The following is a 57,671-nucleotide window of genomic DNA, read 5'->3' on the forward strand; positions in this document are numbered from 1 at the left end:
GCATTTTGCTGCGTACAAGGGAAATCGCGCTGACGCGCCGGATGATTTGATTCCTCAATTTACATTGATCCGTGATGTGACGGATAGCCTCGGCATTCCTAATATTGGAGCCGCAGGCTTTGAAGCGGATGATTGCATCGGTACGCTGGCACGCCACTATACGCAGAATGAGGACATGGACGTAATGATTCTCTCCGGAGATCATGATTTACTCCAATTGGTGGATGAGCGGACACGGGTTATTATTATGAAAAAAGGTCACGGCAATTATATGGTGTACACCCCGGAAACGTTACTGTCTGAAAAAGGGCTCAAACCCCGCCAAGTTGTGGACCTCAAGGGCCTGATGGGGGATGCAAGCGACAATTACCCGGGAGTACGAGGCATTGGTGAAAAGACGGCACTCAAGCTGGTACAGGAATATGACTCCATTGAAGGTATTCTGGAGAATCTGGATCAATTGACGCCGGCGGTGCGCAAAAAGATCGAGAGTGATCTGGATATGCTGCATTTGTCACGTAAGCTGGCAGAAATTCACTGTGGTGTACCTGTAGCATGCGCACTGGACAACTGTCTGCTGACACTGGATCATGTGCAAATTGTAGACAAGTTTGAGGAGCTTGAAATGAAAAGCTTGTGTACGTTAATGGGTGTGGCAACTGGATCATAACGAAGCCAGTTTGGCTTCACAGGTACAACCCGGAGCTCGCATTACACATATGAGGATGCTGGCGCTTGTGCGTTAGTGTCCTTTTTTATACACAGTTATGTCAAGGGAGATATATATTGTTGTGAAGGATTATATACAATTGGGATCAGGGGATTGACCTTGGACACGTTTCAGGCGAATATAGGATAGAGAGAACCGGATCATGACTGAGAGGGGACAACAGTAGCTATGACAGTATTGGGAGCAATTGAGGCAGGCGGTACCAAATTTGTATGTGGAATTGGCAACGAGCAGGGAGAGGTGCTGGAACGCGCGAGCTTTCCGACAGCCACGCCAGCAGAAACGATGGCGAATGTCGTTGCATTTTTTGAAGGGAAGGGCATTGAAGCGCTGGGCGTAGGGTCGTTCGGGCCGATTGATCCTATCGAAGGCAGTGATACATATGGCTATATTACAACAACGCCAAAGCCGCATTGGGGCAATTATAACCTGATCGGCAAGCTGAAAGAGCATTTTGACGTACCTATGGGATTTGACACGGATGTGAACGGTGCAGCATTGGGCGAGTCCATCTGGGGGGCGGCTAAGGGACTGGATAGCTGTCTCTATATTACGATAGGTACAGGTATCGGAGCGGGTGCTCTGGTCGGTGGAAAGCTGATTCATGGATTATCCCATCCTGAAATGGGCCACATCCTGGTGCGTCGTCATCCAGAAGATACTTATGAAGGGACATGTCCTTATCACGGAGATTGTCTAGAAGGGCTGGCTGCGGGTCCTGCACTTGAAAAAAGATGGAAGGTCAAAGGCCATGAGCTTTCTGTGGATCACCCGGCATGGGAGATGGAAGCTTATTATTTGGCACAGGCTTTGATGAGCTATGTATTGATTCTTTCACCGCAAAAAATTATTATGGGCGGCGGAGTGATGAAGCAGGAGCAACTGTTCCCACTCGTTCGCGCCGAGCTTCAAAAACTGTTAAACGGATACGTACAGCATCCGAGTCTGACTACAGAAATTGATCAATATATCGTGGCTCCAGGTTTGGGAGACAATGCCGGATTGTGCGGTGCTCTTGCCTTGGCAAAGGAAAAGCTGAACAAATGAGAATTTCGGGTTGACGGCGATCCGAGGTACGGTTATCATATAGGCAACAGCATAGTACGGCTCAAAAAGGGAAGCACCTTTCTTGCAAATACGCGAGATAGGTGCTTTTTTGCGTTTGGCGTTGTACCGGACTGTAACCCAATTATAAGCATGGAGGAAAAAAGCATGGAAATTTTATTTTTAAACCGCTTGTCCAAACGGAATGAACAGGGCCATGAGCTATTTGCCCAGGTATGGATTGGACAACATGATGGGGTATGGAGTGCAGGATGGAGCACACAACACAGCTTGGATGAAAGTACAGATGATCTTTGGTATGAGGGCAGCTTGTGGCAGGAGTTGCTGCATGTATACCGCCATGAGCTGGCGCTGAAGATGGCAGAGGGCTACAGACCCTTAATCCATGGTGTTTTTCATGAGCAGGAAGGGGCAGGGGCAGCAGGACGTGGGCAAACATTACAAAAGCTGTATTGCTATAGTGATTTGTTTCCGCGTGATGATGTGTATGAGCAATTGACGATGTGGAGGCGGCAAAAGGCGGCTGCCGAGCGAAAGGCACCTTATTTTATCGCTACCAACCGTCTGCTCCGGTTGATTAGCGTCTATCTTCCCCATACCGAGGAGGAGTTGCTGGAGCTGCCAGGAATGGGGCAAGGTAAAATATCTCAATATGGGCCAGAGCTACTGGCTATAACGACACAAAATGACCGGACTACGCCATTTCCGTTAAATTGGGTAACAGAGACGCTGGATGAGGAAGTTTTCTTATCATGGCTGTACAAGCAAAAAGAGACCCAGTATAAGCAGGAACTGAATAAATTCAGTCTGACAAAAACCATTATTGAAGGTATTTCAGATGGTCTTACATTGGAGCATATTGGACTGAAGGCGGGGTTACATCGTAGAGAAATGATTGAAGCAGTAGAGCATTTGGATCGAGATGGAATCGATATGGAAAAGCTGATCCGTCAGGAACTGGTGAACGTATCTGAGGAAGAGCAGACGGCGATCTGGTCTGCGTATGAAGAACTGGGGGATGCGCTGCTCAAGCCCGTCATGCTGCGGGTATATGGTGAGGAACAGGCTGCGGAAACGGGGCTGGATCAAGTTTATGAGCGGCTGCGTCTGATTCGTATCCGTTTTCGCCATCAGGTAGCATCAGATCGACATGCGGGATAACATAGCGCAAATATAAAAATAATCAAACAAAAAAAGCAGCAGCTATATCCTGTGAGGATACGGCTGCCGCTGATTCTTTTCAAACCCAATCCTTCTTACGGAAAATACAGAACATGCTAACCCCCAGCGCCACCATAATACCAATGACGACAAAATAACCATAACGCGTATGAAGCTCAGGCATATTATCAAAGTTCATACCATAAATTCCGGTAATAACAGTCAACGGCATAAACACGGTTGTAATCGCTGTAAACACGCGCATGATTTCATTCGCACGGTTAGCGATACTGGATTGATAAGCTTCTCGAAGGTTACCCATTAGATCGCGGTAAGTTTCGAAAGTCTCCGAAATTTTCACGGCATTTTCATAAATGTCGCTGAAATATTTTTGCAATTGATCGTCAATCAGTCGTAAATCTCGTTTGTTCAACGTATTGATGACTTCTTTTTGTGGACCAAGCACTTTTTTCAGCCACAGAATCTCACTGCGTAAGCCGATAATTTCATTCAAATGCGATTTTTTCGTATGCATCAGAATGTCTTCTTCCAGCTTTTCAATGCGAACCTCAATCCGGTCACCAACCAGAAAATAGTTGTCAACGATCAAATCGATCAACAGATACATAAAACGGTCAGGTTGGCTGACCTCCTGCTCCCATAGCATAGGCTTGAGGGTGCGTAGCTCATTGATTTTCTGCTTCGTCACCGTAATGATAAAATGGCGTCCTAGGAAAATGTTCAAAGCACGTAAAAATATTTCTTCATCATCAAAACGAATGCTGTTTACAACGATAAAATAATGGCTCTCGTAAATTTCAATCTTTGGACGCTGTTCTTCTTCACTCAAACAGTCCTCTACCGCGAGATCATGCATGGAGAACAAAGGTTGGAGCACTGCCAGATCATCAACATCGGCATCAATCCAATAAAAGCCTTCTGCTGGCGGAGTAAGCGCCATTTCAATTTCTTCGACAGGGGTAAAAACCCCGTTGTTTACCAAACGGATTTTCATATATGTCACTCCTTATGCTCCGTCGTAACGGAAAATACGTGTATCTCAAGCATAAGGAATGGACTCAGTTAGCCAGTTAGCCGGATCGGGTAAGCGGCATCCCATCAAAAGCCAGAGGCTTTTGGAGCATGCAGAGCCTGGCGTCCCGTCTTTCGGCAAGCTGAAGTCATTCCTATGCTGTTGTTCAGGGATCGCCGCCTATTCGGACTCGGGTCGCCTTCCATTCCGGATTCACCTCACAAATGTTCTTTTTTAGGTTGCCACAGTATCGCAGAAAGCACTCTAAATCTGCACCACTGCTTTATATTTTCGGCCTATAGCACTTGTATAGTATAACGCTCGGCCTACAGCCTTTCAAGCGCAAAATCATGGGCTAAATCAACAGTAGTGACAAGAGCTTCGACGATAGGGTAATGTATGATTTAACATATGGAAATATAAGACGAAGTGTGAATGCAGGGCACAAAATTACAAGTCTCATCTTGACGAAGCCCAGCGGATGCATTAAAGTGAACAACAAGAACTTTTTATGAACCCAAAATGAATATAGCGAAATCTTATCAAGAGCAGGTGGAGGGACTAGCCCGATGATACCCGGCAACCGGCGATTTTAATCGCACGGTGCTAATTCTTGCAGGACGCGCGCTTTTTACAAAGAGCGATGCCCTGACAGATGAGAGAGGCGCATATGGATACAAATATGACCTTTCTCGTAACCGAGGAAGGTCTTTTTATTATATGCCCGGCATCTCAACATGACGATTTTCGCAAAAAACTTCACCGAACAAGGAGTGAGTTTACATGCCGATTAAAATTCCGGATACACTACCTGCCAAGGAAGTGCTGGAGGGCGAAAATATTTTCGTAATGGATGAAAGCCTGGCCTATCATCAGGATATTCGTCCGTTGCGCATCGCCATTTTGAATTTGATGCCTACCAAAGAGACAACGGAAACCCAACTGTTGCGTCTGGTCGGCAATACTCCGCTTCAAGTGGACGTTACGCTGGTGCACATGAAGTCGCATGTATCTAAAAATACATCGCAGAAATATTTGAACATGTTTTATAAAACCTTTGACGAGATCAGAAACAGCCGTTTTGACGGTATGGTTATTACGGGAGCACCTGTTGAACAGCTTGAGTTTGAAGATGTGAACTACTGGGAGGAAATCCGGCAAATTTTTGAATGGACGAAAACCAATGTAACTTCGACCATGCATATCTGTTGGGCCTCACAGGCGGGTCTGTACCATCATTTCGATGTTCCTAAATACGGACTTGATTACAAATGCTTTGGCGTGTTTTCACATAGCGTTATTAAACCTAAAGTGAAGTTGCTACGCGGTTTTGATGAATTGTTTTATGCACCTCATTCCCGGCATACAGAGGTTCGGCGCGAAGATATTGAGCATATTGCCGAACTGGAGCTTTTATCCGAATCTGAGGAAGCCGGAGTGTATCTGGTAGCTACGCGTGATGGCAAACAAATCTTTGTGACTGGGCATTCCGAATACGATCCGCTTTCCCTGAAATGGGAATATGATCGTGATGTCGCCAAGGGGATGGATATTGAAGTACCGAAAAATTATTTTCCCAACAATGACCCTGAGCGTACACCGCCCTCAACCTGGCGTGCGCATGCCAATTTATTATTTTCAAATTGGCTCAACTACTATGTATACCAAGAAACCCCTTTCGATATCGGGCCCCAGATTTAAAATGGGGCTTAACGTTTATATCTACGCAGTACCACCTTGCAGCAGCGCAGCAGTATAGATATGATAATCCAATTTTGCAGCATATGTTACAGCACCTATTATGGAAGTGAACAGGAGGATTCATATGAGTGAGAAACAGTGGAAAATCGAAAGCAGGTTAGCACAGATTGGTTCAATCGAAGAACCGGTAACCGGAGCAGTGAATTTTCCGATTTATCAATCTACGGCGTTTCGCCATCCCCGTTTGGGTCAAAGCACAGGATTTGATTACATTCGGACGATCAATCCGACACGTAAGGTACTGGAAGAGGCGTCCGCTACACTGGAATCCGGTGATGCAGGCTTTGCATGCAGTTCAGGTATGGCGGCGCTGCAAACGGTATTTGCCCTGTTTGGACAAGGAGATCATCTGATTGTATCGCTGGATCTGTATGGAGGCACGTATCGTTTGCTGGAACGTATTTTATCCAGATTCGGCGTGACGGCAAGCTATGTGGATACGAACGATCTTGAAGCCATCGAGCAGTCATGTCGACCGAATACCAAAGCGGTATTCATTGAAACGCCTACGAATCCATTAATGATGATTACGGATATTCGCGCTGTAGCCGAATGGGCGTCACAACGTCAGTTGCTTACTATTGTAGATAATACGCTGTTAACACCGTATTTCCAGCGTCCATTGGAGCTGGGTGCCGATATTGTGGTACATAGCGCAACCAAGTATCTGGGCGGACACAATGATGTGCTGGCAGGCTTGATCGTAACCAAGGGTAAGGAGCTATCAGCCGAAATTTCCTTCCTTCATAATTCCATTGGTGCTGTACTTTCTCCGAGCGATAGCTACCAGTTGATGAAGGGCATGAAAACATTGGCGCTGCGTATGGATCGGCATGAGCACAATGCGACGGTGCTGGCCAATTATCTGCTGACGCATCCGGCGGTGGCAGAAGTGTTTTATCCAGGGCTTGAGGGTCACCCAGGGCGTGAGATTCAAAACAAACAATCCAGCGGCAACACAGGTATTTTCTCTTTTAAAGTAAAAGATGCCCGTTATGTGGAGCCATTGCTTCGAAACATTAAGCTTATTGCTTTTGCAGAAAGTCTGGGCGGCGTGGAATCGTTAATGACTTATCCTGCTGTGCAGACACATGCCGATATACCGGCTGAGATTCGGGATGCAGTGGGAGTAGATGATCGGTTGCTGCGCTTCTCCGTCGGCATTGAACATACGGATGATTTAATTGAAGATTTGCGTTCAGCGTTGGAGGCGGCACGTCAGGAAATCGAAGGAGGGGAACAGCAATGATTGAGGGCGTGCGGAAAATCGGGCAAGAGTCGGAAAAAGAACGGAAATTTGCTACCAAGCTGCTACATTTTGGCTCTGAAATCGATAGTGTTACGGGTGCGTCGAGCGTACCGATTTATCAGGCGTCCACCTTTCATCATCACGATATTTTCAATCCTCCGCTGCATGACTACAGCCGTTCCGGCAACCCGACACGGCAAGCTTTGGAGGACTATATCGCCTTACTGGAAGGCGGGGCCAGAGGTTTTGCCTTTGCATCGGGCATGGCGGCCATCTCCAGTACGTTTATGCTGTTGTCCGCTGGGGACCATGTCATTGTTTCGGAGGATGTATATGGAGGGACCTACCGCCTGCTGACTTCGATTTTAAAACGGATGAATATTGAAACCACCTTCGTCGATATGACAGACATCAACCTTGTGAAAGAAGCATTGCAGGAAAATACGAAGGCAGTTTACATGGAAACACCCTCCAATCCAACCCTCAAAATCACTGATGTGGCAGGGGTAACAGCTTGGGCACAGGATAAAGGGCTGCTGACGCTGCTGGATAACACCTTTATGACGCCATATTATCAACGTCCAATCGAGCAAGGTGTCGATATCGTGTTGCACAGTGCAACCAAATTTCTCGGCGGCCACAGCGATGTATTGGCAGGTCTTGCGGTAGCACGTACGGAGTCGTTGGGCAGACAAATCAAGCAGCTTCAAAATGGGCTTGGAACCGTATTGGCCCCACAGGAGTCGTGGTTGCTTATGCGCGGGATGAAGACACTGGAAGCACGTATGGCTCACAGCGAAAAGAGTGCAGCGAAGCTTGCCAATTGGCTGAACGAGCGAAGTGACATTGAGGCGGTATACTATCCGGGTCTGGAAAATCATCCGGGGCGTGCCGTACATGAGAGCCAATCCAGTGGATACGGTGCGGTTATCTCGTTTGATGTAGGCTCCGGTGAGCGTGCAAAAGAGGTACTCAATCGCATACAAATTCCGATTGTGGCGGTAAGTCTGGGAGCTGTGGAAAGTATCTTGTCGTATCCGGCGATGATGTCACATGCGGCAATGCCACACAGTGTACGTCTGGAGCGGGGAATCACGGACGGTCTGCTACGTTTCTCCGTAGGTCTGGAGGATATTGACGATCTGATCAATGATCTGAACGAGGCTCTTCGCTAAAACAAAAACACGGCATAATAAACATAAAATCTAAAAAAGCAGCAAGCTTCTGTGTAGTGGGAAGCTTGCTGCTTTGTGTAAGCGCGACATGTCGGAGGACAATATGAACGGTGTTGCACAACCCCATTCTCCCTTTCCATGGGACAATGTACCGTAGAATTATTGCTTGTTCGTCGCATCATATCGCCTGGGTAGAAAGCAGAAAGAAACGGGAATAAGTATGGTTCCTTACCTAAAGATATGTTAGTATTATCATTAGGTTTTACTATGCTATATAGCACAGACAAATACAAAGCCAGACATGAACACATATAATACGACAGGGTTCGAACGCAGGTTTGTGGAATCATTCTCGTTCATAAGTCCTGTCTTTCATTTCGTCCCCCTGTGAAAGCGAAGGAGGATACACCATGAGTGTAATCGACCATATTTTAGATAAAGCCCTACGCGGCGAACGCCTGAATTTAGAGGACACCGTTGTTTTGTTCGAGTCAGACGAGGTAGAAAAGATCGGTCACGCGGCGAATAAAGTGATGAACCGTATGCATCCTGATCCGATCAAAACCTTCGTCATCGGACGAAATATTAACTATACGAACGTCTGTGACGTATACTGCCGCTTTTGCGCTTTTTACCGCAGACCGGGTTCAGATGAAGGCTATGTCCTGCCCGATGAAGTGATTTTCCAGAAAATCAAGGAAACGCAGGAAGTAGGAGGCACTGAAATTTTGATGCAAGGTGGAGTGAATCCTAATCTGCCGTTCAATTATTATACCGATTTGCTCAAAGCGATCAAGGAGCGTTTTCCCGATATTACGATGCACTCCTTCTCGCCGGCTGAAATTCATAAGATGAAGGAAAAATCCGGCTTGTCCATGGAAGATACGATTCGAGCCATTCATGAAGCCGGATTGGATTCCCTGCCAGGCGGGGGCGGAGAAATTTTGGATGACCGCACACGCCGCAAAATTAGCCGTCTCAAAGGCTCTTGGCGGGATTGGATGGACGTGATGCAGACCGCTCACAAGGTGGGTATGAACACGACTGCCACGATGGTTATCGGCTTTGGCGAGTTGATGGAGGAGCGTGCGCTGCATTTACTGCGTGTTCGTGATGCCCAGGACGAATGCATTGAAAACAAATATGATTCCGAAGGCTTCCTGGCCTTTATTCCATGGACCTTCCAACCGGATAATACGAACCTGAAAAAGGAACGCCAGACGCCAGAGGAATATTTGAAGACTGTTGCAATCAGCCGCCTTGTACTGGATAACATCAAGCATATTCAGTCTTCGTGGGTAACGATGGGACCGGAAATCGGTAAAAAATCACTGTACTACGGTTGCGACGACTTCGGTAGTACGATGATTGAGGAAAACGTCGTTTCCGCCGCAGGTGCAACGTACAAAGTCAACATCGAATCCATTTTACAGCTGATCCGCGAAACGGGTCATGTTCCGGCACAACGCAATACCCGCTATGATATTATTCGTACCTTTGACGGTGCCAGCAGTATTGAACATGACTTTATTATGCAAAATTAAGACAAACACACTATAACTAAATTAACACATACTGGAGCATGTAACCTGTTATTTTGCGGTAGTAACACAAAGCATGTCTATCATTAATCCAAATGGAAGGATTAATGATAGACATGCTTTTTTGACGTTGGTTTCCATCATGATTTGGCAGCTTAAAGTTTGAAGACACGCTCTAGTTGTCCTATCCTATCGTATTGAAAGGCAGCTATCGTCATGATAGTATATTAATTAATGGAGTGTTATAATCATACATTAATAAGTGATTCAAGCAATCCACATTTTGAATTCAAATACATATGAAGGTGAATCTTATGCTAAAAGTTAACCGAAACGACCAACGTCCCCTATGGCAGCAACTTCTAGACCAAGCGATTCATAATATTAGAACAGGAAAATGGCCACCAGGGGAATTGCTACTCCCATCTCGTGAGCTCGCTTTATTAGTCGGTGTCTCGCGCTCAACCATACAGATTGTTTATGAGGAATTATTCAGCCGTGGATACACCGTGACATCTCGGCGCGGTGGAACAAGGGTAAGTGAGTGGAGCTATATAACAGGCTCTTTTGAAGATGTTATGCCTCAAGGGCCAGTCACCCCCGAATTACCTGTATTAAACGCTGCAGTCAATCATCTACACGGCTGGCTTAGAGGCAAAGAAGAGCAAAATGTGGAGATTGATTTCTGTCCCCACGAGCCTTATTTGGACCAACATTTTCAAAGAAAATGGAGACAATCATTTTTACAAGCCTCTACAGAAATGGACTTGGCGAATTGGGCTTATGGTAACGCCTACGGTTTTGTATCACTGCGCGAACAGATACAACGGTATTTGTCACTTGAACGAGGAATCCATGTGCATATCGATCAAATTATGTTAACCTCAGGAGCGCAGCATAGCCTTGATTTGATCGCCCAAGCGCTATTAAATGAAGGAGACACGGTTTCTGTTGAAGATCCCGGTTTTCCTGCAGCTTGGATGACCATGAAATATAGGAGCATGAATGTTGTGCCCGTTCCTGTTGACGAGTACGGATTACAGGTAGATCGCATTCATCCACAATCCAAGCTAACTTTTGTCACGCCTTCGCATCAGTGTGCAGTTGGAGTCATAATGTCGGAACCCCGGAGGCAACAATTGTTACGTAAGGCTACACAACATCAATTTTGGATTGTTGAGGACGATTATGATAGTGAATTTCGATATCGTGGGGACCCACTTCCTACGTTATTCAGCCATCAACCCCAAAATACGTTATATATGATGAGCTTTTCCAAAATGGTTGCTCCTGGAATCCGAATATCGGCGATTGTTGGGCCAAAAGGAGCCATTCGACAGCTTGCTCAAGTCCATGCACTCACTTATCGTCATCTTCCAATTATGGAACAATTGACGCTTGCTCATTTTATTGAACACGGGCATTTCATGCGCCATATGAGAAGAGTCAGAAATGTATATCGGCGCAGGCATGCAGCCATGACAAAGGCCATAGCTGCTACTGGTCTAGACAAGCGTTTTAAACTCAGTGGGGTAGAAACAGGATTGCACATGCTTCTCGAAGCTGAGGAATCGTTTGACGAAGAAGCTGTGACGAATCAAGCGCTCAAAGAAGGAATACGTGTTTATCCCCTGAGCAATTATTGTCTAAATAGCGATCGAAAAGGATGGGTACTTGGTTTTGCTAAAGTAGATGAGGAGGCAATTGAAGTCGGTATTTATCGCCTTGCGGAGATGCTTTTATAATTCCAGCACCTCCGCGTTATTCCGCTTCATTTCCCATTGCAATCGAAAACCGGTTCCAATTATTGATTTGGTTGATAATTATGATTAAATCCCTGTACTCCTTTTCTCCATAATATCGCCGCGCGGTCGTAAACATATGATCGGTAAGCTCTAATTTTAATTAATTCGATGATTTTTGAATACTTCTGCAATTAATGCGTAATATTTATGTTGTGTCGTGGCTTCAAAAATCGCACCCGTAAACTTTTCAAGCCTTCTATTGCTTCTGCTCAGCTTGTTGTATTACATTCGTACTATATTGCTTTTTTCGAAATTGTCCATATATCAAAATATGTGCCGCCAAACCTGTAATTAGTCCCCAAAATGCACCTCCAACTCCAAGTAATGTAACATTTGCGGCTGTTGCCAAAAAAGTAATTAATGCTGTCTCACGTCCCTTGGGATCTGTTAATGCGTTGGCAAGGCTACCACCAATTGTACCCAGGAGTGCCAATCCTGCTAATGTCGCGATAAAGGTAGCAGGAAGAATCAGAAACAGAGCAGCCAGCGTCACACCAAAAATGCCGACAACAATGTAAAAAATGCCACAGGCAATACCTGCAATGTAACGTTTTGTTGAATCCTCGTGCGCGTCTTTCCCTGTACAAATCGCCGCTGTAATTGCTGCTACATTAAAGGCGTGTGAGCCAAATGGCGCTGTTAAGAGCGAGCCCAAACCCGTTACAGTCAAAATCGGATTCGCGCTCGTTTTAAATCCGTCATTTCGCAACACTAGCATTCCAGGCATATATTGTCCCGTCAAGGTAATAATAAACAGCGGTAATGCAACACCCAATAAAGCATGAAACGAAAACTCCGGAACGACAAATACCGGCGATGCAATTGCCAATTTGATATTGCTGAAATCTACTTTCCCCACACTAATCAAATAAATAAGTCCGATTGCCAAAATACCCACGATAGCGTAACGGGATGTAAACCTTCTTAATACTACATACGCAGAAAACAGGACAACTACAAGCAGAGGGTCAACTTTCGCGCCACCAAAGGCTGAAATGCCAAACTGCAGTAAAATACCTGCCAACAGCCCTGAAGCAATGCCTGGAGGGATAAGCCGGACGAAACGTTCGAACATTCCCGATAACCCCAAGATAATAAATCCTAAAGCAGAGATGATATAGGCGCCAATCACTTCTGGATAGGGGGTTACAGCTAACGCCGAAACAAGAAAAGCTACGCCTGGTGTTGACCAAGCGGTAATAATCGGTTCACGGTATCGGTAACTTAGCCATATACCAGTTACACCCACACCAATAGAAATCGACCATATCCATGAAGCGGTCATTTCAGAGCTTAGACCTGCTACTTTTGCTGCCTGAAATACGAGAATAAATGTACCCCCATAATTGACAATGACAGATATTAAAGCAGCTATAGTGGGTGAAATCAAATCGCGGCCGCGCAGTGAAGTTGATATTGTGTTCATAAGTTCTCTCCTGCCTCTCTCCTAATCGTTCTGACGCGCGTTTTCGTTCCAGTAATACCTGTCCGGCAAATAACGTTGGCCAAATACGCTTGTCCCTACTCGTATGATTGTAGCTCCTTCTTCGATGGCAACCTTGAAATCCCCTGACATGCCCATCGAGAGAGTATCCATTTCTACACTTGGAAATTTTTCTACCATAATCTGTGCTTGAATTTGTTTTAACAATCGGAAGCAATGTCTGGTCTCGTCATTTGAGGCATTCAGTTTTCCAATAGTCATCAAGCCTTTAATATTTAACGTTTCGAACTGAGACAATTGTTCAACTAACTCCAATGCTGCTTCTGGCGGAGCGCCAAATTTGCTTTCTTCGTAGGACGTATTGATTTGTACCAAAATATCCATGGTCTTGTTCTCTTTCAAGAGCTGATGATGCAATGCCTGCCCCAATCTCAAACGGTCCACAGAATGAATGAGCTTGACATATTTTACAACGTCTTTTACTTTATTCGTTTGCAGATGTCCGATAAAATGCCATTCCACCTGGTTGTACTGCTGCATAAGTGGAAATTTCCCCAAAAGTTCTTGAGCTTTGTTTTCACCAAATAAAGTTTCGCCCGCTTGAATGGCAATTTTTAATTTTTCAAGTGGTACGGTTTTTGTCGCTAACAACAATTTCACATCTTCTTTCTTGCGCCCTGAAGCCTGGCAAGCCAATTCCATCAGTTGTCGTACGGATTCAAGATTTTCTTCGACTAAATGGCCCATGTTCGTTCTACCCTCTTTCTGCTTCTCACCCATGTATTTTGTTCAAGTATTTTTAGCTTTTCGCATTTTTGATGCCTTCTTATCAATATTTTTAGTTCTAACATCAGTAAAGAGCCACGGTCCTTATGATTAGGATCCATGGCTTTTGGTCATTATTCGACCTGGCTGGTTTAACTTTCATCCCAAACCCTGTTTTATAGATCTCTATTTTTCTATGACAAGCTTCTTACAATTGGATTTCCAGTTGATTGGCAAGATCGAAAATATTGTTGATGATATCACACGTCCATACAACCTCAGATAACAGCAATATCTCCAGTCTGTTAAAGCACGGGCGACACCTATCATTTTATCCCCAAGCCAAGCGGTTAACAGTATATCAGCTTGAGCAATCATCGTTTGGATACGTTAGGTTTGATCAAACGGTCGAATAATTCCGTTATTTCTAAACACACGAATCACATCTTCAACTTTTACATCCTTACTCTTTTTTTGAAAATGGTTCTTTCGGAAAAGAGACTTCGCCACGTTGCATCCCAAGCTATGAAAATTTATCAATAGTAATATGGCTCTACTCGTGTAGAACTGAATCATTACAGGGAGCTGCTCTTTTAAATAGTTAACGGTAAATTCAACATTCTCCTGTAAGTAACCTCTATATTGGTTCAGGAATGGAGATCACGAAGAAAGACACATGCAAATTGGCAAAATAAATGTTTTCATTAGAGACCGCTATTAGACTGTTTTTGCTGGTCTATACATTTTTTCTTCTTCGATTGGATTTTCTTTCGCCGTTATATGATAGGGGTCAATTCGGTATACCTGAACTGGACCTCCGAATACAGCGGACCTGTATTTGTCAACGTGCTGTTTGGCCAATGGGCGGTTATAATAATCAGGCACATATTTTCGAATCATTTCCTGCAACATATGTGTAACTTCGTCCAGATCGACAATAGGCTCAGCCTTGCCGAAAATCATAACACTCATATATGCGGTGTCTGTCTTGGCTGGTACTGGATTAGTAATAGTTCCATATTCTTCGCAAACTGTAAAACAAACCTCTGGATTTGTACTCATCACCTGATTTCGTCTCCCGCCTGTAGCTCCATGAAAATAAAGCTTTCCGTTTGACCAAACATAATTGAGCGGAACAACGTATGGCAACTTACCATCAACCATACCCAGATGTCCAATCCTCGCTTTATTCAAGAAAGAATCAATTTTGTCACTGTCTGATACTTCTCTTATCTTGTAACGAACCTTATCCATTTTCAACCACTCCTATATTGTTGGATTGTTTTCGTTAGTATATCAGTCATTGGATTGAGTTAGTACATCCATAATATAATAATCAAACAGTCCATATTTTTTGCTAAGCAGATTCTTTTTCAAAGCCGATGAGGGGCTTCGGCTTTGCTCAAGTTATGAAGCCGTTTAACCAGCGGCGGCTTGAAACGGGACTTTCATTTGATCAGATGTGATAAATGCATGGGAGTACCCGCTCACTATGCGCATGATCCACCGTTACTTATTTAGATACAATTTTGGAAGTAGCTAGATTCGGGCAAGAGATTATAACACTAAATTGGTTTTATTAGAATTAACTGACTCTAAATCATTTATATAACTAATATGTATCTTGAAACAAGCTACTAATAATTCACGTTTCTGCAGCAGGCGCAACGTACAAAGTCAACATCAAGTCCATTTTACAGCTGATCCGCGAAACGGGTCATGTTCCGGCACAATGCAATACCCGCTATGATATTATTCGTACCTTTGACGGTGCCAGCAGCATCGAACATGACTTTATTATGCAAAATTAGGAATACATCCGTTAATGTATCGTAATCACTAAAAAACGCTTATCTATCATTAATCCGTGTAGAGGGATTAGTGTAGATAAGCGTTTTTTGATGCGGGGATACCGATACAGAATTGCACTACTACCATATTACAGATTCCCTAAACCGCAAATGGAGCACTATCGGAATTAATGTCTCTGATGCTATTCAAGTATTTGAACAAGGGAACGACAATGTGTGGACACATATTATTGAGCCAGCACCGTTTAATTCTTATCTGACGACTAACGATTTAATCAATATACTCAACGTTGGCCCAGATGCTCGTGATATTCGCAATGCTTTACAAATCATACTGAATAATGTCGAACGGCGCAATGCATTCTTAAATCGAATTGTAAATGTTAATGCTCAAGATATATCCATTTTGCTCTATAAAATGAAGAACGATTATCTTAAGTATGATCAACTTTCCAACGAGGATTTTATAAAAATGTATGCTGTTAATCCAATCGAAGCCTTGTCAGTTTATTTTCTGGAGACGGTTGATGTGCATAATTACTGGGAATGGAGAGCGGTAGGGGGCACATGCTATTGAAAGGGCAGAAGATGAGTCACAAAACTATGTATCAGGGTACTAATCTCAAATTTAGACTTAAAACAGGCGTTTTTCTTCCTCTAAATAATATCTATATGGTATAATATCCCTTAACAACAGAATGGCTTAGATGGGCGGTCGGCTAGTCTCCTGCAAAGGAGGTGATGCCTGTGGAGGTTAAAGATACGCTGATGTTGATGATTCAATTTGCAACGTTAGTGATCTTGATTATTTCCTTCAACAAAAAGAAATAGACCGCCCTCTCCAAAGGTAAACGGTCTATTTCGATCGACAAATCTTTGAACAGCCACCGCCCTTATAAGCGGCTGTTGCTAAAGAGTAAGGATGCTACAACATCCTTACTCTTTTTTAGTGTATACATCTTAGCTATATTTTATCATATTGCCGACCAGCATGACAATGGAGTAAAAGCGTATTACGGTAAATATACTTGGCCTTGCTACACTTCCCATCGCTTCACATACATAATTTCAGCCTGCGGGTCTGCCATTTGGATGACCGTCTTAAAGCGCTGCAAATCCAACAGATGAACGCTGTAGACGATGACCTGTTCATCTTTTTCCTCTGCCAGTTCACCTCTATTTTTGCCCTCTATCTGTGCAGGATTTCCCACAGGCGTACTGTGAATACGGAGCCTGCTGTATAAGGCTTCTTCGATGGTTTGCTGATTCTTGCTGACGACACACACCATACGGTTCAGACCAGTAAACATTAGTCGGGTCGTTTCATAGGCGGCAAGGCAGGATAAGGCTGAATATAGAGCTGGCTCCCAGCCTAGCACGAAGCCAGCCGTAATTAGCAGCAAACCATTACAAAGCATCACAATTTGTATTAACGGAATCTTCCGATGCGTCAGCAACAGACTGGACGGTCGGCCATCGTCAGATTCGTTCAGCCCCAGAGAATCGAGCAAACCTCCATGACGGGCCGCCAGCCCTGCGCCAAGTCCGATGCAGATCCCCCCGCCCAGAGCGCATACTACCGGGTGGCCACTCACTGCCGGGAAAGGGGACAGAATGATGGCTGAGCCTGAAAAGGCAAACAGACCGGGAAGCGCCCGAAGCAGCATGGGCTTGTGGGTCGACAGAGAATACAGTAGCATGAGCGGCAAGTTCAAAAAGAATAGCAGTAATCCAAAATGCTCTTGTGTGTAAAGCGACATGAGTCTGGAGATGCCTGTGACGCCACCAGCGATCATATCATGCGGATGCAAAAACAATTCCAGACCGACGGATGCCGTAATTCCGCCAATCACCGTATAAAAGACAGGGAACCTGCTCGCATCTCCCGAAGCGGGCTTCACAAGCCGCCTCATAGAGCTTCGGCATGTTTTACAGCGTGCGGCATAGCCTTCCCTCCTATTGGATTGTCGTATCCAGCTTTTACATTTCAGTTACACCGAGTTCCTCTCTTCCTTTCGAAGGCGGGGGTCCTTGAATTTGAAAACTTTATTCATCATATTAAAAATAGGTTTTGACTGCTTTGCCAGTAACGGAGCCATAATCGCTAATATAAGTACATAGATAGCTGCAAAGGGCTGAACAATATCCAGCAAACCGCCCTCTTTGCCCAAATTAGCCATAATGATCGAGAACTCACCGCGGGCCACAATCGTCAAACCGATATTTGCCGACGCCTTGGGTGACAGAGAGACAGTGCGTCCAGCCAGCATCCCGGCCCAAATGTTACCGATTAACGTAAGAATGACTGCTGCCAGCGCAAGCCAGATCGCGTTTCCGCCCAGAGACAGTGGATCAATAGATAGTCCGAAGCTGAAGAAGAACAAAGCGCCAAAGAAATCGCGGAAAGGAACAATTAAATGCTCAATCCGTTTGGCATGTTCTGTTTCGGCCAGCACGAGTCCGATTAGTAAGGCTCCGATGGCTTCCGCCACATGAATCGTTTCCGAAAAACCTGCCACAAGAAACAGGGAGCCAAAAATAACAAGTCCGAATACCTCATTGGAGCGAATACGAAGAATTCGATTTAACAGAGGGACGGCCTTCCGACCGATAATAATAACTGCGAGCATAAAGCCAAGCGCGATTAGCGCCGATAACAGCACACCCCCGAGCGAGGATGAATCGCTGAGAACCAATCCGGAGAGGATGGAAATGTAGACGGCGAGGAAAACGTCCTCAAACATAATAATGCCTAAAATCATTTCAGTTTCAGCATTGGCGGTTCGCTTCAGATCGACCAACACCTTGGCAGCAATGGCGCTGGAGGAAATCGTAGTGATCCCGGCAATGACCAGTGTCTCTGCAATGGGAAAACCAGTTAGAAAGCCGAGCGCCAGTCCTAATGTAAAATTAATGCCGATATATATGGTGCCGCCCACCGCGATGGAACGGCCTGATTTAATCAAACGGCCTACCGAGAACTCCAGTCCCAGGTAGAAGAGAAGAAATAGCACCCCGATTCTTCCCATAAAATCAATAAAAGGCGCGCTTTCGATAAATCGGAAATCAAAATGCCACAGCTCCATCGCATGCGGTCCGACGGCCATTCCAATCAGGATATAAAAAGGGATGACCGATAAGCGCAGTTTGGTGGAGATAAGTCCGGCTGCGGCGATCAGAGCAATAGCCAATCCAACCTCAAATACCAGATGATCCATCCAATCACCCGCTTCCGTTCATAAGAATTTGTTTAAAGCGTTTTTGCTGATCACGTTCCCCGACCACGACCACAGTAGCATCTTCCCTAATAATCACTTCCGGGCCGGGATTTACATACTTGTTCCCTTTTTTCTCAACAATGGCAATAACCGTAGCTCCTGAATTTTGGCGTACATCCAGCTCGCCGATGGACTTGCCAACACTAGCATAGTGAGGTTCCACTCTGTACCATTCAATAATAAAATCGTCGAACGTCATTTCTACGCTTTCAAGCTGCTTGGGCTTATACGTCATGCCACCGATAATGGAGGCCACCAATCGCGCTTCCTGATCACTTAGGGTCGTCATCGAAATACTTTGTTCCAAATCCTCATAATCAAAATGATACAACTCACGTCTGCCGTCATCATGAATAATAATGACAAGGCGATCGCCATTTTCCGCATCTATTCGATATTTAATCCCGATTCCTGGCAAAATAGATTCTCGAATATCCATTTGTAATGCCTCCTGTATTGTACATTTGTTTAAAATTGGTATGGGAAATAAATCACATACATTAGGTGTGACATGGAACTTTTTCTTCACATTATAAAATTACATTAATTGGCATAAAAACAGACAGAGAACAGACTTACTTATTAAACTATTGGGAAAAATTTACAAAAAGACATGCAAATATGATGTGCATGTAAAAGGGGTTAAGCCACATAACTGGAGGTGAATTTAATGGGGAACAAGTACAGTTGCTTTTTCAGCTTGTAGATGACAGGAATAAAAGGCAAGCGCAGTTTTGGAATACTCAATAGTAGCACCAACGCCACCAAAATGACAAAGGGAAGTGATTTGGCCGTAGCAATCACCAGATGAAGGACCGAAGAGGATTTGCGGATGGCTGGTTTGGAATGATGCTCCAGCCCATGGGAGTCCGTTTCCAACGAAGAAGCTTCAACAATCGGCATGAGAGAAGATCCCGCAGTAAACTGGAGGGATTGAGTAGTATCTTCCGCGTGAAACGTCACAGGAAGGGACAAAATCTGAACGAGGCTCAATATGACAATCATGAGTGTACGCAGCATGTTCAGCATCGTTGACATCTTATCCCCTCCCTCTTGTGAAAAATTCATATTACTATAACCTTAACATACCCAACCCTAAATATTCAAACGTATTGAGTTGTAGCCATTCTTTATAACACCAAAACCTTCTCTTTGAAACCTGATTTTTCTCATTTTACGCTGTATCCTGTTTCCAGTCGTTCACTTCGTATAACCCTTTGGAGCCCGCCATATACTGTAATCAGTGATCGAAAGGAGTGAGCCAATGGAACTGTTTACAGTGTGGACCCATACAGACGGAAATCAGGAAAGCGACCGTTTTTATCAGGTGGTCAAGAGTAGAAACAAAGGACTACATATGTCACGGCGCGGATTTCGATTCACTTTCAGACAATTGGAAAACAAAGTGGCATGGACCTGCAAGGGTACAGAGAGCAATCCGGCGTTTGAAAGCTTTCTCCCCTGTGTATACAGCATCATGGCTTCCGCAATAGCGGATTATATTATTGAAGTGAAGGAATGGGGGATGCTCAATCTGATCCTCGCTAAAGCCTGTTCGCTACTGGAGGAAGAGGATACGGAGCAGATTCGCAGCATGGTGCGTTCTTTGTTAAAGGATGATGGCTCAAGAGGGCGTATGAAGCGTCACGGCAAACTGGCGGCCTTACTGGAAAAGGATTTTATGGAGCTGCGCGTGATTAATCTGGAAGGGCTTATTCAATTCAGGTTGAACACATACAAAAAAGAGCTTGAGGAAATCGTCGACTATGCCATGGAAGAGTTTTGGGCGGATCGGCAGTATGAAGAATTTATGGGATTGCTCAAATATTTTGTGTTTTTCCAGGAAAGTAAAGTTCCACTAGTGCATGTGCTTCATCAGGGTGGGCATGATTTTACCATCCTCGATAGCTCCATGGTGCCGATACCGACACCTGAAGGAGATGACATTATTGTGGAAATGCCAGGGGTTGAACTGGAAATGGAAGTCGAGGACAGAATCGTCAGTACACTCATTTCGATTTCGCCTGCTTCCATTATATTACACACAGACGATGAGCACACCCCTATTGTGAGGACGCTCCTGCATATTTTTGAAGATAAAATGAAGCTCAGCAGGCTCTATCCCGGGCAGGATGTTCAAAAATAATCAAGTGCTCGTATAAACCAACGGATTTCTGGAAAGCCTTTGCCTCAAGGGGAGGTTTTTTATGAGATCCATGTTGGTATGGAAACGGATTTTGGGAACTGTGTTAACCACCACTTGTCTGGTATTGCCCGGCAATGAGGTTTACGGTCACAAAGAGCCGGTCCAGCATAAAAAAGGGCAGTCAACGCCTGTTTTGGCTCCGCGGGAGGAGCAGGTGATTACGACCATGACGGTCACGGCAACAGGATATACAGCAGGCTATGAATCCACTGGCAAGCGGCCCAGTCATCCGGGTTACGGTATTACGTATTCCGGTGTTAAAGTGCGTCGTGACAAAAACACACTGTCCACGATTGCGGCCGATCCCAAAACATTTCCTTTGGGCAGCATTTTGTACATTCCAGGTTACGGCTACGGCATTGTAGCAGATACGGGATCAGCGATCAAAGGCAATAAAATCGACCTGTATTTCAAAACTACCCGGCAGGTGTATTCCGAGTGGGGCAAGAAAGAAGTGGATGTGCAAATTATTAGAAAAGGAAGCGGAAAATGTACGGAGAAGATGCTGAATTCGCTCCAAAAGGTGATCGAGACGCACAAATCCATTCCGGCCGCTACGCTGGATGATTCCATATAATTCGTGTATATTGTCCTTCCTGACTTCACATACTATGTTGCGGGATAAGCTTATCCCGAAAACATACTGGGAGGTTGAGAATTATGGCAAATCAAGGCGGAAATTCTTACATGAATCAAGGCAACAAGGCAAACGCAGGAAGTCAGTATAAAGCGGAATTTGCCCAAGACAACTCGGTAGGTGTCGTTTCTCAAAAGGTGAAGAAGTCCGAGCAAAATAAAATTCAGGACAACTACCAGACACCAAATGAGAAATATAGCGAAGAATTCGCAGCAGATCAAGGCGGCACAAGCTCTGTTGCACAAAAGGTACAAAACTCCAGTCGCAGCAAAGTTCAAAACAATGCTCAAACACCGAACGAAAAATTCGACGAAAACTTTAACACGAAATAAAAAGCATATTCGATTGACAATGCTCCGGATTCATATCCGGGGCATTTTGTGTTTGAACAAGGCGTAAGCGATCATGGACTAAAAGGTTTTATCTCCTTTTTAATTGTTTTTAAGGTGGAATTAAGGTTTAAAGTGCAAAATAAAGTCAGCTAAACAACACCACCTTGAAGCATAGGGTTTGGGAGGAGATATACAATGGACGAATTTAAAAATAATAATTCCGGACGCCGGGATGACAATGATCAGGTTGAATCCGATAAAACAACCCGGCAAAATGATTCAAACGGTTCCTCATATTACTATTCGTACGGTCCCTTTTCTTCGGTTCAATCAGATGGACAACGCAAGGATGGGAAGCTTGTAGAGAAGGACGTTGAGATTACGCCACCGCAGGCGGTAAGGCCTCTTCCTTCCTCTTACCATCGTGCCGGGGCTGAGCAACAACAAGACGGCTCGGGCCGGAACGGTGGTAACTGGCAATTTAAACAAAATAAACCCAAGTCCCAGGTAAAGACGATTTTCTTATCCTTTTTGGCCGGGATGCTGGTTATTACGGTTCTGATGTACACCGCCGACCGCACGAATATGTTCACTCCTGAGACGGCGTTGACTTCGGCGGTAGCTGAAAGCGGAGAAACGACTAATTCGGGAACGACGAGTCAGTCACCTAACGCAGTTCCGGCTGTGATGCCTTCCGGCACTGCAGACGTTCAATCCGTTGTGGCCAAAGCGGGTCCGGCAGTCGTAAAAATTGAAACACTGGCTAAGCAATCTAGTAGCAGTGGCAGACAAAGCAGTCCTTATTATAATGACCCGCTATATCAATATTTTTTCGGTAATCAGTATGGAGACAGTGGTAATAGCGGAAACAACGGCAGCAGCAATGAAAATGAAGGCAGCAACAGCGGACAACTGACTCCGCTTGGTATTGGTTCCGGCTTTATTTTCGATAAAACGGGCTACATCCTGACGAACAATCACGTTGTTGAAGGCGCGAATGTGGTCCAGGTCACGGTAGAGGGAACCAATAAGCCATATGAAGCCAAAGTGCTGGGCAAAAATGCAGACCTGGATTTGGCTGTGCTGAAAATTGAAGGCAAGGATAACTTCCCGACGGTAACGTTAGGCAACTCCGAAAATGCTAAAGTCGGTGAGTGGATGGTAGCCATCGGTAATCCTGAAGGCTTTGAGCATTCGGTAACAGCCGGGGTGCTGAGTGCGAAGGAACGTACGATTACCATTAACAGTGAGTCTACGGGAAAACCTACTCAATATAAACATTTAATTCAGACCGATGCGTCCATTAACCCGGGGAACTCTGGTGGCCCTCTGTTGAACCTGCAAGGACAGGTTATCGGCATGAACGTAGCTGTCAGTGCTGACGCACAGGGAATCGGGTTTGCGATTCCGTCCAATACGATTTTGGAAGTCGTCGACAAGCTGAAAAATAATCAGCCTATTCCGAAAGAACCCGTTCCTTTCATTGGCGCAAGTCTGTTGAATCTGAGTCCCGAAGTAGCCAAGGAATTGGGGACAACCCTAACTGAAGGCTCGGTGGTGCGGGATATTATCTACAAATCACCAGCTTATCAGGCGGATCTGCGTCCTTATGATGTGATTATCGGAGCTAATGGTACTCCTTACAGCACATCACAGGAGCTGATCGATTTCATTCAAAAGCAAAAAGTGGGTACAGCACTGACGCTTAACATTGAACGGGCAGGACAGAAAAAGGATGTTCAGTTAAAAGTGGGTAACAAGAACGACTTTAGCTCGACTCTTCAACAGTAATCCAATCATTCTTTAAAAGTGAAAAATGTGAAAAGAAGCGGAAGGAAGTTACCTTCCGTTTCTTGCTGTATGCGGCGGCAAGATGCTACACGCGTCTACTCCTGCTACAATAGAGTGAAAAGAAGATAATAAAGGAGCTCGATGGTGTATGCGTTCTACCATTCTGATTATTGATGACGATGAAAAAATTGTGTCCATGCTGCGCAGAGGGCTGGCCTTCGAGGGCTATGAAGTGATGACGGCTGCCAACGGCGCAGAGGGATTGAATAAAATGCTTACAGCTGAGCCTGATGTTGTCGTGCTGGATGTGATGATGCCGCAACTGGATGGTTTCGAGGTATGCCGTCGCATGCGGGAGGGAGGAAGTACGGTGCCCGTTCTGATGCTTACAGCCAAGGACGAGGTGGAGAACCGAGTCAAGGGATTGGATCTGGGTGCAGACGACTATCTCGTCAAGCCGTTTGCTCTGGAGGAGCTACTGGCTCGTGTGCGGGCGCTTCTGCGTCGTAAAACCGAGCAGCAGGATCATAACGGACATCGACTGACCTTCGAAGATTTACAGCTGGATAACGAATCTCGTGAAGTGGTTCGCGGCGGCAAGCGGCTGGAGCTGACGGCAAAGGAATTTGAACTGCTCCACCTGTTTATGCAAAACCCGAAGCGCGTTCTGTCTCGTGATCTGATTATGGACAAAATTTGGGGCTATGACTACAGCGGAGAGTCGAACGTACTGGAAGTGTATATTGCCATGCTCCGACAAAAAACGGAGCAGGATGGCGGCAAACGGCTCATTCGTACGATTCGGGGAGCGGGTTATATTTTAAGAGGTGATGTGTAAATATGTCTATTCGTTGGCGACTGACAGCTTGGTATTCCAGCATCTTGGCTATAGTACTTGTTATGTTTGGACTGGCTATTTACGGACTGGTATATTATTACACATATAATGAAGTGAAAAGTCAGCTTATGAACCAGACGCCACGTATTAACAAGCAGTTACTGCTTACCGTCAAAGGAGGACTGTTTGAGGTCCCCAATCTGGATTTGGGCTTGGTGCAGGGGCGTGGAATTGATGAATCACAGCTATATGTACAAATTTATAATTATACATCCGGTGTCACCAAGACGACGCAAAATATGAAAAATCTCGATATTACCTTTCCGGTTCCATCCACAGCGGCAGGAGCGGTTCAAAATGAGGGAATTCGACGTGTAAGTGTGGATGGGGATTCCTTTATGATTTATCAGCAACCGATCAAATCTGAGGAACTGGGATTAGTGGTTGGACTGTTACAGGTGGGGCAATTTACAGGCTCTCAGGATCGGCTTATGAACAGGCTGCAAAGTGTGCTTGTATACGGTTCGTTATTTGCATTGCTCGCCGCTGCGACCTCAGGCCTCTTTTTAGCCCGCAAGTCCATGAAGCCGCTGGTCAAGGTGATCGAAGGGGCTAATCAGATTCAGTCCAGTAATGATTTGAGTGTCCGCATTGAATATGATGGACCGCCAGATGAAATTGGGCAACTGATCGCGACGGTTAACAAGATGCTGGGGCGTACGGAGGTTTTTTATAAGGAGCTGGAGGATGCTTATGGAGCCCAGCGCCGCTTTGTAGCCGATGCTTCCCATGAACTGCGTACGCCGCTTACGACAATCCGAGGCAACGTTGATTTTCTGCTCAAAATGTGGACTACTGAGCCGGGAGACCGTCCCAATATGGATGAAGCGATGATTCGTGAACTCTCTATGGAGGCCCTGAGTGATATGGCGGATGAAGGAAAACGGATGAGCCGTCTGGTTGGCGATATGCTATCGCTCGCCAGAGCAGATACAGGGAAAACATTCGAGAAGGTCCCGGTGGCGCTGGAGCCACTCGTAAGTGAGGTTGCTCGGCGTGCTCAATTTTTGGAGCGGACGTCCGAATGGAATGTGGGTGACTTTTCGATACTGAATGGCGTTTATATGGATGGCAGTAAGGATTATTTGCAACAAATGCTGTTCATTTTCATAGATAATGCGTTCAAATATACACCTGAAGGTACGGTCCGGTTTGATGCTATCGTCTATCAGGGACAGGTAGGTCTGCGGATTAGTGATACAGGCATCGGGATGGACAAGAGTGAGGTACCCTTTATTTTTGACCGCTTTTATCGGGCGGATGAGTCGCGCGGGGTGACGGAGGGAATTGGCTTGGGTTTGTCCATTGCCAAGTGGATTATAGATGAGCATCAAGGGTCCGTGGAAGTGGTTACACGCCAAGGGGAAGGGACGACATTTATCATCTGGCTTCCGGTCAGCTTTTCCGCGCCTTTGGAATAGGCTATAATAGGAAGGCAACTACATCATAGAATTGGCCAGTAAAGGCTTGGATGCCGCAGCTACCCAGTTTTTGGAGCTGTCTACTGTGTCGAAGAAAGCGGGTGCTATTTTTGGAAGTGCTCAGAATTTCGCCCCGGGGTTACTGCTACGGCGTAGTCGATGCCATGGTATTGGCTCGTCAGGCGGCCAGAAACTTGGACTTACCTCGGCCTATTTATATACTAGGCATGATTGTGCATAACAGTCATGTCACAAATTCCTTCGAGGATGAGGGAATTATTACACTGGACGGCCCTAACCGCATGGAGATTTTAAGCCAGGTGGAGAGTGGTACCGTTATTTTCACTGCCCATGGTGTATCCCCTGAGGTTCGCAAGCTGGCTCGCGATAAGGGGCTGACTACGGTTGATGCAACTTGCCCGGACGTCACGAAGACCCATGATCTGATTCGGGAGAAGTCTGCCGAGGGATATCAGATTATTTATATCGGCAAAAAGAATCATCCCGAGCCGGAGGGAGCTATCGGCATTGCTCCCGACCATGTTCATCTGATCGAGAAGGAAGAGGAGATCGACAGCCTTACATTGTCTGCGGGCAAAATCCTGATCACGAATCAGACGACTATGAGTCAGTGGGACATCAAGCACATTATGAAAAAGCTGCTGGAGAAGTTCCCGGGTGCCGAAATACACAATGAAATCTGTCTGGCCACTCAAGTGCGTCAGGAAGCGGTAGCGGAGCAGGCCGGACAGGCGGATCTGGTGATTGTCGTTGGCGATCCGCGCAGCAACAATTCAAACCGATTGGCTCAGGTGTCTGAGGAAATTGCGGGTACAACAGCTTACCGTATTTCCGATGTAACAGAGCTGAAGCGGGAATGGCTGGAGGGCGTTCACAAGGTAGCAGTGACCTCTGGAGCTTCTACGCCTACGTTGATTACGAAAGAGGTTATTTTGTACCTGGAGCAATATGATCCGGCTAACCCGGATACATGGGAGATTCAGCGGACGATTGATATGAAGAAGCTGCTGCCCCCTGTGCGTGAAAAGTCAAAAACGACTAAATAATTTATAACAGATCATGGCTGCTATTCGGGAAGGGACTTCCGGATAGCAGTTTTTTTTGAATTGGACGATAGACCCACCCGGACTAAATCGGCATCACGAGGATCGAAATTGCAGGCCAGTATTTAGGATAATTAAGTCTTGACGAGTACAGGCAAAACAGGTATATTTACTTTAACGAATAAAAGCTTAAAAGCGAACAAGCGTTTAAGTGATATAATATCATCTGTAAATGGTCCATTAAATATGTTTAATAGAGAGGAAGAAAAATATGATCGTTATCGCTGGTGTCCAAACACCTGAAGAACATATCCAGGCTATTGTTGCAGTTATTGAAAAAGAAGGTTTGCAGGCTCACGTTTCCCATGGATCGGATCGTACGATTATCGGGCTGATCGGAAGTGTAGAGCCCAAGTTGGCTGAACACCTGCGCCAAATGAAGGGCGTAGAGAATGTAGTCAAAATATCGAAGTCTTACAAATTGGCGAGCCGTGATTTTCATCCCGAAAATACCGTCATCTCTATCAAAGGTGTGAATATCGGCGGAGGCGAGCTTGTTATTATGGGTGGACCATGTGCCGTTGAGTCTGCTGCGCAGATTGACGAAATTGCTGCATTGGTTAAAGCTGCGGGCGCACAAGTTCTCCGTGGAGGTGCTTTTAAGCCGCGTACGGGTCCTTACAGCTTCCAAGGAACGGGTGTAGAAGGTTTGATCATGATGGCCGAGGCGGGCAAGAAGCATGACCTGCTGACCATCACAGAGGTTATGACACCCGAATACGTGGATATCTGTGCGGAATATGCGGATATTTTGCAAGTAGGTACACGTAACATGCAAAATTTTGATCTGTTGCGCAAGCTGGGAACCTGCGGCAAACCAGTGCTGCTCAAACGTGGTTTCAGTTCGACTTACGATGAGTTCCTGAATGCTGCCGAGTATATTTTGGCGGGCGGTAACCCGAATGTTATGCTGTGTGAACGCGGAATCCGTACATTTGAAACTTACACCAGAAATACGCTCGACTTGTCAGCTATTCCTGTTCTGCAACAACTGAGCCATTTGCCGGTTATTTCGGACCCGAGCCATGGCACAGGGCGTCGTGAGCTGGTTGTTCCTATGACGAAGGCTTCGGTAGCTGCCGGAGCAGATGGACTGATTATTGAAATGCACACAGATCCCGACAATTCGATGACGGGCGATGGTGTACAATCCCTGTTCCCAGATCAATTTTCAGATTTGCTGAAAGATTTGGAATTACTGGCTCCAGCTGTAGGAAAAACATTTCATACGCCCAGTACCATTTCTTAAAACCAATACTTAACATTAATGCATAAAAGTTTTGCCGCAACGCAGTAATTTGATTAAAATCGCCCCAAAAGCCCGGTGTTTCGGGCTTTTTGTGCTATTCAAATGTTATCAAGAGCGTAAGCATAGCTAACATTAGTTTAAAAAATACCTTACATAGCTATTGACCCGTGTCATGTTTGAGATTTATAATGACGACAGAAAAAAACATTCGATCATGAACATTTCAGGGTTGTATAAGACTTAATGTTCGGAAAATTGGGAGGAAGAAGACATGTCCGTTGAAAATGTATTAAAAACAATTCAGGAAAATAATATTGAGTGGGTAGATTTTCGCTTTGTAGATTTGTCCGGCCGTGCTCACCATATTTCGTTGCCAGCTTCCGAAGTAGATGAAGAAACATTTGTTAACGGTGTTGCTTTCGACGGTTCTTCCATTCCCGGCTATCGTGGCATCGAGGAATCCGACATGGTTATGCTGCCCGATGCGGAAGCGGTTTTTATCGACCCTTTCACTCAGCATCCTACACTGAATATTCTGTGTGACATTGCTACGCCAGACGGCGAAAAATACGACCGCGATCCTCGCGGCATTGCAAGAAAAGCAGAAGAATTCCTGAAAACTGCTGGTGTAGGTACGAAAGTTAACTTTGCACCTGAATCCGAATTTTTCATTTTTGACGAAGTGCGCTATGGAAGCAGTATGAACAGCTCCTCCTTCTTCGTAGATTCCGAAGAAGCAGCTTGGAATACGAATCGCAAGGAAGAGGGCGGCAATCTGGGCTTTAAAGTGGGAGTGAAGGGCGGATATGTGCCTGTAGCGCCAGTAGACACCCAACAAGACATCCGTAGTGAAATGTGCCGTTTGCTTGAAGAAGCAGGTCTGAGAATTGAGCGCCATCACCATGAGGTTGCTACGGCAGGCCAGGCGGAAATTAACTTCCGTTTTGATACACTCAAGAAAACAGCTGATAATCTGCTTGTTTATAAATACATTGTACACAACACAGCTCGTCAATACGGTAAAGTGGCAACATTTATGCCAAAACCACTCTTTGGAGACAACGGAAGCGGTATGCACGTTCACCAATCCATTTTCGATGGAGACACTCCTTTGTTCTACGAAAAAGGTGCTTACGCTAACCTGAGCGAACTGGCCCTTCATTACATCGGCGGTATCCTGTACCATGCACCAGCGCTGATCGCTTTGACGAACCCAAGTACGAACTCGTTCAAGCGTCTCGTTCCAGGCTATGAAGCTCCAGTTAACCTGGTATTCTCCAAAGGTAACCGTTCTGCGGCTGTCCGTATTCCAGTAGCGGCTGTTACGCCTAAAGGCTGTCGGATCGAGTTCCGTACGCCAGACTCCACAGCTAACCCTTACCTGGCCTTCTCTGCAATGCTGATGGCGGGTCTGGATGGCATCAAGCGCAAACTGAACCCGATCGAATTGGGATATGGTCCACTTGATACGAACATCTATGAGCTGTCTGACGCTGAAATTGGTAAAATCCGCAGTGTTCCTGCTTCGTTGGATGAGGCTTTGGACGCTCTGGAAGCTGACTACGAGTTCTTGACAGAAGGCGACGTATTTACGAAGGACTTTATTGATAACTATGTAGAGCTCAAACGTTCTGAAGCTAAATCGGTTAACATCCGTGTTCATCCGCACGAATACAGCCTGTATTTCGACTGCTAATATCAGTTAATAAATGAGCTGCATGGTTGCTCTTGAACAACAATCATTAGCTAATAAAACAAGCAGCATAGCTGCCTTGAATACTAACCATTTGCCTATGGGTAACGGTTAGTATTCAAGATAGGTCTCCGGTTTTTAAGCCGGGGACCTTTTAATATTAAATTAAATACCACTAAGTTAAGATGTTAAATATACTTACATTCACATCTTTGTCACATCGTAAATGAAATCGGTAACTTTTTTTAACAAGTCTTGAACGCTCTTATGATTACTGCTATCATAGCGATAATATCCGCACCAGAGTAGAGAAGGGATGGGAATTTGTTGAGTAAGAGAGCCTATAATTTTAATGCAGGACCAGCGGCATTGCCGCTCAAAGTGCTGGAACGTGTACAAGCTGAATTCGTAGATTTTCAGGGAACAGGTATGTCCATTATGGAAATGTCTCACCGTGGAGCTGTGTATGAATCTGTTCATAATGAAGCGCAGGAACGTCTGTTATCTCTGCTAGGCAATCCAGAAGGCTACAAGGTGTTATTTCTGCAAGGAGGCGCCAGTACGCAATTTGCTATGCTGCCCTTAAATTTCTTGAGCGAAGGGCAGACAGGAAGCTATATCATGACAGGAAGCTGGTCAGACAAGGCTTATAAGGAAGCCAAGCTGTTGGGCAAGGCCCACATTGTTGCATCCTCTGCTGATGAAAAGTATATGCGTCTTCCGAATGTGGATTCTTTGGACTTGCCTGACAATACTGCTTATGTGCATATTACGTCCAACGAGACGATTGAAGGCACACAGTTCAAGCAATTTCCGGATACCGGTTCTGTGCCGTTGATTGTGGACATGTCCAGTGATATTTTTTGCAAGCCGTTTGATGCTACTCAATTCGGACTGATCTATGCTGGAGCACAAAAAAATCTGGGACCTTCCGGCGTAACAGTCGTGATCGCCCGTGAAGAACTGTTGACATCTTCACCGGACAACGTTCCTACGATGCTGCGTTACAGCACTTATGAAAAGAATAATTCTCTCTACAATACACCTCCATCCTTTGCTATATACATGGTGAATGAGGTACTGAAATGGATTCAGGAAGAAGGCGGCCTGGAAGGTATTGAACGCATCAACCAGCAGAAAGCTGCTTTGCTCTACGACCGTATTGACAGCAGTGAAGGCTTCTACCGTGGTTGTGTAGACGTCGCTGACCGATCCATTATGAATGTGACCTTCCGCCTCGCAAATGAGGACTTGGAAAAGCAATTTATTAAGGAGTCTGAGCAGGCCGGTTTCATCGGTCTGAAGGGACATCGTAGTGTAGGAGGGCTCCGCGCTTCGATCTACAATGCTGTTCCACTGGAGAACTGTCAAGCGTTGGCCGAGTTTATGGATAGCTTTAAGCAGCGTCATAGCTGATTGTAACGGACATATATTTCGATACACGAATGTTGGAAATCGAAAAAAACAAAGTAAAGCCTTCCCTGAACGTGTATAGGGGAAGGCTTTTAGTGGTGTAGAGCGATTATTTTTTTGGTTTGATGTTCATATTCCACCGATTTTGTTAAAATAATAGAATGTGTACATTTTTTCAGTTCAAAAATGAAGGGAACGAAACGTGATGCCATTACATATTGTGCTTGTTGAGCCGGAAATTCCGGCTAATACAGGGAATATTGCTAGAACGTGTGCTGCTACAGGAACACATCTGCATCTGGTAAAGCCGCTGGGCTTCCGTACCGACGATGCCACGTTAAAACGTGCTGGACTTGATTACTGGTATGCGGTCCACATTGAATACCATGAATCTTTTGCTGAGGTTCAGGAGAAGTATCAGGAAGGTCGCTTTTTTTATGCCACCACGAAAGCAAATCAGCGTTATAGTGATATTGCATTTCAGGATGGAGACTTTCTGGTATTTGGCAAAGAAACGAAGGGGCTGCCTCCCGAGCTTCTGGCTGCCAACCCGGATACATGCATCAAGATGCCTATGTCAGATAAAGTAAGATCGCTAAATTTGTCGAATTCCGCTGCAATTATCGTATATGAAGCGTTGCGACAAATGGAGTTTCCAGGTATATCGTGAATAATATCAAGTGAGTGGGTATAAGTGCGAACAAAGAACCAGGACCTTAGTTGCTAATCAAGCCTCGCGCCTCTGTTGTTCAGACAAACCCGACGTAGGGCTTGAAAATAAGGTTATAATCAGTAATTTGTAAAATCCTCAGAGAAAGCTAATGATAATGGACATTTCGGTCGATAAAAATATTACAGACATTCTGTGTCATACTTTGATATGGTTCATGATTTTATGAAAAAATGTAATAAAATTTCCTGTGATCAGCAGGATTCGACAAAAAGACAGCGAATACTACATAAAGAATAGTGTCTTTGTACCTAGTTTTTCGCAGGGAAAAAATTGCAATTCATAATGAAATAGGAGAGGTGTACGATCACGATGAAACCTGCCGGTGTGGTGCGTAAAGTTGATCAACTGGGGAGAATAGTGTTGCCCAAATCACTGCGCAAAAGATATCAAATGAATGAGGGAGATCCTGTCGAAATTTTGGTTCAGGGTGACCATATTATTTTGGAGCGTTATCGTCCGAAATGTGTATTTTGCGGATCAGTTGAGCAAGTGAACAATTTTAAAGATCGTTATATTTGTGCTCAATGCTTGACTGAAATGACACAGTACTCCTAAAATGGGGCAAAAGCATCACGACATTTGTTCGTGATGCTTTTTTTCTTATAGAGTATATGGGAGCAAGCATAGTTTACATGCTTGTAAACGATAAGCTCCTATTTATAGAACAAAAAATGAGTAGGGACTGGACGCAGATTGCCATCCGACGGCTTGTTCACGACCCGATCGTTCAGGATGAGTGAGGAGGAGCCTCCCCCGTCCAGATTATAAGCATTCTGAACGCCGAGATTGTACATTTTTCCCTGTAGTTCTTCCAGTGTTGCACCTGAACCCCCGCTTTCATTGTAGCCGTCTATGACAATAATGAGCAGTTGATCATCTTTATAGTTGCCGATGGCTGTACGTGGCGCTCGTTTGGGCGATACCTTCCATTTATCCGGAATAGGCATCTTTTGGCCGCTTTGCAGTAGTACGGGAACGAAGGTAGCTCCAAAGGCAGGCTTTAGGCTGTCCAGAGCACCCTGACTGTAAAATTTGCCGCCGATGAGCTTGCCGGTGTTGCTCAATCCGACGAAGGACAAATCCTTAAAACTGGACTGAAAGCCGGTCAGGTAATGGCCGTTCATGACGGTAGTGCTTAATGGATAGCGTTTGCCGTCTCCATCCGCAAAGCCGCCTGCATTAATACCAGCGACAGCTCCGTGTCTCAGGACAGCACGCATGGTCGTTTCGGAGCCGCCCAGTTTGTCGCTCCCCAGAGACATTTTCATAGCGGCAGGATCTTTAAGCTTGACCTTCATGGCATAGCCATGATAAATCCCTGGGTTCACCTTAAACAATTCAATAGTAATCCGGTTACTGTCTACCCGCTCATAGGGAACCCCGAGCTTGGCGGTGATGCGTCGAGTATAGATTTTTTCGGGACGCTTGGATTGAGTGGAGGCGGTTTGGACAAGCTGGTTCATCGTTTGGGTTGTTTGCTTGTACAGTTCCGATGTTCGGCGAATAGTAGACAAGGTGTATGTTGCCGTTTGTTTGGCTTCATCGAGCTGCTTGCCTACTGATTGCGTTTGTAGAACGACCTCGGCTTTTTGCAGACCCGGGACGGTAGACCCCGAAAAACTAAATGTGGGATGAATTAACAAAACACACCCCAACAAACCGATAAAAGGAGCAAGGGCCAACATGAAGAAACGATTTACCTGTTTTGTATCCATATTCATTTCAGCAGGTCCATTTTTTTCTGAAGTGTATTGAGCTGCTGCTTAACTTCGTTCAGTTGGGTGTAAAGCTTATTGCTGTTGTCGGTTTTATTGTTTGCATTATCCTTGGTAAAGGTCAGCAGCTCATTGAAGGACTGCACTTTGCCCTCTAATCCGTTAACTTCCTTGGAAAGCGCAGCCAACTGTTTTTCATAGTCGGTTTTGAGCGCTTGAATCTGCTGGTTCGTATGGGTTTGCATTTCGTTCAACATTTCCTGCTTCAAATGATTGCTGTACAGATAGGTTGCGAGAGCACCTAGTATAATAAGCAGGAACCAAAATAGCAGAAAAGCCTTTACGGGCATCCCCTTTCTTGAAGTGCCCCGCCGGGATTCGGCAGGAGGGTGTTCAGGTGAAGCTTGCATGCGATTTTTCAACTCCCGTGTAAAATCAAATTTCCAGTCTTTATTTTGCAGTTCCAATTCTATCATGGGCCTATTTATTTCGCAAAAGCGAAATAGATGCATAAAATTATTTGGAAAAAGAGATTGCAACGGAAGGAAGTCCTAGGATACAATTTCCTTAAGCGATTTTCGCTTCTTATACGTTCATATTTGCGCAATTTCTACATATGCAACCCCAAATTATAGATTCATTTTCGCTAACTATGTATTTTTATGTATTTTTTGTGAAATCAGGAGGTTTAGATATGAGAAAAGTATGGCAGGTGGTCATCATAGACATCCATCCTACAAGTATGCTGGGAACAAAGCTTATTTTGGAAGACCAGCAGGATTTGCTTGTCAGAGGGATGTCCTCCTCCGGGACGGAAGGTCTGGAATTGGCTTGCTCCATTCGGCCGGAAATCATTTTAATGGATTACAGGTTGCCTGAGGGAACAGCAGAACCGTTCCTAACACAAATACGGGCCTTGTCTCCAGACAGCCATATTGTTATTATGACGGATGAGGATAATATTACGCTGTTCCAACAGCTGATTTCGCTGGGAGCGAATGGAATGCTATCCAAACAGGCGTCACCAAGCCAGTTGATCCATCTGATCAACGGTTTGCGCGAAGGATTTGCTTCGTTACCGATGGATTGGATTCGTTGTGGAAATTGGCCTTTTATGCCGCTCATGGCTTCTGAACCTTTCGACGAATTGACACAGACCGAAATTTTCATTATGGAGCGTATTGTGCAAGGAATTACATATGACAAAATTGCTATTGAGATCGAAGTCAGTCGGCGCTCCATTGATAATTATCTACGTAAAATTTATGCTAAATTGGGCGTGTCCAGCCGGGCGCAGGCGATTGAACGTTATGCCTTGTACGCGCGTCAAGCAAAGCAGCTGTATGCCTGACGCGCCAACCCGGAGGTCGTGAGCCTATTTTTCAGGAGAAGGAGGATGTTCATGCAATATTCCTTTGCTTCACGAACCGCTGCAATGTTGGCTTCTCCAGTGCGTCATATCCGGGAAAATGCGAGAAGACACTCCTTTATATCTTTGGCTGAAGAATTGCCTGCACAAGAGCTCTTTCCAGTGAAGCTGCTGGAAGAAGCGGCTCATGATGTATTTGGTTCTGGCCCTGACGCCCTCCAGTATGGTGAACCGGAGGGCTATTTTCCTTTGCGGGCGTGGCTTGCAGGAGAGTGGGAACAGCGCAAAGGAGTTAGAGTGCCACCAGGACAGATTCTCCTGACAACAGGCAGTCAGCAGGCCATTGACCTGATTGTAAGGCTGATGGTGGATGAACGCGACCCTGTGTTAGTCGAAAATCCGACATCGCCCGGATGTCTGCAAGTGCTCTCAATGCAAGGTGCGCAGATCGTTCCCGTAGAATCTGATGGAGAAGGTGTGCTTCCCGATCAGCTTGAAGCTTTAATCGTTCACCACCATCCCAAGCTTTTTTTTGCTACACCTACGTTTACGAACCCGACCGGTTCCTTATGGAGCGCGGCAAGACGTCAGGAGATTTTGGAGCTGTGCAGGCTCCATCAGGTGCTGATCGTGGAGGACGATTCTTATGGAGAACTTCATTTTAAACAAAAAAATGAATCCGGCGACAAGAGTCCGCATGGGCAAAGCCGGAAATTTGCAGAAGCCTATCCTTCACTATTTGCGCTGGATCATGCGGGGCAGGGCGGCCAGGTGCTATATATCGGTTCATTCAACAAAACGGTTGCGCCCGCGCTGAGAACCGGATGGGCGGCAGGCCCCGCCCCGTTGATCGAAGGTATGTACGCTTTGAAGCAGTTGGCCGATATGCAGTCCAGTACGATGAACCAGCGGCTCCTGTTCCAGTTACTGACCAGCTCGCGTTTTCAATGGCACGAGCATTTAGCCATGCTGAACAAAGAGTACTCGACACGTCTGCAATTAATTCTGGAGCTGCTCAAGCGTCCATTTTGGAAAGATGTGACGTACCATATTCCGTCCGGCGGCATGTATGTGTGGGTTCGGTTGCCCGATGGGCTGGACAGCGCACTGCTGCTAAAGGCTGCCTTACCCAAGGGTGTAGCCTTTATGCCAGGAGAGTTGTGCGCGGTTGGCAGCGAAGGCGCGTCCCATATCCGCCTGAACTTCAGCCATCCGGGCCGCGAGCAGCTACTCATGGGCATGAACTTGATTGGTGAGACGATCAGTGAATTCACTGCGCGAAGCTAGCAGGAGCCGAACGATCTACTTGCTGTGGCATAACTTCCGGCAGTCGTGGCGTCAGAAGTAAGCGGTAGGCTTTTCGGCGATCCCCAGTATTGGAAGGGTGGTGAGTGGCAGGCTTCTCAGTGATCCTCCGCATTCGTAGTGGCAGAGTAAGCGGCTGGTGCTTCCGCAAACCGCCGTTGTCCGCCGCCGTCATCAGGCTCTACAGCCTTGCCAGCGGCCGTTTCGGCGTCTTGCTCTTGCAGTACCGCCGCATATTCGCTCAGGGCAACCTCGCCAAACGGGGTCAGCTTGTAGCGGCCACGGGCTACGCGCTCGAACCAGCCGTAGTAGTTGCGCTGGAGAACGGCTGCGGCCCCGCTGACGGCTGCTGTACGGGCGAGCTGCGCCGGTGCGGCTTCCCCCAGACCCTGCAAGGCCGCGGCCACGCGCAGCGCTTTTTCCCGGTAGGCCGTGACCAGCTTGCGCCGGGTACTGCCGCCAGTGTTGTGGTCGCCGCTGCGTGCGTGAAACTCTCGCAGCAGCCTTTCCTTGCGCGAGCCGGGGCGGGCTGCCGCCGTTTTGCGGTCACCACCGTTCGTACTCGCAGGCTTGCAAAGTACCTCTACGAGCGGCGGCTTGGTCTTATAATGGGTGACGGTGAGCAAGCCCAGCCCCAACTGGTGGCACAGTCCGACCAGCTCGTTCCAGCGCTGATTGACAGCCCCTTTTTTCGCACGGTTTCGTTCCACCGCCACATATACATTGCTGCTTAGCTTCAGGCGCTGCATGCCTTGCAGCACAAGCGCCAGATTGAACGTCTTTTTAATCTCCACAATCAGTGGCTCCTGCTGTTCTGGCTTTATACCCACCAAATCGCAGTTACGCACTTCTCCCTTGATTTCGTATCCCAAGCTCTCAAAAAAGGCTTTGATCGGAGCGTACAGCTCCGTCTCATGCCGAACCGCCATGCTTCTCCCGCTCCTTTATCCCATTATTCCGAGTTTATATTGTACCATAATGCGTCAGGTCCGCGTCGTTGTTGTATATTTTAGCACAGTGTATCTCTCTGTTTTTCGAAAAAGCAAGGGAACCTGTCGCAAAAAAAAGGTCAATTCTGAAATCAATCTGCATAGGTATGTATTACACTTTTTTTAAGAGGATTGCATCATATCCTGAAAGGCGTGGACGAGTGTAGCCATTAACCATCCGGAGTGGAGGATAGTCATTACGCAGTCATAGGAGGAACCGAGCATGAATATTTTTGAACGCGTTGCGGAGTACCGGGCGGAAAACAACCGTCTGGCCTGGAGCGGCACTTTTAGAGAGTATATCGAGATACTCAAGAAAGACCCGACGCCGGCGATGACCGCTCATGCACGGGTTTACAAGATGATTGAATCTTTTGGTGTAGAAGAGGTTGGGGGACATAAGCGATATAAATTTTTCGAGCAGGAGATTTTTGGGCTGGACCGTGCGCTGGAAAAGCTGGTGGAGGAATACTTCCATTCCTCAGCACGGCGACTCGATGTGCGCAAGCGTATTCTACTTTTGATGGGACCCGTCAGTGGAGGTAAATCCACGCTGGTCACCTTGCTCAAACGCGGTCTGGAGAAATTTTCGAGAACGGATCAGGGAGCGGTGTACGCCATTGAAGGCTGCCCCATGCACGAAGATCCGCTTCATCTCATTCCTCATGAGCTGCGTCCGGATTTTGAGAAGGAGCTGGGGGTGCGGATTGAAGGCAATCTGTGCCCAGCCTGCCAGATGAGATTGCGTACAGAATTTGATGGAGATATTGAAAAGGTCCGCGTGGAGCGGGTGTTTATATCGGAAGAAAATCGGATCGGCATCGGTACGTTCAGTCCTTCGGATCCGAAGTCACAGGATATTGCCGATTTGACGGGCAGCATCGACTTTTCTACGATTACGGAGTATGGGTCGGAATCCGATCCACGCGCGTATCGTTTTGACGGAGAACTGAACAAAGCCAACCGTGGACTAATGGAGTTTCAGGAGATGCTGAAGTGCGATGAGAAGTTTTTATGGAATTTGCTGTCTCTGACCCAGGAGGGTAATTTTAAAGCGGGACGTTTTGCGTTAATTAGTGCAGATGAATAGGTTATTTACTCATAAGACTAAAAAAATCACGCGCAACTAAACCTGGCTTTAATACCGGATACAATACATACTTAGCTGGAATACGCCCCCGGCCCCGCTCCGTTAATTCCACAATAACATGATCGAACACACTCCGCAGTATTTTATTACGATCAGATTTGTCATCTGCTGCTTGGTAAGCCTCCAGAACAGAAGTCAGATTTTTTTTCACCACGTCAATATCAATTTGTTTCTTCTCCGTAGGAAGCGATTTACTTGCTTCTGCTTCTAAAAGGGTAAGCTCCTGCAGCTCCGAATCAATTTCCGCTTTTCTTTCATCGAACATAATATCCGTATACTTACCAGTTTCATATTTTTCATATATGAACTTCATCCGGTTCTTTAGCTCTTTGTTCCGTGACTCAATATATGAGGACATGTCTTCTTTATGATTAACCTTTTTATCTTCTGCAATAAGTCGAGAGAGTTGCTCTTGCAAAATATCTTTGTCTAAGTCTAAATTTGAAAAATGGCGCAACACTTCCAGCAAGTCTTCCTCTACCGATCTATATTTTAAAAATGTACAACTAGCAGACGTACACCATAAAAATTCTTTATGATATTTACTCGTAGCCCCCGATTTTGTTTTGTAGTTTTGAACGCTATATTGTCGAACCATCCTCCGGCCGCATTTATGGCACACACATAGACCAGCCAATTCGCATGGAGAGAAATCCATTTTATTTCTCGGTTTATGTGATGAGTCTATCAATTTGGCTTGAGCTTTTTCCCAGGTATCAGTATCAATAATTGCAGGGAATGCATTAGGCACAATTATATGTTCTTCTTCGGGGCGCTGAACAACTTTCCCATTCACTCTCTGAGTAGTGCGAAAACGCATAGTTCCTATATACCGTTCGCTGCTTATTAACTGTTGTAGTTGATGTGGATGCCATTCCTTTTTTCCCTTGGGTGTCCGTATCAATGTCTTTTTGCTGAAATATGTAGCTAAAGCCCGGAAACTCACTTCACGTCTTGAACCGTCAGCTTGAGGCACGCCGTTTACGTAATAATCAAATATCATACGTACAATGCCAGCTTCATTTTCATTTATAATGAGCTTTTTTGTGTCCTTGTCATAATCAAACCCGAACGGAGCTGGACCAGCAACCCACTGGCCTGCTATGGCGTTATTCACCCGGCCCCCGAAAAGCCTTTCTCTTGTCGTCTCAAATTCTTCCCGGCTCATGAACAATTCAAAGCGTATTTGCCGCAGATCAGAAGGGTTACGAGGGTCATATACTTTATACGGAGTGATTATAAAAATGCGATTATCTACTATTAAATCATAGATAACGCCCATGTCAGTGTATGATCCGCGCCCCATCCGTGAAATTTCTTTAACAGCAATGGCCTGGTATTTCTTCACGCGGAGATCGTCAATGACACCCTGAAAAACTGGTCGTGTTGATATTTTGTCACCGGACCCAACTTCCGGACGTTGGTCATAAGGCATCCCCAAAGGTTCAAGAACTCTGTCCATTAACTCTTTTTGAGCTTTCAGAACATCTTCGCCCGTTCTTCTTTCATGTTCTTCGTCTGCTCTGGATTTACGAAGGTAATTAATAATAAATTCTATTCCTAAGCTCAGTAGGTAATCTCTGTTCAGTAAAGCCAAGCTCATTCGCCCCTTTTGGTTTGTAGTAATGTATATTTAATAACTACTATGATATAACCAAAGACATGCATAAATAAAGAGAAAAATTACAGATGAATTATAGATGTTACCTAGGAAACACAGCCCGAATTATAGGTTATTCTTATAACATGGAAAACAAAGAGAGAGCAGCACCCGACACAATCACACACCTGTTTGACGGCGGTAGGCGTAAGACGAGCGGCACCAGTTAGCCCCTTGCTATAAGACCTACAGAGAGCCGCAAGGGTAGGACAAGCGGGCGTGCTGTTCTCTTTCTATTCCTAAGCTTGCGAGGGTGAATGTCCCGCTTAGTGAGCGAATACGAGCGTCTGAGTACCACAAGGTTCACTGATCCGCCGATTGGGCCGTAGGGGTTGACAACCTGGTAAGTGATCAGCGGTTTGAGTCCGAAAGGGGAAGGGGTCACCTGGCGTTTAATTACTCCACTCTTGCCTGTCTATGCGCTTATATCGGGCGTGTGGAATCTGTATGCGGTGATCCTAGCCGCTAAAGAGTGGATCGGGAGCGCAACTGGTCGCGTCAGTAAGTACCGGATTCCGAAACAAAGCCTATATCATGATGTGGTGGCGGAAGATAGACGCATACACAGGACACGCGCGGCTTTAAAGAGCGAGGCGTGGTATGAGGTGATACTCAGTGCAAGGGTGAAAGTCCCTTGTTCACATCGAAACCAATTACAACAAATTTGAGACAGCCGTAAAGCGGGTCATAATACCCCATCAATAAGGGCGGCAGATTGTTCCGCACGTAATGCGGACTATAGCGATTGACGGTAAACGCTGTGAAATAATTACCGTCCTTTCATGCACGGTTAGCTCAGTGGTAGAGTGCAGGCGGGCCCGAGTAAAACAGACCTAGAGGCGTGGGTTCAATTCCCACACCGTGCAACATGCAGAATACATGGTGTGCTGCTGGATTCATTTCTGGTAGTAGACTGAATATGGAGGGTTAGCGGTGAATTCACAAATCGAAAACAATTTCATGTACCATCCGCCTAAAGACGGTCAGCCTGAAAAGTATGAGGCTATCCGAGAGAAAGCTAAGGAGTTGGCTTACCTGATTGAAGAAGAGGTGCCAAACAGCCGCGAGAAGTCACTTGCCTTGACGAATTTGGAGCAAGCTGTATTTTGGGCAAATGCTGGTGTAGCTCGGAATTAAATCTTACCCCGGAAATAATCCGGGGGTTTTACAGCGCCATAAGGCAAGCGCACGGTTCGAGTCTGCAGGGAGATAAAAAAGACCGCCAATATGACGGTCTTCCCTAAGAATAAGATTATTTCTTATGTTTGGTCGGGTCGACTAATTTGTATCCTTCGCCGGATTTCTGTGTGGGTGGCAAAGGGTTACCTTTAGTAGATGTGACCTCTCTTCCTTTGCTACCGCCTCTTGGACCTACAACTTCGTACTGTCCAGATTTGGGAGCAGGAGTGCCGGGAGTCAATTTGTCTGCCATATCAATCACCTCCTTTCGAACCAATACTTTCGGCGCATGAAAAGGAATATCCTTCCTATGTGTCGAAATACGTTGTCGAAGGGAGGTGTTAAATTTGGATAACGAGACGAAGGGTCTATATGATTGGTTCGATTCCTTGAAAGCCCAGCGTGACAAAGCAGACGAACTCGCTGAGGCTAAAAGGATCGAAATTAAGGTTTTAGAAGCTCGCAGGGAAGTTTCCGGTATAGCGGTTGATAAAATTGAAAATGCTGTTCTGCGCGAGAAATTTTATAATGAATTTATTAAAGGTGTAAACGATGCAGTTGAACAAGCAAGTAATGAACTTGCTGATTTGCGTAAGGATCGGAAAGAATTGAGCGCTTATGTGGCTGCTATTGAATTTGCAATTGAAAATGGTCCTTATAGAAAAACACCTTAATTAGTGACTTTCATGTTGGAGTTAACAATTTATAGACCGAACCATCCCGTCGGTAATGGGAGATGATGAGCAATGAATATATTGGAATTGATCGGGAAAACGGTCAAGGATGTGAGCAAAAGAAACCAAGGATTTCCTGACGAAGGAATTGACATTCTTTTTGAAGACGGCACTATCCTTGAAGTTAAAGGGCCGAATATAGTAATAAATGATTCAAGAACTAAAGCACTCTAATGGGTGCTTTTTTCTTTGCCAAAAGGAGGTATGGTGATGAGACTATTGCAATGGCTTGTACGATTGACAGTAGTTCGAAATGAGCCCCCAAGGAACAGGGCAGAGCGTCGTCAAGGAAGAGAGTATTAGATTCTACCGGGCTTGTCCCGACACCCGAACAAAAGGATCATATATCTACTTGGGGTACCAAATCTGATACCCCTCCTGAATCTTGGGGGCTCAAATCTGATACCTCGGCTTGTGGGATATGGACGGTACTCCATGCAATTCGACTGCGAGGCTCAATCTTTAATGGTGAATGTTTATACACAATATACATTAATGATGAATATTTGTAGTGGGCGATTGTACCCCCCTAACATGATTCTACTGGTGGATGATTGTCCCCCACTAAGTGAGTGTAAGAATGATCTAATCCCTTATGTATCAAGGGTTTTAGTGGATTACACTCTCATGATGGTGTGCAAAATGTATCAACTGCACTGATGCATAAATAGTGTATAAGGCCGAATTTAGGCTAAAACAGGCCGCTTGACAGCTAAATATGATTGTCAGTATAATGCTCTTATCCTTCGTATCTAGTAACTAAGTACAAGGATCTTAATATGGAGCGAAGCGTTCATATGCAGTTAATCTGTTAAAACGATTTAAAAAAGATAATTTTTTAAAAAAAAGCAGGTTCACGTCATCCTTTCAGACGTGAACTAGGCCAGTCCGGCTATGAGGACGGTCTTTTCTTTAAATCTTTTAATGCATACGTTTAAAGTAACTTTAATGCTATAAAGTATATGTGACGCTAAAAACCTTGGTATAAATGGGTTATTAATACCTATAAAACATAATACGTTTAACGAAGTCACTCCTATAAAAGAGTGGCTTTTTTCTATTGTTCATACATAAAAAGAAAGGATGAAGAGAGAGTGAAACATGAGAGTAGTTATTCCTATCAAATAAACCTGATAAAGAACAAAGAAATGAGAGTGGTTATACAGTCAATTAAAATACTCGTGCATCAACCACCTTCTTCCATACACATGAACATAAGCTATGCCTAACCCTTTACACCAAGGTCTTAAAGATTAAAGAATAAAGATTAAAAGAAGGGGCGCGCGCGTGAAAGAATCGTGAAAAATAATCTGAAAAGCTTTCTTTTTCTTCTGAAAAAATAAATTTGGGTCCTTCTGGAGCTTGAAAATGGGTACGGGTGCGCATGAGCCCGAAAATGCTCCAGTTTTTTATTCAGAATTTCACTTCCGTTTCCGCTTTAGAAAGCGCAGGAGTTCGATAGAGAGAATTTTCCTACTAATTAAGGGGTCGGTTAGGGTTAGGATTTAAGAGGGCTTAAAACGGAAGCAGGAGGGCTGACGATGGCTAAAGCTAAGACGGAAGCAATTAAGGTACATGATAAAATAATTCAGACTGGCGAGCTGGCTGCCATCGTCGGTAAAAGTGACCGCTGGATCAGGCAATTGACCACTGAAAAGGTGCTGCAGCAGTGCTCCAGAGGCAAATACAACTTGGGTGAATCTGTTCAGTCTTATATTGAGCATGTTTCTGGTGGTAAGGAAGTCGATAAAGGGCCCCGGCTGATAGATTATAAGACCGAACATGAAAAAACGAAGGCAGAAAAGGCAGCGCTGGAGTTGGATATTTTAAAGGGTAACCTCCATGCTGCTGGAGACGTGGAAAAACTTCTCGCAGACTTGATAATAACAACAAAGTCACGGCTGCTTGGGATTCCGCACCGGGTAGCGACTGAGTGTGAGAACGAGGCGGCGGATGTTATAGAATCTGTTGTCCGGCGTGAAGTAGAATCAGCACTTGCTGGGCTGGCCCGTTATTCCCCAGATCAGATCGGTGGCGGCACAGATGATAGCTGACAAAACGATAGACCTTTTTAGCAGAGCCAACAAGCAGTGGGAGCCAAAACCGCACCTGAGTGTCTCTGAGTGGGCGGACAAAAACCGAATGCTTACAACTGAGAGTAGCGCAGAGCCGGGACCATGGCGAACAGATCGAGCAGAGTACCAGAGAGAGATTATGGATTCTATTAAGACCTGGGAAGAAGTAGCTATTATGGCCTCGGCTCAAGTCGGCAAGACAGAATTTTTGCTGAATGTTACTGGCTCGTACATTGACCAGGAGCCTTGCCCGATTATGCATGTGCTACCCAAAGATGATTTAGTTCAGGCTTATTCCAAAAAGCGTCTGACCCCAATGATTAATAGCTGCGACGCTTTAAAATCGAAGATTGGTCCAGCTAAGTCGAGAGACAGCAGCAACACGATTGAAGAAAAATCTTTCCCTGGTGGTTATGTGACGATAGTCGGGGCCAATGCTCCAGACAGTCTTTCTTCGCGTCCGATTCAAGTTGTTCTGTGTGACGAGGTGGACAGGTTCCCGGTTTCCTCCGGTAAAGAAGGTGACCCAATCGCTCTTGCTACTGCGCGGACAACAACATTCCGGCACAAGCGGCGGCATTTGTTCGTATCAACTCCGGTTGATAAGGAAACTTCTCGCATTTACCAGCTATACGAAGACAGCACTATGGAACAATGGTGCTTGCCGTGCCCGCATTGTGAGGAGTTGCAACCTCTAAAGTTTAAAAGTGGGATTGAATACGAACATTACGAGTCGGAAAGCGGCGAGATTGTGGTCACGAAGGCTGAATATCGCTGCTGTTATTGCGGGATGTTGGGATCTGAAAAAGAGTGGAAGCGCGGGGAAGGGGCATGGATTGCCCGTAAAGAGCATTCAACCCGACGCGGATTCCACATCAATCAGCTTTCAAGCCCTTGGTCTGACTGGCGGGAGGTTTCGAAAAAGTTCTTAATAGCCAAACGCGAGGGCGTAGACAAACTCAAAGTTTTCATAAACACGGTTCTGGGAGAGCCTTGGGTAACTAAGCTCAAAGGAATGGATGAGAAAACGTTGATGCAGCGTCGTGAGGTGTATGAACACGAGGTGCCAGAGGGTGTGAAAGTCATTACGGCAGCGATTGACACCCAAGACGACCGTTTTGAGGTCGAGATTATGGGCTGGGGTGCTGGCAAAGAGTCTTGGAGAATTGAATATCACCGTATTTATGGAGACTTGGACAGACCCGAGGTATGGGAGGAACTGGACAGGTTTCTTTGTCGTTCGTGGGTCGGACCAAACGGACGAGAATTCCGTATTGTGGGCGCTTGTATGGACTCAGGCGGTCATTATACCAAAGAGGTGTACGAATTCACTAAACCGAGGGAACATCGCCGCATATACGCCATTAAAGGGCAAGGGATCAATCCCAAAACGGCAGAGCACGTCCCGTTCATCGCCAAACATACCCGTACCCAAATGTATAATGCGATATTAATTCATTTGGGGGTAGACGATGGCAAGGTCAAGGTCCATGACAGCTTAAAAGTAGAATCGCCAGGACCTTTATACTGCCATTTCCCGGGCGAGGACAAGGGATATACGCAAGAATATTTCTTGGGCCTGACTGCTGAAACTCACAAAGTAGTGGTAAAAGAGGGCGTTAAGTACAAGGCTTGGGTTAAGACCCGCGACCGAAACGAACCATTTGACCTAGCTGTTTACAACCGGGCAGTTGTTGAATTGTTGAACCCTAATCTTTCACTGCCCATTGAGCAACAGCCTAACGGGCCTATCATTGATCCTGATGCTGGAGGGCGAGCAATTGCACCACGTAAAAAGCGCAGACAAGGCGTTAATAGCAGTGTGTAAACTATATGAAGGAGGTGAATAGGGGATATGCCAAATATCACACTTGAAGAAGCAAGGGAAAATCTGACCGCATGGCGTGATGCTGAGATGGCTCTTGCTACAGGACAATCGTATAGCATCAAAGGGAGATCGGTAACCCGTGTACCCATGAGCACAATCCTTGAAAGAGTACGTTACTGGAGCAAGGTGGTTGACGATTTAGAGAATCCGGGCCGGAGACGTTCCCGTACTCGTGCGTTCACCCCGTTTGATATATGAACAGGCTTGAACGGATCATCAATTATGTTGCTCCTGGTGTAGCTAAAAAAAGAAGCTGCAGCCAGAACTGAAACTATTCGACAAGAAAAAATCGCAGTTATTTTGAATCAAGGGTACGGTTCTCATGGAGCCAGCCGGACCAAGAAAAGTATGACCCTTTGGAATCCTGATATCGGTGATGCCGATTCGGATATCCATGATTACCTTGAAGAACTGAGAGCACGTTCCCGGGATCTTGCTGTAGGCGGAGCGATTGTTGCCGGAGCACACAAGACCATGAGAACAAATGTGGTGGGAACGGGGCTCCGGCTCAAACCAGCGTTTGACAAGGACTTTTTAAATCTAAACGCTGAGCAATCCGCAACATTAAAATCTCAGATTGACCGCGAATGGTCGTTGTGGGCCGATTCGAAAAATTGTGATGCCGCAGGACTGAACGACTTTTACGGACTTCAACAGCTTGCTTTTCTTTCTCAGCTTCAAAGCGGTGACGTGTTCGGATTGTTGCCTATGATCAAACGCCCGTTTTCGATCTACGATCTAAAAGTAAATCTGATTGAGGCTGATCGTTGCAGCAGCCCGAACCTTTCGGATACGGACCGGATACAATCCGGGGTTGAGGTAGATGAAACAGGTATGATTGTTGCCTATCATTTCAGTAGTCGTCACCCAGGAAGCGGAAAGAGCTACCTCGGCGGCGACCAGAAATGGACGAGGGTATTGTCACGGGGAGAAGAGACAGGTAGATACAATGTACTCCACCTGATGGAGTCTGAACGCCCGGGACAGCGCCGTGGTGTTCCAGTCATTGCGCCAGTTATTGAGGCGTTGAAGCAGCTTGACCGCTACACCGAGGCGGAACTGACGGCTGCTGCAATACAGGCGATGTTTACTGTGTTTATCGAAACCGAAAATGCCGATGATACGAGCGCGTTTGGTTTGAAACCGCCTGATACTGATAACTTGGACGGTGACGAGCTACTGTCCAATGATATTAAACTTGGAGCGGGAGCGGTTCAGTTTCTTGAGCCGGGTGAGAAAGCAAATTTTGCAGACCCGACAAGACCAAATCCGAACTTTGATCCGTTTGTTACGGCTATATTGAGGCAGATTGGTTCGGCGTTAGAAATTCCTTACGAAATGCTGGTCAAACACTTTACATCGTCTTATACAGCTAGCCGTGCAGCAATGTTGGAAGCATGGAAAATGTTCCGCATGCGTCGAACATGGCTTGCTAAGTCGTTTTGTCAGCCTGTGTATGAAGAATGGTTTGTCGAGGCAGTTACAAAAGGCCGCATAGACGCGCCGGGCATCTTTGATGATCCGGCTATTTTTCGTGCCTATACAAAAGCTGCTTGGCACGGTCCGTCTCAAGGCATGCTCGATCCGGTCAAAGAGGTTAATGCTGCAATCAGCCGTATCGAATACAACTTCAGTACCGCAGAGGGCGAAACAGCCGAACTCACAGGCGGTGAGTGGGAGTCCAACGTGCAGCAGCGAGCCCACGAGCTTGCTACGCTCAAGAGGTACGGTCTTAGTGAGGGTGCAGCTAAGGCAGCGGCTACCGCCGTTCCAGCACCGTCTAATGTAGGCGACGAGGACGCCGCCGATGAGGAAGGAGGTGAAAAAGAAAATGTCCAAGAAGATCAAAGCTAATGGCCCTATTATTGGCGATGCTAACGCATGGATTTATCAATGGTTTGGCATTCCGGCTGTGAGCCCAGGGATGATATCTAAGGAACTCGACGCATCTAACGGCGACGAAATCGAACTATATGTCAATTCTCTCGGTGGTTCCGCCTTTGACGGTGCTGAGATTTACACTTTACTCAAAGATTACCCCGGGAAGATCACGGCGAAAGTAACGGGTGTAGCTGCTTCTGCTGCCTCGGTTATGCTCATGGGCGCTGACGTTATCATGATATCGCCGCCGGGGCAGATCATGATTCACAACGCTGCAACGGGGACTGATGGTGACAAGAACGACCACGACCGTTCTTCCGCCTTGCTGAGAAGCACGGATGAGGCGATAACCAATGCTTATTCACTCCGAACAGGTAAGACAAGAGACGAGCTTCTGGCCCTCATGGATAATACAACTTGGATGAATGCTCAGAAGGCTGTCGAACTTGGATTTGCGGACGAAATAATGTTCAGTGAAGGCGCCACAGAAGTTACCAACAGCGTTTTTGATATGCTCGGCAGTGACGGGGTTTTGCCTGAGGCGGTCATAAACAAAGTTCGCAACGAGCTTCTTAAAAGCGGCGGATTCACTAATCAGCCCCCAGCGCTTGGGGACGGCGGGCCGGAAAGGATAACCCCCTTGCAAAGCATCCCAAATCTGCAATTTGCTTCGACAGCCAAGCAGCCTGTAGCTGTTAACACAAATAAAGGCAGTACTCCGCAAGCCGGAGACACATTCGAGGGACTGAAAAATCAGATCAACTCTATGAAAGGGGAAAACAAACCAATGGATCTTAATCAATTAAAAAACGAACATCCAGACTTGTATAACCAAGTCGTAGAAGAGGGTGTGACAAACGAACGCCAACGGATTACGGCGCTGAATGAATTGGCTGCTGCTCCGGGCGCTGCCGAAATTGTAAAGAACGCTATCGAGGCAGGCCAAACCGTCGCAGAAGCTTCCTTTGCGATTGTACAAGCTTCTATCGCTAAGAAAGGTGAGGTAGCAGCAGCACGTCAACATGACGCGCAAAATAGTGGGGTAAATGATGTCCCTGTCCAAGAATCTACTACACCAGAAGCAAAGAAAGCCGCCGAAGAAGTGCAGGCACAAACAGAAGCGGAAGAGGTAATTGCAGAAATGAAAAGATTACGGGGAGGTAAATAATTATGCCAGCATACGAAAGCCAGCCTTACGATAACCTGATTGCGGGATATGTTGTACCGCTCGCTAATGTGTCCGTCATTGTAAAAAGCGGCTCCGGCGTCATCAAGCGCGGGACTGTTTTGGGGGTTGTATCTCAACTGCCTGAAACGAACGCTTCTCATGGAATGTACATCGTGGCTACTGTGGATTCCAGCAAGACGGACGATCCTCAAACGCCTTTTGCAATCCTTTCCGATCAGGAAGTGGATGCAACCACCAAAGATGTACGAGCTACAGGTTATGTGAGTGGGGAGTTTAATCGCAATGCTCTTATTTTTGGTGGCACGGACAAGGTTGAAAAGCATGAAGTAGCAATGCGTAACATTGGTCTAATCACAAAACGGGTAGTAGAATAGGAGGATTTAAACAATGCCAGATATTTATTCTTTGCCGCAGCTTCTTAGAGTAGTTGGGCAGTTACCGCAAACATCGGAGTACATTTTGAGTACATTCTTTTCTGACGGTGAGGTTGGGCTTACAACAGAAATCGAAATCCAAACGTTGAAAGGTAAGCACCGTATCGCACCATACGTCTCCGAATTACAACAAGGTAAAATTGTACTGCGTGATGCTTTCAGCGCGAAGCAATATTCTCCGGTTCCCGTTAAGCCAGCACGGAACATTACTTATCATGACCTTAAAGCTCGTCAAGCTGGAGAATCCCTGTATAACCCGGATAGCGTTGAACAACGCCTCCGTAAATTGATTGCTAGGGACTTGGTGGAACTGAATGACACTATTACTCGCCGTAAAATTGAGATGGCATCACAAATGATTTTCACGGGTAAGGTAACGCAAATTGGTGAGGGTGTGGAACAAGAACTGAACTACGGATTCTCAAACACTATCACTCTTTCTGGTAAAGACCTGTGGAGTGACCCGGATTCCGATCCTATCAAGTTCTTGGCGGGATTGCGATTGTCTGTCATGCAAAAGAATGGACAAACCCCGCGCAAAGTTGTGGGTGATTACGAAGCGCTAATAGCCCTGACCCGTCACCAAGCCATTCTAAAATTAGCCGACAATAAAGGGCTGACCATCGGTAACATTGACACGACTTTGTTACCTGATGGCGTAACTCACCATGGGTTCCTGAGAGACGTTGGTCTTGATCTTTACAGCTATACGGGTACGTTCGTGGACGACGATGGCATAGAAAAGCCATTCATCCCCGCTGGTACGATCGTAATCCTGCCAGAAGGCAAGCCGTTTGAATTCCTTTATGCAGCTAATCCAGTTATGGTCGGAGATGATGATATCCGTTTGGTTAACCAACAAGTGGTTGCACAAGTATTCGCAGACCGCCGCACAGCGGTTCGCACACTGGAACTGCAAAGTCGTCCGTTCCCGGTTCCGTTGAACATCGAGAACTGGTACGTAGCGAAAGTTCTATAAGGAGGGATATCCATTGAATATTGAAGCATTGGGGAAAATTCGCCACAGCGGAAAAGACTTCGCTATAGGTGACATTTTAAGAGGACTGAGTGATACAGAGGCCCAACGCCTCGTGAGTCTTGGCTCGGGCAAAATGGTCATTGATGAAAATCACGGAAGTGAAGGCGGGAACCCGGGGTTGTTACAATCAACAGATGCCCCCATTTCAGCAGATGATTTTGCTAAATTAAAGGCTGATGAGCAAAAGGATTTGCTGGAGTCTCTTGAATGTGAAGCAGCGAGTAATGTTGAGGGTCGAGTCGAGCAGTATGCTGCTTGGTTGGACGAAAACAATGCGCTCGTTTAAGGATCAGCTTGAAAAGGATGTAAAGGACGTTTTTCTGAACGAGAAAGAGTTTGCGGATTGGCATGAAATATCTTTTATGAGTCCACCGAAAAACGGAATGCCTGCCACTCCTGCCGATCCTGTACGGATGCTGGTTATTGTAGATGATGATGAACTGAGAGATCGGAAAAGTAGTGCCTCGAATCCAACAGATGGCGTTTACGATGCCGATCTTTTGTTTTATGCCCAGCGTGCCGACTTCCTGCTGAACTTTGGCAGGCTCCCGGTCCTGCAGAGCAAAATGAAATTTGACAGTCGCGTATACACCGTTTCTGACCTTCAAGACGATGGAGATATGATAACTGTCACGCTGGGACGTAAAGGGTCATGATTGAAATTGACACATCTGCTTTGAGAGAAGCGCAACGGCACCTCCAAGAAGTCAAAAAGAAAACGAAAGTCGCTATGTATCGGGCGCTTAATCGGGTCGCGCAGAACGCAAAGACAAACGCCAGCAAGGAAATACGAGAGCAGTATGTTATAAAGGCTGGGGACTTAAGCAGTACCTTTTCCATAAAAAAAGCTGACAAAGGAAGCTTGTCTGCTACTATACGTTCCCGTAGCCGAGGTACAGGGTTGGATAAATACAAGTTTTCACCCCGCCGAACGACAGGTAAGCGCCCAAAAGTGCTAAAGGTTGCTGTTAAAAAGGGCGGTATGAAAAAGGTTACAGGCGCTTTTGTTGCTGAAAAAAATGGAGTTAAAATCTTCATTCGTGAAGGCAGAAGCAGGCTACCGATTAAGCGATTATACGGTCCACCTGCGCCAGAAATGTTCAACAATGTGCAAATACGGGAGTCGGTGGAAAGAAAAGCCCGTATTTTATATGCACAGCGACTGGAACACGAATTGAATAGGGAGTTGGGCGGATAATGACACCCTTTATACTGCAAGACGCTTTGGTAGCTAAACTAAAGCGTCTTTTTCATGATTCTGAATACATGAATGCTCGATATGAAATGGTTCCACTAAACATTTATGCTCAGAACCTACCAGCGAAGAACGAACAGGACGACCGCGACCATTTCCCTTTTATCACTGTCCGATTTGGCGAGACAACGGATCAAGGGCATGAGGTCCAGTCGTCTTGTTCCATGCTTCTTAGTGTGGGGATTTTTGATGAATCACTAGATATGCAGGGGGAAAAAACGGTTCAAAACATTCTCCAGCGTATTCGGCATGCATTTTTAACTCACCCGATTTTAGACCGAATGTTTGAAATGGATTTCCCCCTGACTTGTTCCCTTTTTGACGACGAAGACTTATCACCATACTTTTTCGGTTACGTCAACATGAAGTGGAAAATTCCAGGCATAAGCAGAGAGGATGTTTATTTTGGATAAAGAGCAAGAAAAACGGGAAGCTACGGAGTCGAAAACGCGACGCGCTATCACTGCGACTGAAAAAGTCGCTCAAGCAGCTAAGGCTGCTATCGAACCAGATCAACTAATTTACATCGGGCCGAACTTGCCAGGAGGGCGACTAGCGAAGTCACTTATTGTTCGCGATGGTTTCCCGGCACATTTGGATGATGTTGCAGAAAAAGCACCAGAAATAAGGCAACTTTTCGTACCTGTAGCCGAGTTGGCAACGTCAAAAGTTGCACTGTCTGTGCCAGGAAGCGCCCTACAAATAGCCTACGCCGCTGTTATCGCAGCAGTAAAAGGAGGAATTTAAATTGGCAGAACGTCATGGTATTTTCACCACTGAACAGCCCGCAGAAGTCATTACACCAGTGCCACTCAACATTACTTTGCCAGTTGTGTTTGGCACGGCTGCAATCAATCTAACAACTCTGGAGGATGGGCCAGTAAACAAGCCGATCCTGTGTGAAAGCTGGAACGATGTGGTTGCTGCTTTTGGATACTCGGACGACTGGGGGAACTTCACGTTGTCTGAATTCGCGCATTACTTCTTCAAGATTGCGAAGCTGTCGCCGGTTGTGTTCGTAAACGTCCTGGACCCAACTAAACATAATGCAGCGGTAGCCGCATCCAACTTCACGTTGACTGATGGTGTGGTAACTGTAGCGGTGCAAGGAATTATTAAATCATCTGTGGTCGTCACCTCAGACGACGGATCGACCACTTACACAGCCGGGACGGACTACAGCTTGACCTTTAATGCTTCTGGCAATCTCGTAGTATCCCGTATTGCTTCCGGCACTCTGACAGCCAATAGTGCCGTTAAAATAGCATACTCTAAGCTGGATCGCAGCAAAGTGACAGCAGCGGACATCATCGGCGGAGTTGTGGAGGTTACTGGGGAAGCTACGGGGCTGGAACTGCTTGACCAGGTATTCCCGTTGTTCCGAATCGTTCCCGCTTTGATCGTTGCACCGGGATTTTCCCAGAATCCAACCGTTGCAGCAGTAATGACCGAAAAGGCAGCTAGTCTCAACGGCGGACACTTCAAAGCACAGGCAATCACTGATCTATCAAGCGAGATTGTATACACAGATACGCCTGCATGGAAAAAAACGAATGCTTACAATGACCCGCGCCAGATAAACACGTATCCACTTTTCACCTATGATGACCGCACTTATCATTCTTCTACTGTGGCAGCTGCGGTAATTGTACAAACAGACGTTAATAATGGCGGGGTTCCGTCGGTTTCGCCATCGAATAAATCTGCAAAGATTGACGGAACAAAAACGGATAACAGGGCAATTGCACTGGGACCTCAACAAGCACAATATCTGAATGCAAATGGTATTGTCACGGCATTAAATTTTGTCGGCGGCTTTGTACTTTGGGGTAACCGCACTGGTGTGTACCCAGATCAAAAAGACCCACAGTCGTCGTTCATTCCGGTGCGCCGTATGTTTGATTGGATCAGCAACACCTTGACGCTAACTTACTGGAAGTATCTTGACGGTTCCATTGATAAGCGCCTGATCGAAGCTATTACTGATGCAGCAAATTTCTGGATGAACGGCCTGACTGCTGCTGGGTACATTTTGGGCGGACGTGTGGAATTTAATGCATCTGAGAACCCTGTAGCCGATCTGATGGATGGGAAGATGAAATTTCACGTCTACGTAACGCCGCCGTCTCCTGCACAAGCTATTGATTTTGTGCTGGAATACGATACATCTTACTTTGCTGCGCTATTTGCTACGGCAGCGTAAAGGGAGGGCTGAACCTTGAGCCAAGAAAAAATTAATTTACGGACAATTAAGTACGAAGCGATACGTAACGGTAGTCAATACCTTGGTACGACCACTGTTGATTTGCCAGACATTGCTATGCTCTCTGATGATGCCATGGGTGCCGGAATTAACGGTACCGTGAACGTTGCTACGCTTGGGCAAACCGATTCCATGCAGGTGACATACAACTTTGCAACTTGGGAAGAAGGTTATTTTGACCTATTTGCTCAGGAGACACACACAGTTGACCTGCGGGCGGGTATTCAGAGCCAGAACCGTGTAACGGGCAGCATTGACGTTATCCCGATCAAAATAACCATCAAAGGTTCTCCCAAAACGCTGTCGATGGGCAGCTTGGAGACGGCAGCAGGATCGGATAATTCGGTGGAACATGAAGTCACTTATATCAAGATCACGATTAATGGTGTCGTGAAGATTGAAATAGACAAGTTTAATGATGTTTTTGTCGTGAATGAAGTGGATTTCGGCGCTAAAATCCGGGCTGCGCTCGGCAAATAATGGAGGATAAGAATATGACTGAAAAGAAGACTACAACCCCAGCAGAAGCAGAAAATGAGGGTAAACATGTCCTTAAATTCTCAAAGCCTTTTAAGTTTGAGGACCAAGAACCAATTACTGAATTAGTCTTTGATTGGGATAAGGTGAACGGACGTAAACTCATTGCTCTGAGCGAACGCTTGGCATTGAATGATATGGATTCACCTATTAAAGCTGTGAACATGAAGTTTCAGGCCGCTGTGTGTGCCGAAGCCGCAGGTGTTCCGTTTCAACTAATTGAGGAATTACCGGGTGGAGTATTTGGGCGTGCAACTGCAATGGCACAAAGTTTTTTGCTCGGTTTGGAATAAACGGTAACGCCGGAGCGGAAATAAGGCAAATCATTATGACGCTTTCTATTGAGACGCGGAACAGCCTTGATTTTTGGTTAAACCAAAGTCTTTATGAGCTATATCAGTGGCATGAGGCGTTTGAAGCCTACGTTAATCTGAAAAATGAGGCGTTGGAAAAACAAATGGAAGAAGCAGAAAAGAAACGCAAAAACAAAGCTCCTAACGGACGTAGAGGGCGCGTAGGACGGTGATTTAATGTCCCATGAATATGATGTAGCAATGAACCTAATTGCCGAGGTTGACCAGAGATATCGTCGTGCGTTTGACCAAGCGAATAATCAGGTTGAGGAATTACAACGTCAATTACGAGAATTGCAAAATTCACGTGGCCCGGATCGGGCTCGACGTGAAGTAGAAGACCTTACAGATCAAACCAAAAAAGCAGGCGGCGCGTTCGGGAAACTGAGCAGCGCCGCTTCTTCTTTTGGTCGCACTTTTCGAAAAGTCGCAGAAGTATCCGGCGCTATGGCTATATTGGATTCAGTCACGGGTACCATCAACAATATCGGTAGTGCTATTGGTGATCAGCAGGAAGCATTTAACCAGTATGCGGCATCCACTGGCACGAGCGTTAAGGATATGCAGGCTATCAAAAAAGAAGCCCGGAATTTATATAATCAGAATCTTGGTGAGGATTGGAACGATCTTGGAGGTGCGATGGAGAACACGCGCCAGGTTTTGCAACTTACAGGTCCTGCGCTTGAAAAAGCGACGAAAAATGCAATCGTCTTTCGGGATGTGTTCAAGGATGACATTCCAGAAACAAATAAAGCTATACAGACCATGACGAAGCAATTTAAAAATCTCGGAAACACGGAAGCCTTCAACTTGCTTGCTCAGGGTAAGCAGATGGGGCTGGATAAGTCTGGGGAGCTGCTGGATTCAGCGAATGAATATGCGGTCTATTACAAAACGATAGGTTTGGGCGCGGAGGACATGTTCAACAGCTTCAAAAATGGTATAGATGCAGGTGCATTCAACCTGGACAAGGTTGGTGATGCCATCAAGGAATTTGGAATTCGGAGTAAAGATGGATCTAAGACAACGAACGAGGCATACAAGATTCTGGGGCTGAATGCAGATAAAATGCAAAAGAAGTTTGCTTCTGGTGGAAATGTGGCACGTCAGGCTTATTTTGAGGTCCGGGATGCGTTGAACAAAGTTAAAGACCCGATAAAGCAGAATACAGCATTGCTGAATTTGTTCGGTACGCAGGGTGAAGATTTGGAAAAATCAACGATACAAGCTATTTTGCGTACAAACAATGCTTTTGACAAAACAAAAAATACAATGCAAGAAGTTCAGAAAATAAAGTATTCCTCTATAAGTTATGCCTTTCGATCCATCGGCAGGCAGTTGCTCACTGAGTTTGTATACCCACTTTCTGACCTTGCGTTACCCGCCCTTGCTAGTTTCGGTAAAGGATTAGAGACGGCTATTCCTAAAATAAAGGGTTATTTCAAGCAGGGCCTGAAAGCTATGCAACCTTTTACTAAAGCCTTGCAAAAAGTCGGAGATTTATTCGTCAACTCCATGTCTGGTACAGGGGATATGTCTGCTGCAACTGGTATAAGTAAATTCTTAATCAGCCTGGGGGTTGGAGAAGACAAGGCATATAAGTTTTCGGCGGCCATATCTGACGTGTTTGATAAATTCGCAGCAATTAAAAATATCGTAAAAGGCGCAGGGGGCTTGCTGACAAATGCATTAATGGGTAGCGGAGATATCAGCGGTGTGCAAGATATTAATAAAGGGTTGCAGTCTATTGGGTTCAGCCCTGATCAAGCCATTAAGATGTCTAATGGTGTCGTTGATGCATTTGATAAGATCAAGGGCAAAGTTGATGAATTTGTAAATAGTATTAGGCCGGCTTTGAACGATATTACAAACTATTTCAAAGAAGCCTTTACCTTCGATGGGTCCTTTGATTTTGGCTCTATGATTGATAATGTGAGCGAGCTGCGAAAAAATATTGCTCCTGTAATAGATTCTATTGTTTCTGGCATTGGTCCAGCAGTTCGTTCTATTACCTCTTTGCTTGCCCCACTAATGAAGATGGGAAAGCAGGCGTTTAACGCAATTATCCCGCTGGTCATGAAATTGTCATCATCACTGACAAGCAAACTTGGACCTGTATTTACGTCGGTGTTCGGCTATCTAACGAAGACCTTGTTGCCACAAGTCAGCTCCGTACTGGCAGCATGGCTGCCTAAGATCGGGGCGTTATTTAGTAAATTAGGAGGCTTGATTATGGCGATATACGAAAGGAGCATTGCACCGACCATAAATGCCCTCGTGACTATATTTAAATGGGCATGGCCTGTTATCACTACTGTTGTAACAGGTGCGATTAATATTC

57 protein-coding genes, 1 tRNA gene, 3 pseudogenes and 1 riboswitch (1 of these 62 running past the window's edge) are annotated in these 57,671 nt (G+C 45.8%); of the genes and pseudogenes, 47 read left to right on the forward strand and 14 right to left on the reverse strand.

The annotated features are described in order from the left end of the window. The 3 genes from QD47_RS17940 to QD47_RS17950 all read left to right on the forward strand — a co-directional run. Window positions 1–670, forward strand: a 670-nt coding sequence (locus QD47_RS17940) for a 5'-3' exonuclease (protein ID WP_044647417.1), incomplete at its 5' end; no start/stop codon positions are given. Window positions 671–898: 228 nt separating this feature from the next. Beyond that, on the forward strand, window positions 899–1,777 hold the full coding sequence (locus QD47_RS17945; RefSeq protein ID WP_044647418.1) for an ROK family protein: 879 nt from the start codon (window positions 899–901) through the stop codon (window positions 1,775–1,777). 165 nt (window positions 1,778–1,942) lie between these two features. Then, a complete protein-coding gene (locus QD47_RS17950; protein WP_044647419.1) occupies window positions 1,943–2,956 on the forward strand; it encodes an HRDC domain-containing protein in 1,014 nt (337 codons plus the stop codon). A 79-nt stretch (window positions 2,957–3,035) separates the two neighbouring features. Here the strand turns inward: QD47_RS17950 and corA are convergent, their stop codons facing one another. Further along, window positions 3,036–3,971, reverse strand: a complete 936-nt coding sequence (gene corA, locus QD47_RS17955; RefSeq protein ID WP_014280596.1) for a magnesium/cobalt transporter CorA — start codon at window positions 3,969–3,971, stop codon at window positions 3,036–3,038. A gap of 554 nt (window positions 3,972–4,525) precedes the next feature. Further along, window positions 4,526–4,651, forward strand: a riboswitch (SAM riboswitch). Between the two features lie 121 nt (window positions 4,652–4,772). Here corA and metA point away from each other — a divergent pair. From metA to pdxR, 5 genes are all read left to right on the forward strand, one after another. Continuing rightward, window positions 4,773–5,690 carry a homoserine O-acetyltransferase MetA gene (gene metA / locus QD47_RS17960; RefSeq protein ID WP_044647420.1) on the forward strand — a complete coding sequence of 306 codons (918 nt, stop codon included), beginning with the start codon at window positions 4,773–4,775 and terminating at the stop codon, window positions 5,688–5,690. Between the two features lie 124 nt (window positions 5,691–5,814). Beyond that, entirely contained in the window at window positions 5,815–6,999 is a 1,185-nt protein-coding gene (locus tag QD47_RS17965; RefSeq protein ID WP_044647421.1) for a PLP-dependent transferase, read from the forward strand. Further along, window positions 6,996–8,174 carry a trans-sulfuration enzyme family protein gene (locus tag QD47_RS17970; RefSeq protein ID WP_044647422.1) on the forward strand — a complete coding sequence of 393 codons (1,179 nt, stop codon included), beginning with the start codon at window positions 6,996–6,998 and terminating at the stop codon, window positions 8,172–8,174. Before QD47_RS17965 ends, QD47_RS17970 begins: the two co-directional genes overlap by 4 nt. 410 nt (window positions 8,175–8,584) lie before the next feature. Continuing rightward, window positions 8,585–9,718: a cyclic dehypoxanthinyl futalosine synthase gene (gene mqnC / locus QD47_RS17975; RefSeq protein WP_044647423.1), complete on the forward strand. Its 1,134-nt coding sequence runs from the start codon at window positions 8,585–8,587 to the stop codon at window positions 9,716–9,718. Window positions 9,719–10,029: 311 nt separating this feature from the next. Next, a complete protein-coding gene (pdxR, locus tag QD47_RS17980; RefSeq protein WP_044647424.1) occupies window positions 10,030–11,460 on the forward strand; it encodes a MocR-like pyridoxine biosynthesis transcription factor PdxR in 1,431 nt (476 codons plus the stop codon). Window positions 11,461–11,476: 16 nt separating this feature from the next. Here pdxR and QD47_RS33260 read toward each other — a convergent pair. The 4 genes and pseudogenes from QD47_RS33260 to QD47_RS17995 form a co-directional block, all read right to left on the reverse strand. Then, window positions 11,477–11,566 (reverse strand): annotated as a pseudogene (locus tag QD47_RS33260) (carboxymuconolactone decarboxylase family protein); the annotation flags it as partial. A 150-nt stretch (window positions 11,567–11,716) separates the two neighbouring features. Beyond that, window positions 11,717–12,946, reverse strand: a complete 1,230-nt coding sequence (locus QD47_RS17985) for a benzoate/H(+) symporter BenE family transporter (protein WP_044647425.1) — start codon at window positions 12,944–12,946, stop codon at window positions 11,717–11,719. A 21-nt stretch (window positions 12,947–12,967) separates the two neighbouring features. Then, window positions 12,968–13,711 carry a YggS family pyridoxal phosphate-dependent enzyme gene (locus QD47_RS17990; protein ID WP_044647426.1) on the reverse strand — a complete coding sequence of 248 codons (744 nt, stop codon included), beginning with the start codon at window positions 13,709–13,711 and terminating at the stop codon, window positions 12,968–12,970. Window positions 13,712–14,446: 735 nt separating this feature from the next. Continuing rightward, a complete protein-coding gene (locus tag QD47_RS17995; RefSeq protein WP_044647427.1) occupies window positions 14,447–14,983 on the reverse strand; it encodes a pyridoxamine 5'-phosphate oxidase family protein in 537 nt (178 codons plus the stop codon). 395 nt (window positions 14,984–15,378) lie between these two features. Here QD47_RS17995 and QD47_RS33265 point away from each other — a divergent pair. The 3 genes and pseudogenes from QD47_RS33265 to QD47_RS34180 all read left to right on the forward strand — a co-directional run. Further along, a pseudogene (locus QD47_RS33265) lies at window positions 15,379–15,540 on the forward strand (dehypoxanthine futalosine cyclase); the annotation flags it as partial. A gap of 112 nt (window positions 15,541–15,652) precedes the next feature. Then, entirely contained in the window at window positions 15,653–16,117 is a 465-nt protein-coding gene (locus tag QD47_RS33270) for a hypothetical protein (RefSeq protein ID WP_052646790.1), read from the forward strand. A 164-nt stretch (window positions 16,118–16,281) separates the two neighbouring features. After that, window positions 16,282–16,371 (forward strand): putative holin-like toxin, encoded by a 90-nt coding sequence (locus tag QD47_RS34180; protein WP_007429455.1) that lies wholly within the window; start codon window positions 16,282–16,284, stop codon window positions 16,369–16,371. Window positions 16,372–16,577: 206 nt separating this feature from the next. Here QD47_RS34180 and QD47_RS18005 read toward each other — a convergent pair whose 3' ends face one another. From QD47_RS18005 to QD47_RS18020, 4 genes are all read right to left on the reverse strand, one after another. Beyond that, window positions 16,578–17,441, reverse strand: a complete 864-nt coding sequence (locus QD47_RS18005; RefSeq protein WP_052646791.1) for a YitT family protein — start codon at window positions 17,439–17,441, stop codon at window positions 16,578–16,580. Window positions 17,442–17,531: 90 nt separating this feature from the next. After that, the gene (locus QD47_RS18010) at window positions 17,532–18,758 is read right to left on the reverse strand and encodes a cation:proton antiporter (protein ID WP_044647429.1); all 1,227 of its coding nucleotides are present in this window, start codon (window positions 18,756–18,758) and stop codon (window positions 17,532–17,534) included. A gap of 4 nt (window positions 18,759–18,762) precedes the next feature. Further along, on the reverse strand, window positions 18,763–19,257 hold the full coding sequence (locus tag QD47_RS18015) for a cation:proton antiporter regulatory subunit (protein WP_044647430.1): 495 nt from the start codon (window positions 19,255–19,257) through the stop codon (window positions 18,763–18,765). A 203-nt stretch (window positions 19,258–19,460) separates the two neighbouring features. Beyond that, complete coding sequence (locus QD47_RS18020) at window positions 19,461–19,856, reverse strand: hypothetical protein (RefSeq protein ID WP_044647431.1); 396 nt, start codon at window positions 19,854–19,856, stop codon at window positions 19,461–19,463. A 226-nt stretch (window positions 19,857–20,082) separates the two neighbouring features. On the opposite strand from QD47_RS18020, the gene QD47_RS18025 reads away from it, so the two are divergent. The 12 genes from QD47_RS18025 (at window position 20,083) to QD47_RS18080 (ending at window position 32,870) form a co-directional block, all read left to right on the forward strand. Next, window positions 20,083–20,964 carry a putative sporulation protein YtxC gene (locus QD47_RS18025; protein WP_044647432.1) on the forward strand — a complete coding sequence of 294 codons (882 nt, stop codon included), beginning with the start codon at window positions 20,083–20,085 and terminating at the stop codon, window positions 20,962–20,964. Window positions 20,965–21,025: 61 nt separating this feature from the next. After that, window positions 21,026–21,601 carry a 3D domain-containing protein gene (locus QD47_RS18030; protein WP_044647433.1) on the forward strand — a complete coding sequence of 192 codons (576 nt, stop codon included), beginning with the start codon at window positions 21,026–21,028 and terminating at the stop codon, window positions 21,599–21,601. Window positions 21,602–21,684: 83 nt separating this feature from the next. Beyond that, window positions 21,685–21,993 carry a hypothetical protein gene (locus tag QD47_RS18035; RefSeq protein ID WP_044647434.1) on the forward strand — a complete coding sequence of 103 codons (309 nt, stop codon included), beginning with the start codon at window positions 21,685–21,687 and terminating at the stop codon, window positions 21,991–21,993. 195 nt (window positions 21,994–22,188) lie between these two features. Next, window positions 22,189–23,784: a S1C family serine protease gene (locus QD47_RS18040; RefSeq protein WP_044647435.1), complete on the forward strand. Its 1,596-nt coding sequence runs from the start codon at window positions 22,189–22,191 to the stop codon at window positions 23,782–23,784. A 148-nt stretch (window positions 23,785–23,932) separates the two neighbouring features. Next, window positions 23,933–24,622: a response regulator transcription factor gene (locus QD47_RS18045; RefSeq protein ID WP_044647436.1), complete on the forward strand. Its 690-nt coding sequence runs from the start codon at window positions 23,933–23,935 to the stop codon at window positions 24,620–24,622. A 2-nt stretch (window positions 24,623–24,624) separates the two neighbouring features. Further along, window positions 24,625–26,103: a sensor histidine kinase gene (locus tag QD47_RS18050; protein WP_044647437.1), complete on the forward strand. Its 1,479-nt coding sequence runs from the start codon at window positions 24,625–24,627 to the stop codon at window positions 26,101–26,103. A gap of 110 nt (window positions 26,104–26,213) precedes the next feature. Beyond that, on the forward strand, window positions 26,214–27,170 hold the full coding sequence (locus QD47_RS18055; RefSeq protein WP_044647438.1) for a 4-hydroxy-3-methylbut-2-enyl diphosphate reductase: 957 nt from the start codon (window positions 26,214–26,216) through the stop codon (window positions 27,168–27,170). Window positions 27,171–27,438: 268 nt separating this feature from the next. Then, a complete protein-coding gene (gene aroF, locus QD47_RS18060) occupies window positions 27,439–28,476 on the forward strand; it encodes a 3-deoxy-7-phosphoheptulonate synthase (protein WP_025682268.1) in 1,038 nt (345 codons plus the stop codon). Window positions 28,477–28,747: 271 nt separating this feature from the next. Further along, the gene (gene glnA, locus QD47_RS18065) at window positions 28,748–30,172 is read left to right on the forward strand and encodes a type I glutamate--ammonia ligase (RefSeq protein ID WP_044647439.1); all 1,425 of its coding nucleotides are present in this window, start codon (window positions 28,748–28,750) and stop codon (window positions 30,170–30,172) included. Window positions 30,173–30,493: 321 nt separating this feature from the next. Next, window positions 30,494–31,585 (forward strand): 3-phosphoserine/phosphohydroxythreonine transaminase, encoded by a 1,092-nt coding sequence (gene serC / locus QD47_RS18070; RefSeq protein ID WP_082067221.1) that lies wholly within the window; start codon window positions 30,494–30,496, stop codon window positions 31,583–31,585. A 202-nt stretch (window positions 31,586–31,787) separates the two neighbouring features. Then, window positions 31,788–32,252 carry a tRNA (uridine(34)/cytosine(34)/5-carboxymethylaminomethyluridine(34)-2'-O)-methyltransferase TrmL gene (trmL, locus tag QD47_RS18075; RefSeq protein ID WP_044647440.1) on the forward strand — a complete coding sequence of 155 codons (465 nt, stop codon included), beginning with the start codon at window positions 31,788–31,790 and terminating at the stop codon, window positions 32,250–32,252. Between the two features lie 372 nt (window positions 32,253–32,624). Continuing rightward, window positions 32,625–32,870 carry an AbrB/MazE/SpoVT family DNA-binding domain-containing protein gene (locus tag QD47_RS18080; RefSeq protein ID WP_014280616.1) on the forward strand — a complete coding sequence of 82 codons (246 nt, stop codon included), beginning with the start codon at window positions 32,625–32,627 and terminating at the stop codon, window positions 32,868–32,870. A gap of 98 nt (window positions 32,871–32,968) precedes the next feature. Here QD47_RS18080 and QD47_RS18085 read toward each other — a convergent pair whose 3' ends face one another. Together QD47_RS18085 and QD47_RS18090 are read right to left on the reverse strand one after the other, a co-directional pair. Next, complete coding sequence (locus tag QD47_RS18085) at window positions 32,969–34,036, reverse strand: phosphodiester glycosidase family protein (protein WP_044647441.1); 1,068 nt, start codon at window positions 34,034–34,036, stop codon at window positions 32,969–32,971. After that, entirely contained in the window at window positions 34,033–34,440 is a 408-nt protein-coding gene (locus QD47_RS18090; protein WP_044647467.1) for a hypothetical protein, read from the reverse strand. Before QD47_RS18090 ends, QD47_RS18085 begins: the two co-directional genes overlap by 4 nt. Before the next feature lie 284 nt (window positions 34,441–34,724). On the opposite strand from QD47_RS18090, the gene QD47_RS18095 reads away from it, so the two are divergent. Both QD47_RS18095 and QD47_RS18100 read left to right on the forward strand, forming a co-directional pair. Continuing rightward, window positions 34,725–35,381 (forward strand): response regulator transcription factor, encoded by a 657-nt coding sequence (locus QD47_RS18095; protein ID WP_044647442.1) that lies wholly within the window; start codon window positions 34,725–34,727, stop codon window positions 35,379–35,381. Window positions 35,382–35,432: 51 nt separating this feature from the next. Continuing rightward, window positions 35,433–36,686, forward strand: coding sequence for an aminotransferase-like domain-containing protein (locus QD47_RS18100; protein WP_044647443.1), 1,254 nt, complete (start codon window positions 35,433–35,435; stop codon window positions 36,684–36,686). Between the two features lie 116 nt (window positions 36,687–36,802). Here QD47_RS18100 and QD47_RS18105 read toward each other — a convergent pair whose 3' ends face one another. Beyond that, a complete protein-coding gene (locus QD47_RS18105; RefSeq protein WP_044647444.1) occupies window positions 36,803–37,633 on the reverse strand; it encodes a DUF2161 domain-containing phosphodiesterase in 831 nt (276 codons plus the stop codon). Between the two features lie 283 nt (window positions 37,634–37,916). Here QD47_RS18105 and QD47_RS18110 point away from each other — a divergent pair. After that, window positions 37,917–38,780 (forward strand): annotated as a pseudogene (locus QD47_RS18110) (protein prkA); the annotation flags it as partial. Between the two features lie 4 nt (window positions 38,781–38,784). Here the strand turns inward: QD47_RS18110 and QD47_RS18115 are convergent. Continuing rightward, complete coding sequence (locus tag QD47_RS18115; RefSeq protein ID WP_044647445.1) at window positions 38,785–40,446, reverse strand: recombinase family protein; 1,662 nt, start codon at window positions 40,444–40,446, stop codon at window positions 38,785–38,787. Between the two features lie 841 nt (window positions 40,447–41,287). Here QD47_RS18115 and QD47_RS18125 point away from each other — a divergent pair. Together QD47_RS18125 and QD47_RS18130 are read left to right on the forward strand one after the other, a co-directional pair. Further along, window positions 41,288–41,369, forward strand: a tRNA-OTHER gene (locus QD47_RS18125). A gap of 67 nt (window positions 41,370–41,436) precedes the next feature. After that, window positions 41,437–41,640 carry an Acb2/Tad1 domain-containing protein gene (locus QD47_RS18130; protein WP_044647447.1) on the forward strand — a complete coding sequence of 68 codons (204 nt, stop codon included), beginning with the start codon at window positions 41,437–41,439 and terminating at the stop codon, window positions 41,638–41,640. A 115-nt stretch (window positions 41,641–41,755) separates the two neighbouring features. Here QD47_RS18130 and QD47_RS18135 read toward each other — a convergent pair whose 3' ends face one another. Next, on the reverse strand, window positions 41,756–41,935 hold the full coding sequence (locus QD47_RS18135; protein ID WP_044647448.1) for a hypothetical protein: 180 nt from the start codon (window positions 41,933–41,935) through the stop codon (window positions 41,756–41,758). A 94-nt stretch (window positions 41,936–42,029) separates the two neighbouring features. Between QD47_RS18135 and QD47_RS18140 the strand changes: the two genes are divergently transcribed. The 19 genes from QD47_RS18140 to QD47_RS30090 all read left to right on the forward strand — a co-directional run. Beyond that, a complete protein-coding gene (locus tag QD47_RS18140; RefSeq protein ID WP_044647449.1) occupies window positions 42,030–42,356 on the forward strand; it encodes a hypothetical protein in 327 nt (108 codons plus the stop codon). A gap of 72 nt (window positions 42,357–42,428) precedes the next feature. After that, window positions 42,429–42,590, forward strand: a complete 162-nt coding sequence (locus QD47_RS32170) for a hypothetical protein (RefSeq protein WP_161797181.1) — start codon at window positions 42,429–42,431, stop codon at window positions 42,588–42,590. 1,367 nt (window positions 42,591–43,957) lie between these two features. Beyond that, on the forward strand, window positions 43,958–44,470 hold the full coding sequence (locus QD47_RS18145; protein ID WP_044647450.1) for a hypothetical protein: 513 nt from the start codon (window positions 43,958–43,960) through the stop codon (window positions 44,468–44,470). Further along, on the forward strand, window positions 44,460–46,319 hold the full coding sequence (locus QD47_RS18150; protein WP_044647451.1) for a phage terminase large subunit family protein: 1,860 nt from the start codon (window positions 44,460–44,462) through the stop codon (window positions 46,317–46,319). Before QD47_RS18145 ends, QD47_RS18150 begins: the two co-directional genes overlap by 11 nt. Window positions 46,320–46,346: 27 nt before the next feature. Next, window positions 46,347–46,577 carry a DUF6148 family protein gene (locus tag QD47_RS18155; protein ID WP_044647452.1) on the forward strand — a complete coding sequence of 77 codons (231 nt, stop codon included), beginning with the start codon at window positions 46,347–46,349 and terminating at the stop codon, window positions 46,575–46,577. A 150-nt stretch (window positions 46,578–46,727) separates the two neighbouring features. Beyond that, the gene (locus QD47_RS18160) at window positions 46,728–48,233 is read left to right on the forward strand and encodes a phage portal protein (protein WP_082067222.1); all 1,506 of its coding nucleotides are present in this window, start codon (window positions 46,728–46,730) and stop codon (window positions 48,231–48,233) included. Beyond that, entirely contained in the window at window positions 48,211–49,428 is a 1,218-nt protein-coding gene (locus tag QD47_RS30085) for a head maturation protease, ClpP-related (protein WP_052646792.1), read from the forward strand. Before QD47_RS18160 ends, QD47_RS30085 begins: the two co-directional genes overlap by 23 nt. Window positions 49,429–49,430: 2 nt before the next feature. Next, window positions 49,431–49,823, forward strand: coding sequence for a head decoration protein (locus tag QD47_RS18170; RefSeq protein WP_044647453.1), 393 nt, complete (start codon window positions 49,431–49,433; stop codon window positions 49,821–49,823). Window positions 49,824–49,836: 13 nt separating this feature from the next. Further along, entirely contained in the window at window positions 49,837–50,862 is a 1,026-nt protein-coding gene (locus QD47_RS18175) for a major capsid protein (protein WP_044647454.1), read from the forward strand. A 13-nt stretch (window positions 50,863–50,875) separates the two neighbouring features. Then, window positions 50,876–51,208 (forward strand): hypothetical protein, encoded by a 333-nt coding sequence (locus QD47_RS18180; protein ID WP_044647455.1) that lies wholly within the window; start codon window positions 50,876–50,878, stop codon window positions 51,206–51,208. Further along, a complete protein-coding gene (locus QD47_RS18185; protein WP_044647456.1) occupies window positions 51,195–51,578 on the forward strand; it encodes a hypothetical protein in 384 nt (127 codons plus the stop codon). Before QD47_RS18180 ends, QD47_RS18185 begins: the two co-directional genes overlap by 14 nt. After that, a complete protein-coding gene (locus QD47_RS18190) occupies window positions 51,575–52,120 on the forward strand; it encodes a phage tail protein (RefSeq protein ID WP_044647457.1) in 546 nt (181 codons plus the stop codon). Before QD47_RS18185 ends, QD47_RS18190 begins: the two co-directional genes overlap by 4 nt. Next, a complete protein-coding gene (locus QD47_RS18195; RefSeq protein WP_052646793.1) occupies window positions 52,120–52,590 on the forward strand; it encodes a hypothetical protein in 471 nt (156 codons plus the stop codon). Before QD47_RS18190 ends, QD47_RS18195 begins: the two co-directional genes overlap by 1 nt. Further along, the gene (locus QD47_RS18200; RefSeq protein ID WP_044647459.1) at window positions 52,583–52,924 is read left to right on the forward strand and encodes a hypothetical protein; all 342 of its coding nucleotides are present in this window, start codon (window positions 52,583–52,585) and stop codon (window positions 52,922–52,924) included. Before QD47_RS18195 ends, QD47_RS18200 begins: the two co-directional genes overlap by 8 nt. A gap of 1 nt (window position 52,925) precedes the next feature. After that, window positions 52,926–54,380 carry a phage tail sheath family protein gene (locus QD47_RS18205; protein ID WP_044647460.1) on the forward strand — a complete coding sequence of 485 codons (1,455 nt, stop codon included), beginning with the start codon at window positions 52,926–52,928 and terminating at the stop codon, window positions 54,378–54,380. 15 nt (window positions 54,381–54,395) lie between these two features. Further along, complete coding sequence (locus tag QD47_RS18210) at window positions 54,396–54,920, forward strand: phage major tail tube protein (protein ID WP_052646794.1); 525 nt, start codon at window positions 54,396–54,398, stop codon at window positions 54,918–54,920. Window positions 54,921–54,934: 14 nt separating this feature from the next. Then, window positions 54,935–55,270, forward strand: coding sequence for a hypothetical protein (locus tag QD47_RS18215; RefSeq protein WP_044647461.1), 336 nt, complete (start codon window positions 54,935–54,937; stop codon window positions 55,268–55,270). A 35-nt stretch (window positions 55,271–55,305) separates the two neighbouring features. After that, a complete protein-coding gene (locus QD47_RS18220) occupies window positions 55,306–55,503 on the forward strand; it encodes a hypothetical protein (RefSeq protein ID WP_044647462.1) in 198 nt (65 codons plus the stop codon). 4 nt (window positions 55,504–55,507) lie between these two features. Then, window positions 55,508–57,671 carry the 5' portion of a phage tail tape measure protein gene (locus QD47_RS30090; protein WP_052646795.1) on the forward strand. 572 nt of this gene lie beyond the right edge of the window, so only the first 2,164 of its 2,736 coding nucleotides appear in the window; the start codon lies at window positions 55,508–55,510; the stop codon falls past the right edge of the window.

The sequence above is a fragment of the Paenibacillus terrae genome, assembly GCF_000943545.1.
GTDB lineage: Bacteria > Bacillota > Bacilli > Paenibacillales > Paenibacillaceae > Paenibacillus > Paenibacillus terrae_A.

Bases quoted from the DNA above. Each gene is read 5' to 3' on its own strand.
- QD47_RS17945 (WP_044647418.1), top strand. From the start codon at position 899: ATGACAGTATTGGGAGCAATTGAGGCAGGCGGTACCAAATTTGTATGT.
- QD47_RS17950 (WP_044647419.1), top strand. From the start codon at position 1,943: ATGGAAATTTTATTTTTAAACCGCTTGTCCAAACGGAATGAACAGGGC.
- corA (WP_014280596.1), bottom strand. From the start codon at position 3,971: ATGAAAATCCGTTTGGTAAACAACGGGGTTTTTACCCCTGTCGAAGAA.
- metA (WP_044647420.1), top strand. From the start codon at position 4,773: ATGCCGATTAAAATTCCGGATACACTACCTGCCAAGGAAGTGCTGGAG.
- QD47_RS17965 (WP_044647421.1), top strand. From the start codon at position 5,815: ATGAGTGAGAAACAGTGGAAAATCGAAAGCAGGTTAGCACAGATTGGT.
- QD47_RS17970 (WP_044647422.1), top strand. From the start codon at position 6,996: ATGATTGAGGGCGTGCGGAAAATCGGGCAAGAGTCGGAAAAAGAACGG.
- mqnC (WP_044647423.1), top strand. From the start codon at position 8,585: ATGAGTGTAATCGACCATATTTTAGATAAAGCCCTACGCGGCGAACGC.
- pdxR (WP_044647424.1), top strand. From the start codon at position 10,030: ATGCTAAAAGTTAACCGAAACGACCAACGTCCCCTATGGCAGCAACTT.
- QD47_RS17985 (WP_044647425.1), bottom strand. From the start codon at position 12,946: ATGAACACAATATCAACTTCACTGCGCGGCCGCGATTTGATTTCACCC.
- QD47_RS17990 (WP_044647426.1), bottom strand. From the start codon at position 13,711: ATGGGCCATTTAGTCGAAGAAAATCTTGAATCCGTACGACAACTGATG.
- QD47_RS17995 (WP_044647427.1), bottom strand. From the start codon at position 14,983: ATGGATAAGGTTCGTTACAAGATAAGAGAAGTATCAGACAGTGACAAA.
- QD47_RS34180 (WP_007429455.1), top strand. From the start codon at position 16,282: ATGCCTGTGGAGGTTAAAGATACGCTGATGTTGATGATTCAATTTGCA.
- QD47_RS18010 (WP_044647429.1), bottom strand. From the start codon at position 18,758: ATGGATCATCTGGTATTTGAGGTTGGATTGGCTATTGCTCTGATCGCC.
- QD47_RS18015 (WP_044647430.1), bottom strand. From the start codon at position 19,257: ATGGATATTCGAGAATCTATTTTGCCAGGAATCGGGATTAAATATCGA.
- QD47_RS18020 (WP_044647431.1), bottom strand. From the start codon at position 19,856: ATGTCAACGATGCTGAACATGCTGCGTACACTCATGATTGTCATATTG.
- QD47_RS18025 (WP_044647432.1), top strand. From the start codon at position 20,083: ATGGAACTGTTTACAGTGTGGACCCATACAGACGGAAATCAGGAAAGC.
- QD47_RS18030 (WP_044647433.1), top strand. From the start codon at position 21,026: ATGAGATCCATGTTGGTATGGAAACGGATTTTGGGAACTGTGTTAACC.
- QD47_RS18035 (WP_044647434.1), top strand. From the start codon at position 21,685: ATGGCAAATCAAGGCGGAAATTCTTACATGAATCAAGGCAACAAGGCA.
- QD47_RS18040 (WP_044647435.1), top strand. From the start codon at position 22,189: ATGGACGAATTTAAAAATAATAATTCCGGACGCCGGGATGACAATGAT.
- QD47_RS18045 (WP_044647436.1), top strand. From the start codon at position 23,933: ATGCGTTCTACCATTCTGATTATTGATGACGATGAAAAAATTGTGTCC.
- QD47_RS18050 (WP_044647437.1), top strand. From the start codon at position 24,625: ATGTCTATTCGTTGGCGACTGACAGCTTGGTATTCCAGCATCTTGGCT.
- aroF (WP_025682268.1), top strand. From the start codon at position 27,439: ATGATCGTTATCGCTGGTGTCCAAACACCTGAAGAACATATCCAGGCT.
- glnA (WP_044647439.1), top strand. From the start codon at position 28,748: ATGTCCGTTGAAAATGTATTAAAAACAATTCAGGAAAATAATATTGAG.
- trmL (WP_044647440.1), top strand. From the start codon at position 31,788: ATGCCATTACATATTGTGCTTGTTGAGCCGGAAATTCCGGCTAATACA.
- QD47_RS18080 (WP_014280616.1), top strand. From the start codon at position 32,625: ATGAAACCTGCCGGTGTGGTGCGTAAAGTTGATCAACTGGGGAGAATA.
- QD47_RS18085 (WP_044647441.1), bottom strand. From the start codon at position 34,036: ATGAATATGGATACAAAACAGGTAAATCGTTTCTTCATGTTGGCCCTT.
- QD47_RS18090 (WP_044647467.1), bottom strand. From the start codon at position 34,440: ATGCAAGCTTCACCTGAACACCCTCCTGCCGAATCCCGGCGGGGCACT.
- QD47_RS18095 (WP_044647442.1), top strand. From the start codon at position 34,725: ATGAGAAAAGTATGGCAGGTGGTCATCATAGACATCCATCCTACAAGT.
- QD47_RS18100 (WP_044647443.1), top strand. From the start codon at position 35,433: ATGCAATATTCCTTTGCTTCACGAACCGCTGCAATGTTGGCTTCTCCA.
- QD47_RS18105 (WP_044647444.1), bottom strand. From the start codon at position 37,633: ATGGCGGTTCGGCATGAGACGGAGCTGTACGCTCCGATCAAAGCCTTT.
- QD47_RS18115 (WP_044647445.1), bottom strand. From the start codon at position 40,446: ATGAGCTTGGCTTTACTGAACAGAGATTACCTACTGAGCTTAGGAATA.
- QD47_RS18135 (WP_044647448.1), bottom strand. From the start codon at position 41,935: ATGGCAGACAAATTGACTCCCGGCACTCCTGCTCCCAAATCTGGACAG.
- QD47_RS32170 (WP_161797181.1), top strand. From the start codon at position 42,429: ATGAATATATTGGAATTGATCGGGAAAACGGTCAAGGATGTGAGCAAA.
- QD47_RS18145 (WP_044647450.1), top strand. From the start codon at position 43,958: ATGGCTAAAGCTAAGACGGAAGCAATTAAGGTACATGATAAAATAATT.
- QD47_RS18150 (WP_044647451.1), top strand. From the start codon at position 44,460: ATGATAGCTGACAAAACGATAGACCTTTTTAGCAGAGCCAACAAGCAG.
- QD47_RS18155 (WP_044647452.1), top strand. From the start codon at position 46,347: ATGCCAAATATCACACTTGAAGAAGCAAGGGAAAATCTGACCGCATGG.
- QD47_RS18160 (WP_082067222.1), top strand. From the start codon at position 46,728: ATGACCCTTTGGAATCCTGATATCGGTGATGCCGATTCGGATATCCAT.
- QD47_RS30085 (WP_052646792.1), top strand. From the start codon at position 48,211: ATGTCCAAGAAGATCAAAGCTAATGGCCCTATTATTGGCGATGCTAAC.
- QD47_RS18170 (WP_044647453.1), top strand. From the start codon at position 49,431: ATGCCAGCATACGAAAGCCAGCCTTACGATAACCTGATTGCGGGATAT.
- QD47_RS18175 (WP_044647454.1), top strand. From the start codon at position 49,837: ATGCCAGATATTTATTCTTTGCCGCAGCTTCTTAGAGTAGTTGGGCAG.
- QD47_RS18185 (WP_044647456.1), top strand. From the start codon at position 51,195: ATGCGCTCGTTTAAGGATCAGCTTGAAAAGGATGTAAAGGACGTTTTT.
- QD47_RS18190 (WP_044647457.1), top strand. From the start codon at position 51,575: ATGATTGAAATTGACACATCTGCTTTGAGAGAAGCGCAACGGCACCTC.
- QD47_RS18195 (WP_052646793.1), top strand. From the start codon at position 52,120: ATGACACCCTTTATACTGCAAGACGCTTTGGTAGCTAAACTAAAGCGT.
- QD47_RS18215 (WP_044647461.1), top strand. From the start codon at position 54,935: ATGACTGAAAAGAAGACTACAACCCCAGCAGAAGCAGAAAATGAGGGT.
- QD47_RS18220 (WP_044647462.1), top strand. From the start codon at position 55,306: ATGACGCTTTCTATTGAGACGCGGAACAGCCTTGATTTTTGGTTAAAC.